This window comes from Streptomyces sp. NPDC034099 (genome assembly GCF_055575415.1).
Window position 1 is genome coordinate 115,343 of the sequence record NZ_JBVISR010000006.1, and the last position, 57,671, is coordinate 173,013.

The 57,671-nt window shown below is 72.5% G+C and carries 41 protein-coding genes, 1 tRNA gene and 1 pseudogene (2 of these 43 running past the window's edge); 19 read left to right on the forward strand and 24 right to left on the reverse strand.

Annotation, left to right across the window (positions count from 1 at the left end):
- Together ACZ56V_RS19155 and ACZ56V_RS19160 are read right to left on the reverse strand one after the other, a co-directional pair.
- Nucleotides 1-491, reverse strand: partial view of a Gfo/Idh/MocA family protein gene (locus ACZ56V_RS19155; protein ID WP_467384327.1) — the start only. Its footprint begins 514 nt before the window's first position; the window shows 491 of its 1,005 coding nt (coding positions 1-491); its start codon is at nt 489-491; its stop codon lies off the left edge, out of view.
- A 77-nt stretch (nt 492-568) separates the two neighbouring features.
- Nucleotides 569-1,732: a phytanoyl-CoA dioxygenase family protein gene (locus ACZ56V_RS19160; protein WP_468943640.1), complete on the reverse strand. Its 1,164-nt coding sequence runs from the start codon at nt 1,730-1,732 to the stop codon at nt 569-571.
- A gap of 132 nt (nt 1,733-1,864) precedes the next feature.
- On the opposite strand from ACZ56V_RS19160, the gene ACZ56V_RS19165 reads away from it, so the two are divergent.
- Complete coding sequence (locus ACZ56V_RS19165; protein ID WP_468943643.1) at nt 1,865-2,911, forward strand: LacI family DNA-binding transcriptional regulator; 1,047 nt, start codon at nt 1,865-1,867, stop codon at nt 2,909-2,911.
- Nucleotides 2,912-2,923: 12 nt separating this feature from the next.
- On the opposite strand, the gene ACZ56V_RS19170 is transcribed toward ACZ56V_RS19165, so the two are convergent.
- From ACZ56V_RS19170 to ACZ56V_RS19180, 3 genes are all read right to left on the reverse strand, one after another.
- Nucleotides 2,924-4,087, reverse strand: coding sequence for a Gfo/Idh/MocA family protein (locus ACZ56V_RS19170; RefSeq protein WP_468943646.1), 1,164 nt, complete (start codon nt 4,085-4,087; stop codon nt 2,924-2,926).
- A 122-nt stretch (nt 4,088-4,209) separates the two neighbouring features.
- Nucleotides 4,210-4,563: a cupin domain-containing protein gene (locus tag ACZ56V_RS19175; RefSeq protein WP_468943648.1), complete on the reverse strand. Its 354-nt coding sequence runs from the start codon at nt 4,561-4,563 to the stop codon at nt 4,210-4,212.
- 283 nt (nt 4,564-4,846) lie between these two features.
- Nucleotides 4,847-5,824, reverse strand: coding sequence for a bile acid:sodium symporter family protein (locus tag ACZ56V_RS19180; RefSeq protein WP_398916373.1), 978 nt, complete (start codon nt 5,822-5,824; stop codon nt 4,847-4,849).
- Nucleotides 5,825-6,013: 189 nt separating this feature from the next.
- Here ACZ56V_RS19180 and ACZ56V_RS19185 point away from each other — a divergent pair.
- A tRNA-Pro gene (locus ACZ56V_RS19185) sits at nt 6,014-6,087 on the forward strand.
- A gap of 167 nt (nt 6,088-6,254) precedes the next feature.
- Nucleotides 6,255-6,929, forward strand: coding sequence for a glutathione S-transferase C-terminal domain-containing protein (locus ACZ56V_RS19190; RefSeq protein WP_467384319.1), 675 nt, complete (start codon nt 6,255-6,257; stop codon nt 6,927-6,929).
- 157 nt (nt 6,930-7,086) lie between these two features.
- Here ACZ56V_RS19190 and absR1 read toward each other — a convergent pair whose 3' ends face one another.
- Nucleotides 7,087-8,166, reverse strand: a complete 1,080-nt coding sequence (gene absR1 / locus ACZ56V_RS19195; protein ID WP_467384318.1) for a beta-glucuronidase AbsR1 — start codon at nt 8,164-8,166, stop codon at nt 7,087-7,089.
- A gap of 78 nt (nt 8,167-8,244) precedes the next feature.
- On the opposite strand from absR1, the gene ACZ56V_RS19200 reads away from it, so the two are divergent.
- On the forward strand, nt 8,245-10,065 hold the full coding sequence (locus ACZ56V_RS19200; protein ID WP_468943652.1) for a LuxR family transcriptional regulator AbsR2: 1,821 nt from the start codon (nt 8,245-8,247) through the stop codon (nt 10,063-10,065).
- A 30-nt stretch (nt 10,066-10,095) separates the two neighbouring features.
- On the opposite strand, the gene ACZ56V_RS19205 is transcribed toward ACZ56V_RS19200, so the two are convergent.
- Nucleotides 10,096-12,843 (reverse strand): CHAT domain-containing protein, encoded by a 2,748-nt coding sequence (locus tag ACZ56V_RS19205; protein WP_468943655.1) that lies wholly within the window; start codon nt 12,841-12,843, stop codon nt 10,096-10,098.
- A gap of 166 nt (nt 12,844-13,009) precedes the next feature.
- On the opposite strand from ACZ56V_RS19205, the gene ACZ56V_RS19210 reads away from it, so the two are divergent.
- The 3 genes from ACZ56V_RS19210 (at nt 13,010) to ACZ56V_RS19220 (ending at nt 15,578) form a co-directional block, all read left to right on the forward strand.
- Entirely contained in the window at nt 13,010-14,443 is a 1,434-nt protein-coding gene (locus ACZ56V_RS19210) for a S8/S53 family peptidase (protein ID WP_398916363.1), read from the forward strand.
- 71 nt (nt 14,444-14,514) lie between these two features.
- Nucleotides 14,515-15,090, forward strand: coding sequence for an RNA polymerase sigma factor (locus tag ACZ56V_RS19215; RefSeq protein ID WP_104632677.1), 576 nt, complete (start codon nt 14,515-14,517; stop codon nt 15,088-15,090).
- Nucleotides 15,087-15,578, forward strand: a complete 492-nt coding sequence (locus tag ACZ56V_RS19220) for a hypothetical protein (protein WP_468943659.1) — start codon at nt 15,087-15,089, stop codon at nt 15,576-15,578. Before ACZ56V_RS19215 ends, ACZ56V_RS19220 begins: the two co-directional genes overlap by 4 nt.
- Before the next feature lie 34 nt (nt 15,579-15,612).
- Here ACZ56V_RS19220 and ACZ56V_RS19225 read toward each other — a convergent pair whose 3' ends face one another.
- Nucleotides 15,613-16,836 carry a cytochrome P450 gene (locus tag ACZ56V_RS19225; RefSeq protein WP_468943662.1) on the reverse strand — a complete coding sequence of 408 codons (1,224 nt, stop codon included), beginning with the start codon at nt 16,834-16,836 and terminating at the stop codon, nt 15,613-15,615.
- A gap of 81 nt (nt 16,837-16,917) precedes the next feature.
- On the reverse strand, nt 16,918-17,715 hold the full coding sequence (locus ACZ56V_RS19230) for an N-formylglutamate amidohydrolase (RefSeq protein ID WP_468943664.1): 798 nt from the start codon (nt 17,713-17,715) through the stop codon (nt 16,918-16,920).
- 82 nt (nt 17,716-17,797) lie between these two features.
- On the opposite strand from ACZ56V_RS19230, the gene ACZ56V_RS19235 reads away from it, so the two are divergent.
- Entirely contained in the window at nt 17,798-18,139 is a 342-nt protein-coding gene (locus tag ACZ56V_RS19235) for a DUF5713 family protein (protein WP_467384310.1), read from the forward strand.
- Nucleotides 18,140-18,205: 66 nt separating this feature from the next.
- On the opposite strand, the gene ACZ56V_RS19240 is transcribed toward ACZ56V_RS19235, so the two are convergent.
- The 4 genes from ACZ56V_RS19240 to ACZ56V_RS19255 all read right to left on the reverse strand — a co-directional run bounded on the left by ACZ56V_RS19240 (nt 18,206) and on the right by ACZ56V_RS19255 (nt 24,296).
- A complete protein-coding gene (locus tag ACZ56V_RS19240) occupies nt 18,206-20,425 on the reverse strand; it encodes an NADP-dependent isocitrate dehydrogenase (RefSeq protein ID WP_468943667.1) in 2,220 nt (739 codons plus the stop codon).
- 102 nt (nt 20,426-20,527) lie between these two features.
- The gene (locus tag ACZ56V_RS19245; protein ID WP_104632748.1) at nt 20,528-21,589 is read right to left on the reverse strand and encodes a mechanosensitive ion channel family protein; all 1,062 of its coding nucleotides are present in this window, start codon (nt 21,587-21,589) and stop codon (nt 20,528-20,530) included.
- 154 nt (nt 21,590-21,743) lie between these two features.
- A complete protein-coding gene (locus ACZ56V_RS19250; RefSeq protein ID WP_468943670.1) occupies nt 21,744-23,255 on the reverse strand; it encodes an amino acid permease in 1,512 nt (503 codons plus the stop codon).
- A 30-nt stretch (nt 23,256-23,285) separates the two neighbouring features.
- Entirely contained in the window at nt 23,286-24,296 is a 1,011-nt protein-coding gene (locus ACZ56V_RS19255; protein ID WP_467384307.1) for a hypothetical protein, read from the reverse strand.
- A gap of 279 nt (nt 24,297-24,575) precedes the next feature.
- Here ACZ56V_RS19255 and ACZ56V_RS19260 point away from each other — a divergent pair, with 279 nt between their 5' ends.
- The 3 genes from ACZ56V_RS19260 to ACZ56V_RS19270 all read left to right on the forward strand — a co-directional run bounded on the left by ACZ56V_RS19260 (nt 24,576) and on the right by ACZ56V_RS19270 (nt 29,044).
- Nucleotides 24,576-26,015, forward strand: a complete 1,440-nt coding sequence (locus ACZ56V_RS19260; protein ID WP_398916507.1) for an FGGY family carbohydrate kinase — start codon at nt 24,576-24,578, stop codon at nt 26,013-26,015.
- A gap of 378 nt (nt 26,016-26,393) precedes the next feature.
- Entirely contained in the window at nt 26,394-27,797 is a 1,404-nt protein-coding gene (locus ACZ56V_RS19265) for an NAD(P)/FAD-dependent oxidoreductase (protein ID WP_398916348.1), read from the forward strand.
- Nucleotides 27,794-29,044, forward strand: a complete 1,251-nt coding sequence (locus ACZ56V_RS19270) for an NAD(P)/FAD-dependent oxidoreductase (protein WP_468943674.1) — start codon at nt 27,794-27,796, stop codon at nt 29,042-29,044. Before ACZ56V_RS19265 ends, ACZ56V_RS19270 begins: the two co-directional genes overlap by 4 nt.
- A gap of 21 nt (nt 29,045-29,065) precedes the next feature.
- Here ACZ56V_RS19270 and ACZ56V_RS19275 read toward each other — a convergent pair whose 3' ends face one another.
- Complete coding sequence (locus tag ACZ56V_RS19275; protein WP_468943676.1) at nt 29,066-30,046, reverse strand: lysylphosphatidylglycerol synthase transmembrane domain-containing protein; 981 nt, start codon at nt 30,044-30,046, stop codon at nt 29,066-29,068.
- A gap of 108 nt (nt 30,047-30,154) precedes the next feature.
- Here ACZ56V_RS19275 and ACZ56V_RS19280 point away from each other — a divergent pair, with 108 nt between their 5' ends.
- Nucleotides 30,155-32,035, forward strand: coding sequence for an ABC transporter ATP-binding protein (locus tag ACZ56V_RS19280; RefSeq protein ID WP_398916345.1), 1,881 nt, complete (start codon nt 30,155-30,157; stop codon nt 32,033-32,035).
- A gap of 13 nt (nt 32,036-32,048) precedes the next feature.
- Here ACZ56V_RS19280 and ACZ56V_RS19285 read toward each other — a convergent pair whose 3' ends face one another.
- From ACZ56V_RS19285 to ACZ56V_RS19325, 9 genes are all read right to left on the reverse strand, one after another.
- Nucleotides 32,049-33,830, reverse strand: a complete 1,782-nt coding sequence (locus ACZ56V_RS19285) for an ATP-binding SpoIIE family protein phosphatase (RefSeq protein ID WP_468943680.1) — start codon at nt 33,828-33,830, stop codon at nt 32,049-32,051.
- Between the two features lie 113 nt (nt 33,831-33,943).
- Nucleotides 33,944-35,548, reverse strand: a complete 1,605-nt coding sequence (locus ACZ56V_RS19290) for a glycoside hydrolase family 13 protein (RefSeq protein WP_468943683.1) — start codon at nt 35,546-35,548, stop codon at nt 33,944-33,946.
- A 143-nt stretch (nt 35,549-35,691) separates the two neighbouring features.
- Entirely contained in the window at nt 35,692-36,567 is an 876-nt protein-coding gene (locus tag ACZ56V_RS19295) for a carbohydrate ABC transporter permease (RefSeq protein WP_398916339.1), read from the reverse strand.
- An 18-nt stretch (nt 36,568-36,585) separates the two neighbouring features.
- Complete coding sequence (locus tag ACZ56V_RS19300; protein WP_356363983.1) at nt 36,586-37,545, reverse strand: carbohydrate ABC transporter permease; 960 nt, start codon at nt 37,543-37,545, stop codon at nt 36,586-36,588.
- 67 nt (nt 37,546-37,612) lie between these two features.
- The gene (locus ACZ56V_RS19305; RefSeq protein WP_398916337.1) at nt 37,613-39,028 is read right to left on the reverse strand and encodes an extracellular solute-binding protein; all 1,416 of its coding nucleotides are present in this window, start codon (nt 39,026-39,028) and stop codon (nt 37,613-37,615) included.
- A gap of 150 nt (nt 39,029-39,178) precedes the next feature.
- Nucleotides 39,179-40,192, reverse strand: coding sequence for a LacI family DNA-binding transcriptional regulator (locus ACZ56V_RS19310; protein ID WP_468943688.1), 1,014 nt, complete (start codon nt 40,190-40,192; stop codon nt 39,179-39,181).
- A 59-nt stretch (nt 40,193-40,251) separates the two neighbouring features.
- Entirely contained in the window at nt 40,252-44,544 is a 4,293-nt protein-coding gene (locus ACZ56V_RS19315) for a discoidin domain-containing protein (RefSeq protein WP_468943691.1), read from the reverse strand.
- A gap of 258 nt (nt 44,545-44,802) precedes the next feature.
- Complete coding sequence (locus ACZ56V_RS19320; RefSeq protein ID WP_398916881.1) at nt 44,803-45,813, reverse strand: LacI family DNA-binding transcriptional regulator; 1,011 nt, start codon at nt 45,811-45,813, stop codon at nt 44,803-44,805.
- 38 nt (nt 45,814-45,851) lie between these two features.
- Nucleotides 45,852-46,799 carry an endonuclease/exonuclease/phosphatase family protein gene (locus ACZ56V_RS19325; protein ID WP_468943695.1) on the reverse strand — a complete coding sequence of 316 codons (948 nt, stop codon included), beginning with the start codon at nt 46,797-46,799 and terminating at the stop codon, nt 45,852-45,854.
- 258 nt (nt 46,800-47,057) lie between these two features.
- On the opposite strand from ACZ56V_RS19325, the gene ACZ56V_RS19330 reads away from it, so the two are divergent.
- From ACZ56V_RS19330 to ACZ56V_RS19350, 5 genes are all read left to right on the forward strand, one after another.
- Complete coding sequence (locus tag ACZ56V_RS19330) at nt 47,058-48,788, forward strand: carbohydrate-binding module family 20 domain-containing protein (RefSeq protein WP_468943698.1); 1,731 nt, start codon at nt 47,058-47,060, stop codon at nt 48,786-48,788.
- Nucleotides 48,789-48,970: 182 nt separating this feature from the next.
- Nucleotides 48,971-50,071 (forward strand): C40 family peptidase, encoded by a 1,101-nt coding sequence (locus ACZ56V_RS19335; RefSeq protein ID WP_468943701.1) that lies wholly within the window; start codon nt 48,971-48,973, stop codon nt 50,069-50,071.
- A 4-nt stretch (nt 50,072-50,075) separates the two neighbouring features.
- Nucleotides 50,076-51,008, forward strand: a complete 933-nt coding sequence (locus tag ACZ56V_RS19340; RefSeq protein ID WP_468943704.1) for a hypothetical protein — start codon at nt 50,076-50,078, stop codon at nt 51,006-51,008.
- 108 nt (nt 51,009-51,116) lie between these two features.
- Entirely contained in the window at nt 51,117-52,811 is a 1,695-nt protein-coding gene (locus ACZ56V_RS19345; RefSeq protein WP_468943706.1) for a hypothetical protein, read from the forward strand.
- Entirely contained in the window at nt 52,718-54,289 is a 1,572-nt protein-coding gene (locus tag ACZ56V_RS19350) for an amidohydrolase family protein (RefSeq protein WP_468943709.1), read from the forward strand. Before ACZ56V_RS19345 ends, ACZ56V_RS19350 begins: the two co-directional genes overlap by 94 nt.
- Nucleotides 54,290-54,517: 228 nt before the next feature.
- Here ACZ56V_RS19350 and ACZ56V_RS19355 read toward each other — a convergent pair whose 3' ends face one another.
- Nucleotides 54,518-54,901, reverse strand: a complete 384-nt coding sequence (locus ACZ56V_RS19355; protein WP_468943712.1) for an ATP-binding protein — start codon at nt 54,899-54,901, stop codon at nt 54,518-54,520.
- A gap of 554 nt (nt 54,902-55,455) precedes the next feature.
- Between ACZ56V_RS19355 and ACZ56V_RS19360 the strand changes: the two are divergent.
- Both ACZ56V_RS19360 and ACZ56V_RS19365 read left to right on the forward strand, forming a co-directional pair.
- Nucleotides 55,456-56,569 (forward strand): annotated as a pseudogene (locus ACZ56V_RS19360) (tyrosine-type recombinase/integrase).
- A 697-nt stretch (nt 56,570-57,266) separates the two neighbouring features.
- A protein-coding gene (locus ACZ56V_RS19365; protein WP_356369521.1) for a GmrSD restriction endonuclease domain-containing protein crosses the window boundary here: on the forward strand, nt 57,267-57,671 show its 5' portion. It continues 1,872 nt past the right edge of the window; 405 of the gene's 2,277 nt are visible here — the first part of the coding sequence; it begins with the start codon at nt 57,267-57,269; the stop codon falls past the right edge of the window.

The window sequence follows — 57,671 nt, forward strand, 5'->3', positions numbered from 1 at the left end:
CCCCCGGATGCGGCGACGTACGCGGCGGGCGGCGGCGCCGGGTCCAGCGTGGTCGACCGTACGGTGTGCAGCGTGCCCAGCTCGCCGCTGCGCACGGCGGCCCGTGCGGCGGCGAACCCGGCGTCGAAACGGCGGTTGTAGCCGATCTGGACCGGCACGTCGCGGCCCGCGATCGCCTTGAGGACCTCGACGCCCTCGGCCATGGTGCGGGCGACGGGCTTCTCGCAGAAGACGGGCACACCGGCCTCCACGGCGGCGAGGATCAGGTCCGGGTGGGCGTCGGTCGCCGCCGCGACCACCACACCGTCCACACCGGCGGCCAGCACCGCCTCGGGCGAGTCCGCGACCTCGGCGCCGAAGTGCTCGGCGGCGGCCTTCGCGGCGTCCGCGAACGGGTCGGCGACGACGAGTGAGCCGACGGCGTCGAGCCCGGCGAGGGTCTCGGCGTGGAAGGCGCCGATGCGGCCGAGGCCGAGGATTCCGATACGCATGTGCTGTGCTGCTCCTTGCTCGGGGTGTGCGGGACGTGGGGTGTCCGTGCCGGGGCCCGTGCCCCGTACGCCCCCGTTCACCGGCTCTCTCGTCGTGCCCGGCCCGCCCGCAGTTCCGCGCGCAGCGCCTGTGGCGTCCACTCCTCGCGCAGCGCCCGCCGCACGAGATCCGCCTGGGAGTCCGGCGCCAGGCCGTCGACCGGCGGGTCGCGGTCGAGGTTGGTGGGGAAGGGGTACCCCTCCGCGCTCGCGGCGACCACCTGCTCCAGCCACCGCCCGTCCACCCCCTCGGCCTTCCGCTTCAGCAGGACCGGGTAGACGGCGTCCACCACCGCCTCCCGGTCCACCGTCTCCATGGCCCGGCCGAACGCGGAGGAGATCTGCAGCAGGTTGGCCATGCGGCGGATGTCCGCGGAGCGGTTGGCGCCGGCCGCGTGGAACAGCGCGGGGTTGAAGAACACCGCGTCGCCCTTGGCCAGCGGCAGCTGGACGTGCTGCGCCTCGAAGTAGGCCCGGAACTCCGGCAGCCGCCAGGCCAGGTAGCCCGGCTCGTACTTCTGGGAGTGCGGCAGGTACATCGTGGGTCCCGACTCCACCGGCATGTCGCAGTGCGCGACCGCGCCCTGGAGCGTGAGCACCGGGGAGAGGCGGTGTACGTGCGCCGGGTACGCGGCGGCGGCCTCGCCCGAGAGGAAGCCCAGGTGGTAGTCGCGGTGCACGGTCTGGGCGGCACCGCCCGGGTTGACCACGTTGATCTGCGAGGTGACCTGGTAGCCGGGGCCGAGCCAGGCGCGGGCGACCAGGGCCAGCGCGTCGTCGGCGTAGTACTCGGCGAACGCCTCCGGGTCGCGCAGGGCCGTCTTCTCCAGCGCGTTCCACACCCGGTCGTTGGCCCCGGGCGCGGCGAAGTGGTCACCGGCGGCGGTCCCCGCGGCGCGCTGCTCGGAGATCAGCGCGTCGAACACGGCGGTGGCCCGGTCGACCACCGCCGGGTCCGGGAAGGCACCCTCGACGACGATGATGCCGGGGCCGTCGGCGAGGGCGTGGACGAGTTCGGCCGCCGTCTCAGGGTCGTCGCGCAGTTCCCCGGCGTCGTACACGGGGACGTTCCGCTCCACCGCGGCGGCGCGCGGGTACGCGGCCGGGTCGGTCCGCTGCTCGACGAGCGCGCGGAAGGCGCCGAGATCGCAGTCGCGTGCGGACAGTTGGGCGCGGTGGGCGGGGACGGGGGCTGCGGACATCGTCGTCCTTTCGCTGACAGGGGCGACGCGGTGCTGTCATTCTTGTCCTGACAAACGCGTCGAACAACCAGCAGGCGGCCATCAAAAACCCCTCAAAGACCGCCGGGCGGACGAAACCAAGGAGCCGGTCACATGGGGCACCCCTTCCCGATCCGGGAGATCGCACGGCAGGCGGGCTTGAGCGAGGCCACCGTCGACCGGGTGCTCAACGGCCGCGGCGGTGTACGCGAGAGCACCGCGTACGAGGTGCGCCGGGCCATCGCCGACCTGGACCGCCAGCGCACCCAGGTCCGGCTGGTCGGCCGCACGTTCATGTGCGACATCGTGATGCAGGCGCCGGAGCGCTTCTCCACCGCCGTGCGGGCCGCGCTGGAGGCCGAACTGCCCGCGCTGCACCCCGCCGTGGTGCGCTGCCGCTTCCACTTCCGCGAGACCGGCCCGGCCGGGGAGCTGACCCGCACCCTGGACCGGATCGCCCGGCGCGGCTCCCAGGGGGTGATCCTCAAGGCCCCGGACGTCCCCGAAATGACCGCCGCGGTGAGCCGGCTGACCGCCGCGGGCGTCCCCGTCGTCACCCTGGCGACGGACCTGCCGACCAGCCCCCGGGTGGCCTACGTCGGCATCGACGACCGGGCGGCAGGCGCGACCGCCGCCTACCTCATGGGCCAGTGGCTCGGCGACCGCCCCGGCCATGTCCTCACCAGCCTCAGCAGCGGCTTCTTCCGCAACGAGGAGGAGCGCGAGATGGGCTTCCGCGGCGTCATGCGGGCCCGGCACCCCGAGCGGGCCCTCGTCGAGATCGCCGAGGGCCAGGGCCTGGACGCCACCCAGTACGACCTGGTGCGGGCCGCGCTGGAACGCGACCCGGAGATCCGGGCGGTCTACTCGATGGGCGGCGGCAACATCGCCACCCTGCGCGCCTTCGCGGACCTCGGCCGCCCCTGCGAGGTGTTCGTCGCCCACGATCTCGACCAGGACAACACCCGCCTGCTGCGCGAGCGGCGCCTGTCCGTCGTCCTCCACCACGACCTGCGCCAGGACCTGCGGGAGGCCTGCCGCCACGTGATGCGGGCCCACGGCGCCCTGCCGTCCGCCGGTCCGGCGCGGCCGTCGGCGATCCAGGTCGTCACCCCGCACAACATGCCTGCCGACACGCCCTTCGACGCCGCGCCCCGGTGAGACGCGGCGCCGTCACCCGGACGTCTCGGGACCGACCCAGGTGCCGCTCCGGGCCGACCGCGTCATGGCCTCCAGCACGGCCGCGCTGTGCACGGCGTCCGCCAGGGTGGCGCCGTACGGGGTGCCCTCCGCGATCGAGCGCAGGAAGCGGTGGGCCTCCACCACCTTCAGGTCGTCGTACCCCATGGCGTTCGCGGCCCCCGGCTGGAAGGCGGCGAACTCGCCGTGCCCGGGGCCGACGTACACCGTGCCGACCGGCTGGTCCTGGTACTCCGTGCCGCGGCTGACGCCCAGTTCGTTCATGCGGCGGAAGTCCCAGAACACCGCGCCCCTGGTGCCGTGCACCTCGAAGCCGTAGTTGTTCTGCTCGCCGACGGAGACCCGGCAGGCCTCCAGGACACCGCGGGCGCCGGAGGCGAAGCGCAGCAGACAGTTGACGTAGTCCTCGTTCTCGACCGGGCCCAACTCACCGCCCGTGGCACGCGCGTGACCGGCGGTGGCGGCGGCGGGACGGGCCCGCTCCGGCAGGAAGACCGCCGTGTCGGCGGTCAGCGACGCGATGTCGCCGAGCAGGAACCGGGCCAGGTCCGCGCCGTGCGAGGCCAGGTCGCCGAGCACCCCGCTGCCCCCGCGCTCCCGCTCGTAGCGCCAGGTCAGCGCGCCTTCCGGGTGGGCCGCGTAGTCACTGAAGAGGCGGATGCGGGCATGGGTGACGCTGCCGATCTCGCCGGCGGCGATCAGGTCGCGAGCGGTCTCCACGGCGGGGGCGTTGCGGTAGTTGAAGCCGACCGTGCCCTGCACACCGGCCTCGGCCACCGCGTCCGCCACCGCCCGCGCGTCGGCGGCGGACAGACCGACCGGCTTCTCCACCCAGATGTGCTTGCCCGCCCCGGCCATCGCGACGGCGATCTCGCGGTGCAGGAAGTTGGGGGCCGTGATGCTGACCGCGCGCACCCGCGGGTCCGCCGCCACCTCGCGCCAGTCGCGGGTCGTCGAGGCGAACCCGAACTGGGCGGCGGCCTCCTCGGCCCGCCCCGGCACCTCCTCGGCGACCGTCACCAACTCCGGGCGCAGCGCGAGATGCGGATAGTGGTGGCGGACCCGGGCGTACGCCTGGGTGTGCACCCGGCCCATCCAGCCGAAACCGACGACGGCGACACCGAGTGCCTCGACCATGAGAGCCCCTCTTCGGACCTGTCCGTGAGCTGTCCAGCGTGATCTGTCCAGGCAACCCTGGGCGGGCTTCGGCATCATGTCAACCTTTTGACAGGACAAACCCCCGAGATCCGGGACCGGCCTCAGGGGCGGCCGAGGTCGATCGCGTACGCCTTGCGCAGCGTCTCGTGCACCGTCCACGTCGTGCGGTCGCCCTCGCGCAGAACGGCCAGGTCGCCCGGTCCGACCGTGAGCGTCGGACCGCCCGCCACCTCGATGGTGGCCGAGCCGCTGAGCACGACGAACACCTCGTCCGCCTCGGTGTCGGTGACCACGCCCGGGGTGATCTGCCAGACGCCGCGCACCCGGCGCCCGTCCGGCGACTCCCAGACCACCTTGCCGGTCACCTCGGGGGTGCCGGACACGATCTGTTCGGGGGCGAGCGGCTCGGGTTCGAGCCGGGCGTCGGGCACGTGGACAACGAAGCTGTGGGTCATGCCGCGACGCTAGCCGGGTCCTGCTGGGCGCCGGGGGAGACAGGGTGTGGGGCATCCGGCCCGGCAGGCGGACACTTCGTCGCGGCCCGCGCGGGCGCGAACAGCACGGCCACCGACCCGACCGAGACGAAACTGATCCCCGCCCACTGAAAGCGCCCTGAAGGGGCGCGGGGCTGTGACATCGTGCGGCTCCGCCGCGCGGGCGCGACCAGCCACCACGCACCCGCAGCCGGACAGCGGCCCCGGCGAAATGGCGCCCCCGCTCAGCCGACCGCAGGTCAGGTCACCGCCCCCGCCGCGACATCCACGCGGCGACCACCGCACCGGACACGTTGTGCCAGACGGAGAAGACCGCCGCCGGCAACGCGGCCAGGGGACTGAAATGGGCGGTGGCCAGCGACGCCGCGAGGCCGGAGTTCTGCATGCCGACCTCGAAGGCCATGGCGCGGCTGCCCGGCTCGCCCAGCCGCCCGAGGCGCCCCGCGCCGTAGCCGAGGGCCAGACCGAGCCCGTTGTGCAGGACGACGGCGACGAACACCAGACCCGCGGCCGACTTGATGGCGTCCGCGCTGCCCGCCACGACGACCGCCACGATCACGGAGATCGTCAGCGCGGACAGCCAGGGCAGCGCCGGCAGCGCCCGCTGCACGTACCGTCCGGCGAGCAGACGTACGACGACGCCCGCGAGGACCGGCAGCAGCACCGTCTTGAGGATGTCGGTGACCATGGACCCGGCGTCCACCGGGAGGTACTCGCCGGCCAGCAGCAGGGTCAGCGGCGGGGTGACCAGCGGGGCGACCAGCGTGGACACGGTCGCGACGGAGACGGACAGGGCGACGTCGCCGCGGGCCAGGTAGGTCACCACGTTGGAGGCCGTACCGCTGGGCGCGCAGCCCACCAGGATGACGCCGGCGGCGAGCTGCGGCGGCAGGTCGAGCAGGTGGGCGATCGCCCAGCCGAGCCCCGGCATGATGACGTAGTGCGCGGCGAGCCCGAGCGCCACCGCCCAGGGCCGCTTCACGACTCCGCGGAAGTCCTCCGGGGTCATGGTGATGCCCATGCAGAACATCACGACACCCAGCAGGTAGGGCACCGCCTCGCTCCACCCGGTGAAACTCCCGGGGAGCAGCAGGCCGAGGGCGCCGGCCAGGAGGACGAGGACCGGGAAGACGGTCACGGCCCGCCGCGCGGAGCGGTCGCCGGTGACGTCGTCACCGAGGTGTTCGTCGCGTTCGCTGTTTGCGGTTCTTTCGGTTCGCACCGTGCGAGACAACGCCTGGTGGGCGGGGTGACGCAAAGGCGTCTCGCGATGTGATCATCCCATCCGGTCCCGTGCCGAAAGGCGCTCGCCCGCCGGGCACCCGCCGAACAGGGCCTGGGCGGCCCCCGTCCCACCGCGCGGATGGGGTAGGCTTGACCAGCGCGATCACGGAAAACGCGGATCGCACACCGGGACGTGGCGCAGCTTGGTAGCGCACTTGACTGGGGGTCAAGGGGTCGCAGGTTCAAATCCTGTCGTCCCGACGGTGGTGAAGGGTCTTCGCGAGCGGAAGCTCGCGGGGGCCCTTTTCTCGTGGTGCCCCGTCCTGGCGGTTTCTTGGTGGGCGGACACCCTCTTGACGCGTCCTCGGCACCGGTCGACACTTCCCCAGCAATCCTAGTGATTAGGTAGGGAAACTCCGGGGAGAACCATGACCGTCACACCGCTCGTCCCTGCCCCCGCCTTCCGCGGCCGGATCGGCCGCGACCCGAGCAGCGGCCACTACGCCGTGCCGCGCCGCTACCGCCTCCACCTCGCGCCCGGCCACGACGACTGTCTGGGCATCGCCGTCGTGCACCGCCTCCTCGGCCTCGACCAGATCTGTCCGGTGACCCTCCTGCCCCCGCGCCCCGACTGCCCCGACGGCGGATACGCCGCCCTGCGGCCGCTGTACGAGGCGAGCGCCCACCACTACCGGGGCCCGGCCGTCGCGCCGGTGCTCAGCGACGGCTGGTCGGGCCGGATCGTGAGCACGCACGCGCGCGACATCATGCGCGACCTCGCCCGGTCCTTCACCCCCGCCGCCGGTCCGGCGCTGTATCCCCGCGGTGCGGAGGCGGAGATCGCCGCCGTGGAGGAACTCTGCGCCCGGGCCGCCGACCCCGCGGCGCTGCCCGGCGTGCTGGACCTGCTGGAGCGGCGTCTGACCGCGCACTCCCACGTGGTGGGCGACCGGCTCACCGCCGCCGACGTCGAGGTGTGGGCGGCCCTCGGCCGACGCGACACCCCGCGACGCGCGCACGACCACCCCGCCCTGTGGTCCCACCTCCGGCGCCTGACCGTTCACCCGGCCTTCGGCCGCCCCCTCGCGGGCGGGACCGCCTGACGCGAGGGAACACCGGGAAGTCGCCGTGTCCGCCGCCCCCCAGCGGCGGACACGGCGTGTGCCGCGGCGCGTCGCCCTCCCCCGAAGGCGGCGCGCCGCGGCCGGCCCCCGGCGCCGGTCCGTGGCCACGGCGCCCGGGTGCTCGTGAGCCGCGCGGTCACCAGTACATGACCGCCGTCTCGCCCGCACCCCACGAGGAGTACAGACGCACCCGGACGACATAGCGGCGGCCCTTGACGAAACGGGCCCTGATCGTGGCGTTGCGGGGGGTGCCCCCGTCGTCCTGTCCGGCGAAGTAGCGGGGCACGCCGTCCCGCTCCTCGAAGACCACGACGACGGCGTCACTGTCACCGAAGGTGCCCACCGTGTACTCGCGGGTCTCCGGCGGGTCCACACGGAAGTCGGCCTGCTCGCCCGGCCCGAGACCCAACGGCACCGAGCGGAACGGCACCAGCGGACCGGGCCGGCCGGTGGGCGGGTACCAGCGCAGGGCGAACTCCTTGTCGGCGGCGGAGAGGGTACCGGGCGGGTGCAGGCCGGAGCGGTAGTGCTCGGGCTCCAGTATCAGCCCCGAGGGGAACGGGTACTCCATGATCGACTGCGGGTCCCAGACCGGGCCGTTGGCCTCGTCGCCGTCGAGCGTGCGCAGGATGTTGTGGAAGGTCCGCTCCCGGCTCCAGTGGTTGGGCGGGCCCGCCAGCTCGGCGTAGACGGCCTCGTCGTCCCAGAGGATCCCCGCGAACGGGCTCTGGTGCTCGTGCAGCATGCCGAGCGCGTGCCCGATCTGGTGCAGGGCGGTCGCCCGCTCACCCGGTGCGGTCAGGTCCCAGCCGAAGTTCATCGTACGGTCGTTGAGACCGACCCGGAGCGCGTCCTTGCCCACCGCGGACCAGGAGCCGTCGCCGGGCTGGAAGCCGATGCGCAGCTCCGCCTCCGACCGGTCGCGGACCTCTTCGAGGTCGAGCCCGATGCCGAGGTCCCGCCACTCCCGGAAGCAGTCGCGCACCACGTCCCGCTGCTCCTCGGTCCCCACCCAGGACCCCCGCCGGGGCCGCCCGGTGCCCGGCATCGGGACCACCGAGGTGTCGGTGTCGCCACCGAGGAAGCAGTAGTGCAGCACGGTTCCGTTGACCCACATCCGCTGCCCGCCGACGAGCGCGGCGACGCGCTCGGCGGCCAGCCCCGGTGCGAGCACGGGGGCAGGCTGCTGCGCGAGCGAGCAGTAGCGTGCGGTCATGGTCATCAGGGTGCCGTCCGTCCCGGTCCCGGCGCCTGAGTCGGGGGGTACTCAAGTCCCCCTGTATCAGGGGTGAGTATGCCGACTCATGTTGCCGTGACGACTTCTCTGCGGGACGCGAAGAGGCTGGAGACGCCCTGGCCGTTCACCGGCCGGGCGGACGAACTGGAGCTGGTGCGCAGGTCCGTGGCGGCCGGACGGGGTGGCCTCGTGGTGACGGGCCCGGCGGGCGCGGGCAAGACCAGGCTCGTGACGGAGGCCGTGCGCGGCACCGACTGCGTCCGGGCCGCCGGGACGCCCGAGACCCGGGACATCCCCTTCGCCGCCTTCGCCCACCTGCTGCCCGAGCCGGTCACCCTGCACCGCGCGGTACAACTCCTGTCCGGCGTCCGGCTGCTGCTGGTCGACGACGCCCACCTGCTCGACGGCGCCTCCGCCGCCCTCGTGCACCAGCTCGCCGTGCACGGCCGCACCCGCCTCCTGGTCGTCGCCACCGACGGCGCCGCGGTGCCGGGCGCGGTCTACCGGCTGTGGTCCGGTGAGCTGCTGCCGCGCCTCGCCCTGGAACCGCTGCCCCGCGAGGAGACCGCGGAACTGCTCACGGCCGGCACGGACACCGCCCTGGAGCCGCTCACCGTCGACCGGCTGCACCGACTGGGCCGCGGCGACCTGCGGCTGCTGCGTGACCTGGTGACCGCCGTGCGCGAGGGGGGCCGGCTGGTGCGGGTGCCGGGCACGGACCAGCGGGCGTGGCGGGGACCGGTGCCGATCACCCCGGCAGTCCGCGAGCGCGCCGCCCACGTCCTCGACCGCACCCGCACCGTGGAGCGGGAGACCCTCGAACGCCTCGCCTTCGCCGAGCCCCTGCCCCTGGACCTGGACCGCGACGCCCTGGACGTAGGGGTCCTGGAGAATCTGGAGGCCGAGGGACTGGTCACCGTCGACGACCACGGCGCCACCCGGCTCGCGCACCCCCTGCACGGCCCGGTGCTGCGCGCCGCCGCGGGCGGGCTGCGGGCCCGGCGGCTGGCCCGCACCCCGGACCGGACCGGCCCCGCCCTGGAGGCGGAGCGGGCCGCGCTCGCCCTGCGCATCGAGCAGGCCGACGTACGGGCGATCGAGGCGCCCGTGGGGGAGTGGCTGGTCGCCGAGGGAGCGCCGCTGCCGAGCCGCTACGCGGCACTGCGGGCCCGGTTCGCACGGCTGCGCGGACGACTGCGCGAGGCCGCGGCCTGGGCCCGCGAGGGCCTGCGGACCCACCACGACGATCCGGACTGCCGCACCGAACTCGCCCTGGCCACCGCGCAGTCGGGCGACGGGGCGCCGGTCGTCGAGGGGGAGGCCGCCGTCACCTGGTCCGCCGCCGCGCGCGGCGACCTCGACGAGGCGGTCCGCACGGCCGGCCGGGGCGACCCGTACGACGCCGTCCGGCTCGGCGCACCGGAGCGGGCGACGGGCCGGCTGACCGGCGTCTTCGCCGCGCACGCCGACGCCCTCGCGCGCGGGGACGGACCGGCACTCGACCGGGTCGCCGAGGAGTTGGAGCGGCGCGGATTCCTGCTGTTCGCGGCCGAGGCGAGCGCCCAGGCCGTAGGCGTCCACCGCGACCCGCGGGCCGCGCGCACCGCCCGGACCCGTGCCGCGGCCCTCGCCCGGCGCTGCCCGGGCGCCCGCACCCCCGCGCTGTCCGGCCTGGTGCTCGGCGAACTCACCGCCCGGCAGCGGCAGGTCGTCACGCTCGCCGCCGCGGGCCTGAGCAACCGGCAGATCGCGGAGCGGCTGACCCTGTCCGTCCGCACCGTCGGCAACCACCTCTACGGCGCCTACACCCGCCTCGGCGCGGGCGACCGCGACGCCCTGCCCTGGCTCGTGGAACTGCCCGAGGCCCAACCCGCCTGATCCGGCGGCCGGGTACCGGGTACCGGGCACTCAGGCCGCGCCGAACGCCGAGAAGGCCCACCCCGTCGCCTGGTGCACCGCGTCGCCCGGCAGCGCGGCCCGCGCGTCGCGCAGCGCCTCCGCCAGGGACAGGCCCGCGTCCAGCCCCTTGTGCAGCGCGAGCATCAGCGGCACCACCGCGGCGTCGTTGACCGGCGCGGTGCACGCCACCACCCCGGCCGTGCCCAGCGGCAGCAGCGCGGTGACCAGGCCCAGCAGCTCGTCGGCGCCGACCGACGCGAAGCGTGCGGTGTCGCAGCAGGGCAGGATGATCCGGTACGGGCTGCGGTCGAGCCGCTCGAAGTCGTGCACGATGAGCGGCCCGTCCGCCATCCGCAGCGACGAGAACAAAGGGCTGTCCGCGCGGAAGGTCCCGTGCGCCGCGATGTGCGCCAGGGCCGCACCGTCCAGATCCCGGAGGACCCGCGGCACCCGCGCGTCGTCGCCCTCCAGCACGACGGTCGCGCCCCGCGCGGCGGCGCCACCCCCCGGCACGTCCGCAAGCCCGCGCCGCCCGCCGCCGGGCCCCGTACCGGCCCCGCGGCCCGGCCCGCCGTGCGGCGGCGATGTCCCCGGGCCGGCTCCTCCCGGTGACCGTCGGCCGGCGTAGCGCTCGGAGAGTTCGGGGACCTCGGCGCCGCCGCTCGCCAGGCCGGGGCCGCGGACCAGGACCTGGCGGCCGCCGGGCGGGGGAGCGGTGTCCCTCGCGCGCAGCCAGCTGCTCGCCGACGGCGACACGCTCAGCACCCTCTCGCGCAGGGCGGGCATCAGGGCCCACGGCACCCGGTGCAGCCGGCCCGGCGGGACCACGACGACCGGACCGGAGCCGAGGTGGGCCGCGGCGGGTCCCAGCAGAAGGTGCTGGAGCCGGGCACCGGCCGCCTCCACCAGCGGCAGCCGCGCCTCGGCACCCGGGTGGGCCAGCCGCCGCAGTCCGGCCTGCACGTGCTCGGCCTCGACCTCCGCCTCGGCCAGCAGCCCGGCCTCGAACCGCCGTACCCGCCCCTGTCCGCACAGCAGCACGTGCACCCGGCCGTCGAGCACCGCCAGCTCGACCAGCCGCGTCTCGTCGCCCAGCCGCCGCAGCAGCCGCGCCACGTCGAACCGGTCGCCGTCGCCGGGCGCCTCGCCCCGCATGTGCAGGGTGCGGGAGCGGATCTCCCGCTCCAGGCGCCGCTGTTCGCGCTCCAGGGCGGGAGCGGGCCGGCCGCCGTCGGTGCGGGCCTCCTCCGCGCGGGCGGCGAGTTCCCGGAACGCCGTCATGGCGGTCAGCAGCACCGGGTCGGCCGGCGGCCGGGTCGGCGGCGCCGACAGCACCGTCGCCCGCCAGCGCTCGCTCCAGCCCAGCAGCCGCCGCGGCCCGCCCGAGACCAGCGAGGCCCGCTGGGCCAGCGCCGCCAGCTCCGCGCCCTGCGCGGTGGCCCGGGCCCGCAGTTCCGAGGCGCCCAGCGTCATCCGGTGGTCGTCGAGGACGCCCAGACCGCGCCGGCAGGCCTCCAGGACGCCCCGCGGCGACCCCGCCGCCCGCGCCCGCAGCGCCTGCGCCGCCCAGCCCGTCATCCGCGCCAGCGGCGGCCCGCTGTGCCGGCTGCGCGCGGCCACCGCCAGATGCCGTTCCGCGTCCGCCGTCCAGCCGAGGTCCAGCGCGATCCGGCCCGCGAGCAGCGAAGCCTCCGGCGCGGCGGGCGCACCGAAGGCCGCCAGCCGCTCCGCCACCGCCGCCGCGTCCGCGACCAGCCGGCCCGACCCGCGCCCCGTGGCGACCCGCGCCTCGATCAGCACCAGCCGGGCATGCGTCTCGTACCAGGTACGCCGCTGCCCGGCGAACAGCCGCACCGCGACGGCCGCGCGCGCGAGCGCGGTCTGCGGCTCGTCCGCCAGCCGGGCCGCCCGCGCGGCCACCAGCAGCAGCTCCGCCTTGCGGGTGGACTGCCCGCCGATCCCGTCCAGCGCCGCGATCGCCCCGTCCGCCTCCGCCAGCGCCTCGGTGGCCAGCCCCGCCGCCATCAGCACCTCGCAGCGCCGGATGGTGAGCATGAACGTCGGCGTCCCCAGCTTCGCGTACCGCTCCTCCGCCTCGTCCAGCAACCGCAGCGCCGCGGGCACGTCACCGGCGCGGAACGCCGCGAGGCCCCGGCTCTCCACCGCGTCGGCCTTGTCGTGCTCCTGGCCCGTGGTGTCCCACAGCGCCTCCGCCGCCGTGAAGTCGGCGTTGGCCCGCTCCACCGAGCCCTGCGCCAGGTGCACGGTCGCCCGCAGCGTCAGTGCCCGCGCCGTCCAGATCACGTCGTCGGCCTGCCGCAGCACCGGGATCGCCCGCCGTACGTCCTCCAGCGCCGCACCGTGCCGGCCGAGCACCCACCACACGTACGCCCGTCGGTACAGCACCCGCGCGCGCGTGTGACCGCTCCCGCGCGCCACACCCCGCTCGAACGCGGCCAGCCCCGCCCGGGTGCGTCCGGCGTGCACCAGCGCGACCCCGAGCGTGGCCAGGACGTCCGCCTCCCGCTCGGCCGACTCCGCGCGGGCGGCGAGGTCGCGGGCGCGCCGCAGATGGGCCAGCGCCCGCCGGGTGTCGCCGAAGTCCCGCTGCCAGATGCCGATCACCTGATGGGCGACCGAGGCGTGCAGCGGCGAGGGATCGGCGCCCAGCACCTCCTGAGCCCGCGTCAGCGCTTCGCCCGGGGCGGCGAACACCATCGGCAGCAGTTCCAGAACCGGGTCGTTTCGCGCTGTCACCCCACGGATGGTAGTGCTCCGGAACCACGCCACACAGGTTCGAGTCTGTATCAATCGGCCGCCCCGGGACTCTGATTGACGACCGCTGCCACCACCGTGGTCACGTTCGCGGTCACGACCGCGGCCCCGAACGTCGTCACCGCCACCGATCCAGCGGAGGACAAGCATGGCACCACAGCGATTCCGCGAGCAGTTCGACCAGATCCAGCGCTCGATGCCGGACGTCCCGCTGGCGATGGGACCGGACGACTCCGCCGAGTTCCTCTACGAGAAGGGCGTCGTCCTCGCCCGCGACGGCGAGGAGGCGCGCCTCGTCGAGGACACCGTGCGCGACCACTTCACCACCATGGCCGGGCTGACACCGGACCACGTGCGCCGGGCGAGCCCCGAGACCAACCGCACCGGCATCACCCGCATCCAGGTCGCCGACCCCGGCCAGGGCGACGGCGGCGGCGACCCCACCGTCGCCCATGCCCTGCGCTCCCTCAGGACGATGGAGGGCCGCGCGGGCCGCCGGCTGATCAGCCGCAACCACGTCGTCTCCATCGCCGTCAACGCCTGCCCCGGTGACGAGCCCGTGCCCGTCCCGCTGAGCGAGCCGCCCAACCCGGCCGCCGACGCCACGCCGTACGACGCCGCGACCGCCGTCGGCGTCCTCGTCATCGACACCGGCCTCATGCACGACTACCGGTCCTACCCGCTGCTGGCCCACACCGAGGGCGACGCCCAGATCAGGGAGTGCGGCGACGACGGCGTCCTGTGCCAGTACGTCGGGCACGGCACGTTCATCGCCGGGCTGGTCGCCGCCGTCGCGCCCAACACCGAGGTGACCGTCCGCAACACCCTCAACGACGCGGGCGCGATCCTGGAGTCCGAGCTGGGCGAGAAGCTCTTCGAGGCCGTCGACCGCAGCGGCTGGCCCGAGATCCTCAGCCTCTCCGCCGGCACCTCCAACGGCCGCACCGACGGCCTGCTCGGCGTGCACGCCTTCATGGAGGAACTCCGCGGCCGGCGCACCCTGCTGGTCGCCGCCGCGGGCAACAACGCCAGCGCCACGCCCTTCTGGCCCGCCGCCTACGCCACCCTGCCCGGCTGGGAGGACTCGGTGCTGTCGATCGGGGCGCTGCGCTCCGACGGAGAGTTCGGCGCCTGCTTCAGCAACCACGGCGGCTGGGTGCGGGCCTACGCCCCCGGCGAGCGCCTCACCAGCGCCCTCACCGGCTTCGGGACACCCGTGCCGTACGTCTACCAGCACTCCACCTACGACGCCTGCCGGTTCGGTTTCGGCTACGCCTGCACCTGCCAGTACCCCCGGCACAACGGGGTGCTGAGCGAGCCGGGCGAGGCGCCCGCCAAGCCGGACCAGGTGATGTTCGAGGGGCACGCGCAGTGGAGCGGCACCTCCTTCGCCACCCCCGTGGTCGCGGGGCTGGTCGCCTCCCACATGACGGCGCACAAGGAGACCGACCCGCGCGCGGCGAGCCGGCAACTGCTCGCGGCCAACACCGAGTACGCGGAGGTGCGCGGGGCGCACGTGCCCGCGCTGCTGCCGCCCACCTGGCGCCCGGTCTCCGTCGACCCGTCGGCGGGCGGGTCGTGAACGGCCTGCTGTCGGTCGGAACCCTCCACTCCACGGCGTACGATGGCAGGTCGTACACGAGGGGTGGGACCGTGGACCGTGCAGATGTCGGGGCGCTCGTCCAGTCGGCGGCCGACGGGGACGCGGCGGCCTGGAAGTCACTGGTGGACGGGCTCGGCCCGCTGGTCTGGTCCGTGGCCAGGTCGCACGGGCTGTCCGACGCCGACGCGCACGAGGTGTACCAGACCGCCTGGTTCCGCTTCGCCCAGCATCTGGGCCGGATCCGGGAACCGGAGAAGTCCGGCTCCTGGCTGGCGAGCACGGCACGGCACGAGTGCCTGAAGCTGCTCAAGGCCTCCAGGCGGTGGACGCCGACCGACGATCCGCAGCTGCTCGACCGGCCGAGCGAGGACCGCACGCCGGAGGAGTCGGTGCTCGACTCCGAGGAGGCCGCCGCGCAGACCGAGCGCGTACGGCTGCTGTGGCAGGAGTTCGAGGAACTGGGCGAGCGGTGCCGCCAGTTGCTGCGGGTGCTGATCTCCTCGCCACCGCCCAGTTATCAGGAGGTGTCCGCCGCGCTCGGTATCGCGGTGGGCAGCATCGGGCCGATGCGCCAGCGCTGTCTGCGCCGGCTGCGGGCCCGGCTGGAGGCACGGGGGACGAAATGAGCGATCTGAACGACGGGCGCGACGAGCGCGACGAGTACGACGAGGGCGACGGGGAGCTGTACCACGGCCTCCTGGAGGAGGAGCTGCGCCAGGCCGCCGCGATCCTGGACCCGGTCCCGGCCGAGCTGCGGCGGGTCGCCGTCGACGCCTTCGCCCTGCGCGACCTGGACGTCCGCGTCGCCGAGCTGACCTTCGACTCGCTGGTGGACGGCATCCCCGTCAGGGGAGACACGGACCCGCCGCGGATGCTGACCTTCCAGTCGGACGGGGTGACCGTCGACGTCGAGGTGACCGCCCAGGGCCTGATCGGCCAGCTGCTGCCGCCGGGCCCGGCCGGGATCGAGGTGCTGAGCGGCCCGCGGGCGCATGCCCGGCTGGCGGCCGACGACATGGGCCGGTTCACCGGCGAGGCCCCGCCCGCCGGCCCGTTCGCGCTGCGGCTGCGGACCGGCCGTGAGGTGGTCGTGACGGAGTGGCTGCGGGCCTGACGCGTGCCACCCGCCAGACGGGGGGTGTGCGGGGCTACCAGGTGCAGGGCAGCGTGCGCGGACCCCTGATCATGGTCCTGCGGCGCCAGGCCACATGGTCGGCCGGGACCGCGAGCCGCAGCCCCGGCAGCCGGTCGAGGAGCGTGTCGACCAGCAGCTCGGTCTGCATCCGGGCGAGCACGGCGCCCGTGCAGAAGTGGTGCCCGTTGCCGTACGCCAGGTGCGGGTTGGGGTCGCGGTCCAGGTCGATGCGGTCCGGGTCGGGGAAGACGTCGGGATCGCGGTTGGCGGCCAGGTACGACACGTACACGGGGTCACCGGCGGCGATGCGCGTCCCGCGCACCTCGGCGTCCTCCAGGGCGATGCGGGCCAGGCCCACCGAGGTGCGGTGCGAGATCCAGCGCAGCAGCGCGTCCAGCGCCGTGCCGCGCGCCTCGGGCCGCTCCCGCGTCCGCGCCATCAGCTCGGGGCGGGTGAGCAGCAGGTACAGCATCTGGCCGACGTTGTGCGTGACGGCCTCGCCGCCGATCTGCAGCGGCCCCGCGAGCCCGACGGCCTCCGTCTCGCCGACCTCGCCGCGGCCCACGGCGGCGCCGAGCATCGAGTACACGTCGGTGCCCCCGCTGCCGGCCCGGGCGCGGACGGTCTCGGTGATCCACCCGTACAGGCCCTGCTTCGCCCGCTCGGCGGCCTCGGCGCCGCCGGAGGTGGAGATGATCTGCCGGGTCCAGGAGTGCACGCGCTCCCGGTCTGCGGCCGGCACGCCCATCACCTCGCTGACGACGGCGATCGGGAACGGCTCCAGGACCCGCTCGACCAGGTCGGCCGGCGGCCCCTCGGAGAGGATCCCGTCCACCAGACCGTCGAGGATCTCCTGCGCCCGGGGCCGCAGCCGCTTCGTCGCCCCCACGGTGAACGCGCCCGCGACCGCGCGCCGCAGCCGGTTGTGGTCGGGCTGGTCGGCGAAGGCCAGCGAGCCGGGGCGCGGCTTGAAGTGCGGGGCGAGACGCGTGATCTGACCCTTCGTCACCTCGGCCCGTCCGAAGCGCGGATCGTTCGTGATCGCCTTCACGTCGTCGTACCGCGTCGCCAGCCAGGACCAGCCCTCGCCGTGCGGGAGCCGGACGCGGGTCAGCGGGCCCTCGCGCATCAGCTCGGCGAGGACCGGGTCGAACTCCGGGCCGTCCAGGTCGAGGGCGGGCCAGTCCCGCACCGGGGGCGGCGACTGGCCGGTGAGCGTGGTGGTCTCCTGCGTCACCCCCCCACCCTCGCCGCGCCCCCGCCCGGCTGTCGCGCGGGAGTGCTGCAGCCGGTGGCCGGCGGTCCGGCGGGATGGCGGTCAGGCGGTCACGGAGTCCACGAGCGCCGCCAGCGACTCGGCGAGCCGGGACAGCCCCGGCCCGGCCGGGCCGCCCGGCTCCGTCATGTAGGTGTCCCGGCGGATCTCCACCATCAGCGCGCCGACCTCGGCCCGCGTCCCGTAGAAGTCCAGCGGCACGTACGTCCCGCCGAACGGGCTGTCCAGCCCGGTCTCCCCGCACGGGGCGAACGCCTCCCGGGCCGCGGCGAGCAGCCCGGGAGATGTGTGGAAGGCGTCGGTGCCCAGGCAGACGGGCGGGCGCGGACCCGTACCGTGCAGTTCGTAGGGGAGCGGCTCGGTCGGGTAGGAGTGCACGTCGATGATCACGGCCCGGCCGGTGGCCGCGAGCCGGCCGGCGACCGCCTCGGTCATCGCCCGCGCGTACGGCCGGAAGTACCGCTCGATCAGCGGCGCGGGGTCCGTGCCCTCGGGGCGCAGCACCTCGCGGTGCGACGTCCGCGTGTACACGGCGCCCATCCCTACGGCGGTCATCTCCTCGCGCTCGTCCGGGAACCGCTCCGGGTCCACGACCAGCCGCGACACCCGGTTCACGAACCGCCAGGGCGTGAGACCGGCCAGCTCGGCGGCCCGCCCGGCGATCTCCGCGGTGTGCGAGTCGGTCATGTGGTCCAGTTCCCGCTCCAGCCCCGCGTCGGACAGGACGATGCCGGCACGGACGTCGGCCGGGATCTCACGGGAGGAGTGCGGCACGTGCAGCAGCACGGGGGAGTGCGGGGCACCCGGCAGCAGCTCGAAGGCGGACGGGGCGTCGGTCACGGGGCGGCTCCCAGGGCGTTGTCAGTGGGGTGCGGCAGGATCGGCGGGGACGGTGCCGGGCAGCGAGGACAGGGGGGGCGTCATGCCGATCACCCATCAGCGGGTGACCGCACATCGGTTTCTGGGGGGTCTGTACGAGGACGACTACTTCCCCGACCACGTGGTGGACCGGGGCAGCGAGATCCTGCTCCGGCTGTGTGCCCGCGTCGAGGCGGACCGGCCGGCCGGCGTGGCGGCGCTCTACGCGCTGACCCACGCGGCCACCGAGGAGTTCAACGAGCTGGAGGCGGCCTTCGAGGAGGCAGGCAGCGAGATCGAGACCACGGCCCGGGAGGAGATCGGCGAGGCCTTCTGGTTCGTCGCCCAGGCCTACGGCTTCCCGGACGCCGACCCGGAGGAGCTGATCGGACCACGGGAGTGGTGAAGATGCGGCACCCCGCCTCCGAGGGGACGGAGACGGGGTGCCGGGGGCCCTGCGGCCCTGGGAGGGTCAGGCGAGGGACGCCAGCGCCTCGTTCCAGGTGGCCGACGGGCGCATGATCTTGGCGGCCTTGGCCGGGTCGGGCTGGTAGTAGCCGCCGATCTCGGCCGGCTTGCCCTGGACGGCGTTCAGCTCCTCGACGATCTTCTGCTCGCTCGCGGTGAGCGTCTCGGCGAGCGGGGCGAAGGCCTTGGCCAGGTCCGCGTCGTCGGTCTGCTTCGCCAGCTCCTGCGCCCAGTACAGGGACAGGTAGAAGTGGCTGCCGCGGTTGTCGATGCCGCCGACGCGGCGGGTCGGGGACTTGTCCTCGTTGAGGAAGGTCGCCGTGGCGCGGTCGAGGGTGTCGGCGAGGACCTTGGCCTTGCCGTTGCCCGTGGCCTCGGCGTACTGCTCCAGGGACGGCACCAGGGCGAAGAACTCACCGAGGGAGTCCCAGCGCAGGTAGTCCTCCTTGACCAGCTGCTGCACGTGCTTCGGGGCCGAACCGCCGGCACCGGTCTCGAAGAGGCCGCCGCCCGCCATCAGTGGGACGACCGACAGCATCTTGGCGCTGGTGCCCAGCTCCAGGATCGGGAACAGGTCGGTCAGGTAGTCGCGCAGGACGTTGCCGGTGACCGAGATGGTGTTCTCGCCGCGGCGGATGCGCTCCACCGACAGCTTGGTCGCCTCGACCGGGTCGAGGATCCGGATGTCCAGGCCCTCGGTGTCGTGCTCCGGCAGGTACTGCTTGACCTTGGCGATCAGGTTGGCGTCGTGGGCGCGGCCCTCGTCCAGCCAGAAGACGGCCGGGTCGCCGGTGGCGCGGGCGCGGGTGACGGCCAGCTTCACCCAGTCGCGGATCGGCGCGTCCTTGGTCTGGCAGGCGCGGAAGATGTCACCGGCGGAGACCGTCTGCTCCAGCACGGCGTTGCCGGCGGCGTCGACCAGGCGGACCGTGCCGGTGGTGGGGATCTCGAAGGTCTTGTCGTGGCTGCCGTACTCCTCGGCCTTCTGCGCCATGAGGCCGACGTTCGGGACCGAACCCATGGTGGAGGGGTCGTAGGCGCCGTTGGCGCGGCAGTCCTCGATCACGGCCTGGTACACGCCGGCGTAGGAGGAGTCCGGGATCACGGCGAGGGCGTCGTGCTCCTGGCCGTCCGCGCCCCACATGTGACCGGAGGTGCGGATCATGGCCGGCATGGAGGCGTCGATGATGACGTCCGAGGGCACGTGCAGGTTGGTGATGCCCTTGTCGGAGTCGACCATGGCCAGCTCCGGGCCCTCGGCCAGCTCGGCGTCGAAGGACGCCTTGATCCCGGCGCCCTCGGGCAGGGACTCCAGGCCCTTGTAGATGCCGCCCAGGCCGTCGTTGGGGGTGAGACCGGCCTTGGCGAGCGTCTCGCCGTACTGCGCGAAGGTCTTCGGGAAGAAGGCGCGGACCACGTGGCCGAAGATGATCGGGTCGGAGACCTTCATCATCGTGGCCTTCAGGTGCACCGAGTACAGGATGCCCTCGGCCTTGGCACGGGCGACCTGCGCGGTGAGGAACTCGCGCAGCGCGGCGACGCGCAGCACGGAGGCGTCGACGACCTCGTCCTTCTTCACCGGCACCGACTCGCGCAGCACCGTGGTGGTGCCGTCGTCGCCGACCAGCTCGATCCGCAGGGTGCCGTCCTCGGCGATCACCGTGGACTTCTCGGTGGAACGGAAGTCGTTCTCGCCCATGGTCGCCACGTTGGTCTTGGACTCGGAGGTCCAGGCGCCCATGCGGTGCGGGTGGGTCTTGGCGTAGTTCTTCACCGAGGCCGGGGCACGGCGGTCGGAGTTGCCCTCGCGCAGGACCGGGTTGACCGCGGAGCCCTTGACCTTGTCGTAGCGGGCGCGGACGTCGCGCTCCTCGTCGGTCTTCGGGTCGTCCGGGTAGGCCGGCAGCGCGTAGCCCTGGCCCTGGAGCTCGGCGATGGCGGCCTTGAGCTGCGGGATGGACGCCGAGATGTTCGGCAGCTTGATGATGTTGGCGGCCGGCGTCTTGGCCAGCTCGCCCAGCTCCGCGAGGGCGTCCGGGATGCGCTGCTCCTCGGTCAGGTACTCCGGGAACAGGGCGATGATGCGGCCGGCCAGCGAGATGTCGCGGGTCTCGACCGCGACACCCGCCTGCGAGGCGTACGCCCGGACCACCGGCAGGAACGAATACGTCGCCAGGGCCGGGGCCTCGTCAGTGTGTGTATAGATGATGGTCGAGTCAGTCACCGGGTGCTCCGCTCCACGTCTGCAACATTGCTCGACATCAAGATATCTCCTGATCGACCCGGGCTCGACAGGGGTCGCGGGGAGATTCCGGCCACGCCGCGCTCAGCCGAACGGGACGACGTCCTCGCCCGCCCGCTGCTGCGGGAGGACCACGGCCCCCTGCTGCAGCGCGACCGTCCGGGCGGGCGACGGGATCCGGATGCCCTCCGCGCGGTAGCGCCGGTGCAGCCGCTTGATGAACTCGTGCTTGATCCGGTACTGGTCGCTGAACTCGCCCACGCCCAGGATCACGGTGAAGCCGATCCGCGAGTCGCCGAAGGTGTGGAAGCGGATCGCCGGCTCGTGGTCCGGCACCGCGCCGCTGACCTCGGTCATCACCTCGGCGATCACCTCGTCCGTCACCCGCTCCACGTGGTCCAGGTCACTGTCGTAGGAGACCCCGACCTGGACCAGCACGGTCAGCTGCTGCTCGGGCCGCATGAAGTTGGTCATGTTCGACTTCGCGAGCTGCCCGTTGGGGATCACCACCAGGTTGTTGGACAGCTCGCGCACGGTGGTCTGGCGCCAGTTGATGTCCTCGACGTAACCCTCCTCGCCGCTGCTGAGCTGGATGTAGTCACCCGGCTGCACGGTCTTGGAGGCGAGGATGTGAATGCCCGCGAAGAGGTTGGCGAGCGTGTCCTGGAGGGCCAGCGCCACCGCCAGACCGCCCACGCCCAGGGCGGTCAGCATCGGCGCGATGGAGACGCCCAGTGTCTGCAGCATCACCAGGAAGCCGATGGCCAGCACCAGGATCCGGGTGATGTTCACGAAGATCGTGGCCGACCCGGCGACCCCGGAGCGCGAGTTCGTCACCGTCCGCACCAGACCCGCGATCACCCGGGCCGCCGTCACCGTCGCCACGAAGATCAGCAGCACCGTCAGCACCTGGTTGACACCGTGCTGCACCGTCCGCGTCAGCGGCAGCGCCGCCGCTGCACCGGCCACCCCGGCCGCGACCGCCGCCCACGGCGCCACCGTGCGCAGCGCGGCCACGATCACGTCGTCGCCGCCCCAGCGGGTGCGCCCGGCATGGCCCGCCAGCCAGCGCAGCAGCAGCCGCAGCAGGAACGCCCCCAGCAGGCCCGCGCCCAGCGCGATGCCGGCGGGCAGCAGATGGTCCATGGTCAGGTCCTCGGTCACCGGCAGTCTCCAAAGCCACGGGATGTCGGGGATGCGCGATCCGGCGTGACCGCAAGGCAGTTCGACCGGCGCGAGGGCTCATCCTGCCGCATCCCGAGGTGTGGTCCGTACCGTGCGAGGGGCGGAACGGGGCGTTTCAGACGATGCCCTCGGCGAGTTCCGCCTGCTCGCGGTCGTCGCCGTACGCCGCGGTCGTCGGGGTGCCGTACGAACGGCGGGCGACGAACCACCACACCGTGGCCAATACCAGTACGACGACCAGGGCGACGGCGGCGTAGTTCATCGTGTCGACCGTCACCGGGAACGACTGGGGCAGGCAGAACAGCACGGTGACCAACGCCACCCACACCACCGCGACCCACCCGACCGGCCTGCTCCACCGGCCCAGGTTCCAGGGCCCCGGGGTGAACCGGTCGCCGGCCCGCAGCCGCAGCAGCACCGGGATGGCGTAAGCGGGAGTGATGCCGATGACGTTGATGGCGGTCACCGCGCCGTACGCCGTCGCCGAGTACAGGGACGGCAGCGCCAGCAGAGCGGCCACCGCCACCGACAGCCACACCGCGGCGACCGGGGTCTGGGTGCGGGCGGAGACTTTGCGCCACAGCGACGAACCGGGCAGGGCGCCGTCCCGGCTGAACGCGAACACCATCCGGCTGGCGGCGGCCACCTCGGCGTTGCCGCAGAACAACTGCGCCACGATCACCACGAGCAGCAGCGCGCTCGCGCCGTCCGTGCCCAGCCCGTCGAGGAGGATCTGTGCGGGCGGCACCCCGGTCGCGGTGTCGCGCGTCGCGTCGTAGTCCTGGATGGCGAAGGTCAGCCCGGCCAGCAGCACGAAGCCCGCCAGCCACGACACCCAGATGGCCCGCACGATGCCGCGCGCCGCCGACACCGAGGCGTTGGAGGTCTCCTCGGACAGATGGGCGGAGGCGTCGTAGCCGGAGAAGGTGTACTGCGCGAGCAGCAGCCCGATCGCGGCCACGTACAGGGGGTTCTCCCAGCCGGTGTCGTTGACGAACTCGGTGAAGACGAAGGACGGCGACTGGTGGTGGTCGGGGACGATCACCAGAGCGCCGACGATCAGCGCCACACCGGCCAGGTGCCACCACACGCTCACCGAGTTGAGCACGCTGACCAGCCGCACGCCGAAGAGGTTGAGGGTGGCGTGCAGCAGCAGGATCACGAGGAAGATCAGCATCGTCTTCTCCGGCGTCGGCTCGAAGCCCCACTGGAGGTTCAGGAACGCTCCCGTGAACAGCGCCGCCCCGTAGTCGATCCCGGCGATCGCGCCGAGCAGCCCCAGCAGGTTCAGCCAGCCGGTGTACCAGCCCCAGCGGCGGCCGCCGAGCCGGTCGGCCATGTAGTACAGCGCGCCGGACGTCGGATACGCGCTGGTGACCTCGGCCAGCGCCATCCCGACGCACAGCACGAACAGGCCGACGCCCGCCCAGCCCCACAGCATCACGGCGGGGCCGCCGGTGCCCAGGCCGAAGCCGTACAGGGTCATGCAGCCGGACAGGATCGAGATCACCGAGAAACTGATCGCGAAGTTGCCGAAACCGCCCATGCGGCGGGCCAGCACCGGCCGGTAGCCGAGTTCGCGCAGACGCTGTTCCTCGCTGACGGACGGTTCAGAGGGGCGGGACATGACAGACCTCCGGGACGGAAGGGTGGGGGGTCAGGGGCGCCGTCGGCCGTGGCCGCGGGCGCGGGCGGCCGAACGGCTGCGCGTGCGGGCCTGGAGGAACACCTCCACCGCCCGCCCGGCCGAACCGTCGCCCGGGGCCCGGCAGGCCCAGGGCAGCGGCGTCCAGTAGGGGCCGAGCGCGTCGAACACCTGGTTCGCCTCCCGGAACCGGAGGGCGCCCCACAGTGCGTGGGCCAGGTGGTTCAAGTCAGGCAGGGACCGCTCGTCGCGCGGGGAGAGCGCGAACCAGGAGTCGAACGCCTGCCGTGCCTCACGGGTGGCGTCCTCCGCCACCCAGTGCAGATCCAGCGCCGCCTCCCGCGCACCCGAGCGGCGGTAGCGCTCCACCCGCACGTACAGCGGCAGCACGTGCAGCGCCGAGCCGGGCGGCGCCGAACCCGCCGCCCAGTGCGCGAACCCGGCCGCCCGGGCCAGGCGTTCGGAGTCGCCGCGCGGATACAGGAACTGCAGCATCCGGTGGTGGGCCTCCCGGTTGTACGGGTCGCGCTTGCCGGCCTCGGCCAACAGCCCCCACGGGCCCGGCGGCAGCATCGGCTCCGGCGGCGCCATCCGGTGCTCCTCCCAGCGCTGCCCCTCGTCCAGCCGGGCCAGTGCCAGCAGACACACCCACGGCACCGGGTCGTGGGGCGCGGCCCGCGTCGCCGCGTCGCAGGCGTGCCAGGCCTGCTGCCACAGTTCGCGGGTGCGGGGATGGCCCTCGCGATGCGCCCGCAGCGTGCGCTCCACGGCCACCCGGGCATGCATCACCGCGGCCGCCACGCTGTGCGGCTCCTCCGCGAGCCAGGCCCGCACCACGTCCGTACCGGCCGCCGAGGCCGCGAGCACCTGGGTGCGCCGCGTCCACTGCGCCCAGGAGCCGGTCTGCTCCAGCAGGATGCGCATCGACATCCAGCGCCCGGCCCGCACCTCCTGGAGGGCGGAGCGCAGCGCGGTGTCGTGTCCGGCGGGGTCGTAGGCGGGCTGTGCACCGTCCCTGGCCATCACACGCCCGCGGCAGGGAGCGGAACGGACCGTATGGCGGCATGGCGTGACAAACAGCCCTCCCCGGGGGCGGTGGTGCGGTGGTCGAGCGGTCGGCGCACACTATAGAGGCGGAGGTTCCGCCTCTGTTCGCTTTCGCGGCACCGGCGCAAAACCATGGCCATCAGGGCGAACTGACTGGCCGTCAGTCACCCTTGACGCCGTGTGTCCACGAGGGCAGGCTGGCGCGCAGTGATCGCCGAGACCGTCGGCGCCGGAGCGGGGAGCCGGGAGGTGCAGGTGCCGGACTCGGTACTCGCCGTCGACCAGGGCACGTCCGGCACCAAGGCGCTGGTGATCTGCCCCGAGCGCGGTGTTCTCGGCACCGGTTTCGCCGAGGTCCGGCCCCGCCACCTGCCCGGCGGCCTGGTGGAGGTGGACCCGGAGGAGCTGTACGGCTCGGTGGTCGACGCCGGGCGCCGGGCGCTCGCCGACGCGGGCGAACCGGTCACCGCGCTGGGCCTGGCCAACCAGGGCGAGACGGTCCTCGCCTGGGACCCGGAGACCGGCCGTCCGCTCACCGACGCGCTGGTCTGGCAGGACCGCCGCGCGGAACCCCTCTGCGCCGAACTGGCCGACCACGCGGACGAGTTGCGCCACCTGACCGGCCTGCCCCTGGACCCGTACTTCGCGGCGCCGAAAATGGCCTGGATACGACGGAACCTCACCCGAGCGGGCCATGTCACCACCTCCGACACCTGGCTCGTCCACCGCCTCACCGGCGCCCACGTCACGGACGCCGCGACCGCCTCGCGCACCGGGCTCCTCGACCTGGAACGCGCCGAGTGGTCGCCACACGCGCTGGAGCTGTACGGGCTGACCGGCGAACGGCTGCCGGACATCGTGGACAACGCCGCCCACACCGGCACGACCAGGGCCTTCGGCCCCGAACTCCCGCTCACCGGCCTCGCCGTCGACCAGCAGGCCGCGCTGCTCGCCCAGCGCGTCACCGAGCCCGGCACCGCCAAGTGCACCTACGGCACCGGCGCGTTCCTCCTCGCCCACACCGGCGGCACACCGCGGCGGGGCGCCTCGGGCCTGGCCGCCTGCGTCGCCTGGCGGCTCGGCGGACGCACCGACCACTGCCTGGACGGCCAGGTGTACACGGCCGCCTCCGCCGTACGCTGGCTCACCGACCTCGGCGTCATCGGCGGCGCCGCCGACCTCGACCCCGTGGGCGCCGCGGTGCCGGACGCCGGCGGCGTCACCTTCGTCCCGGCGCTGGCCGGGCTCGCCGCTCCCTGGTGGCGCGGCGACCTGCGCGGCTCGCTCACCGGTCTCGGCCTGGACACCACCCCCGGGCACCTGGTGCGCGCCCTGTGCGAGGGCCTCGCCGCCCAGGTCGCCGAACTCGCCGACGCCGCGGCGGCCGACCTCGGTGCGCCGCTGACCGTACTGCGCGTCGACGGCGGCCTCACCCGCTCCGCGCTCCTCATGCAGACCCAGGCCGACCTGCTGCAACGCCCGGTCGAGGTGTCCGCCCTGCCGGACGCCACCGCGCTCGGCGTCGGCGCCCTGGCCCGGCTCGGCGCGAACCCGTCCCGCACCCTCGCCGAGGCACTCCCCGACGTGGGTCCCACCACGCTGTACGAGCCCCGCATCACCGCCGACGAGGCCACCGAGCGCCGGACCCGCTTCCGCACGGCGGTCGCGGCACTGCTTGCCGGAGGTCCGGCATGACCGGCGGCCACCACGCCGCTCCCCGGGGGCCGGTGTGACGCACGGCCGACACCCCGGAGACGGCCGCCCCGGCAGGGCCGGGCACACGCCTGCCCCACCGGGTTCGGACACGCCGGACGCCGCGTCCTTCCGCGGAAGCAGGGAGCGGCCGTCCCGGCTCGCCCCGCGACGACCTGCCGCCTCGTTCCCGGCGCCCGTGCCGCGCGGTCCCGGAGACCTGCCCGGACGGCGGACTCGCGAGGCGGCCCGGGGCGCCGGGAGTGCCGTCGGGCGGGGCGCCACCGGGTGGCCACGTGCCGGTCGGCCGGTGGGTCGGCCGAGCCCCCGGACGGAGGCGCACCGTGTCCCGGGCGGGGCGCCGCTCGAAGGGAGCCCCGTATGACCGTCACCGTGTCCGGGGCCCTGCCCGTTGAGCCGTACGACGTGGCGATCGTCGGGGCCGGGGTCGTCGGGTGTGCGATCGCCCGGCGGCTCGCACACCACCCGGAGCTGCGCGTCGCCCTCGTCGAGGCGCAGGACGACGTGGGGCAGGGCACCTCCAAGGCGAACACCGCCATCCTGCACACCGGGTTCGACGCCGTGCCCGGCTCGCTGGAGGCCCGGCTCGTGCGGCAGGGCGCCCGCGAACTCGCCGCGTACGCCGCCGAGTCGGGCATCCCCGTCGAAAACGTCGGCGCCCTGCTCGTCGCCTGGGACGCGGAGCAGCTCGCGGCGCTGCCCCGCCTCGCCGAGAAGGCCGGGCGCAACGAATACCACGACGCCCGCATCCTCGCCCCCGCCGACCTCTACGCCCGCGAACCCCACCTCGGCCCCGGCGCGCTCGGCGCCCTGCACGTACCCGGCGAGAGCATCATCTGCCCGTGGACGACCACCCTCGCGTACGCCACCCAGGCGGTCCGTGCCGGAGTCGACCTGCACCTCGAATCACCCGTCACGCACGCCGGCCGCACGGACGGCGTGCACCGGCTCGACACCCCGCGCGGCCCGCTGCACGCCCGACGGCTCGTCAACGCCGCCGGACTGCACGCCGACACCCTCGACCGGAGCCTCGGCCACGACGACTTCACGGTCACCCCGCGCCGGGGCCAGCTCCTCGTCCACGACAAGTTCGCCCGCGCCCTGGTCCGCCACATCCTCCTGCCCGTCCCCACCGCCCTCGGCAAGGGCGTCCTCGTCGCCCCCACCGTCTACGGCAACGTGCTGCTCGGCCCCACCGCCGAGGACCTGGACGACAAGCGCGACACCGGCTCCACCGCCGAGGGACTGCGCCGCCTGCGCGAACAGGGCCGCCGCATCCTCCCCGCCCTGCTGGAGGAGGAGGTCACCGCCGTCTACGCGGGCCTGCGCGCCGCCACCGAGCACGACGACTACCGGATCGCCGCCCACCCCCACCAGGGCTACGTCACCGTCGGCGGCATCCGCTCCACCGGCCTCACCGCCTCCCTCGCCATCGCCGAGCACGTCACCGGCCTGCTCGCCGGCACCGGCCTCGACCTCGGCCCCCGGCGCCCGCTCGAACCGGTCCGCATGCCCCACCTCGGCGAGGCCACCCCCCGCCCCCACCAGCGGCCCGACCTCGTCGCCGCCGACCCGGAGTACGGCACCCTGGTCTGCCACTGCGAACGCGTCTCCCGCGGTGAGATCCGCGACGCCCTCGCCGGACCGGTCCCGCCCCGCTCCCTGGACGGACTGCGCCGCCGCACCCGGGCCCGGGCGGGCCGCTGCCAGGGCTTCTACTGCGGTGCGGCGGTCAGGGCGTTGTTCGAGGAGGCGCAGGGGTGACAAGTCGACACATCGATGTCCTGGTGGTGGGCGCCGGCCCCGCCGGACTCGCCGCCGCGTCCCTGCTCGCCACGGCCGGCGCCCGCGTCGAGGTACTGGAGCGCGAGCAGTCGCCCGGGGGAATGCCGAGGCACTGCGCCCACCGGGGCTTCGGCAACCGGACGCGCGCGCTGACCGGCCCGGCCTACGCCCGCCTCCTCGCCGACGCGGCCGTCCACGCCGGAGCCGGCCTGCGCACCGGTGTCACCGCCCTCGACTGGGCGGGCCCGCGCGCCCTCACCACCGTCGGACCCCGGGGCGTCCGGACGCTCGCCGCCCGCGCGGTCGTCCTGGCCACCGGCGCCCGCGAACGCCCCCGCGCCGCCCGCCTCGTCCCCGGCACCCGGCCGGCCGGCGTCTACACCACCGGCGAACTCCAGCAGGCGGTCCACCTGTACGGGCAGCACATCGGCACCCGCGCGGTGATCGTCGGCGCCGAGGCCGTCTCCCACGCCGCCGCCGGCACCGTACGGGCGGCCGGAGCCGAGGTCGTCGCGCTGGTCACGGAGCTGTCCCGGGCCCCCGCCGCCCCCGTGCGGACGCTGACGGCACGCCTGCGGCACCGCACCCCCGTCCTCACCGGCACCACGGTCACCGAACTCCTCGGCCGCGGACGCCTGTCGGGCGTGCGCGTACGGCACCGCGACGGCCGTACGGCCATCCTGCCCTGCGACACCGTCGTGTTCACCGGCGACTTCGTCCCCGAGCACGAACTCGCCCGGCGCGGCGGGCTGACCCTGGACGAGGGGACCCGCGGTCCCGCCGTGGACGGCGCCCTGCGCACCTCACGGCCCGGCGTCTTCGCGGTCGGCAGTGTGCTGCACGCCGTCGAGAGCGCGGCCACGGCCGCCCGTGAGGGCGCGCACGCGGCGAACGCCGTACGCGACTGGCTGACGGACGGCGCGGGCCCGGACCCGTCGGACCGGACGGACCCGTACTGGCCCGGCGGTGTCCCCCTGGTCGCCGAACCGCCCCTGCTGCGCATCGCCCCGAACCGCGTCACTCCGGCCGACCGCTTCCCGTACCTCCTGCGCACGGGGGTCACGCTGCCCCGCCCCGTCCTGTACGTCACCCAGGACGGCCGCCCCCTGCACCGCGAGCGGCTCCAGCTCACCGCGGCCGTCCCGCACCGCCCACTGACCCTGACGGCACGCTGGACGCACCGGGTCGATCCCGACGGCGGACCGGTGCACGTCACCGTCGCCTGACCTTCCGGTCCGCACGCCCGCTCAAATCACCCGCATCCGCACCAGCGCGGCCAACGTCAGCGCCCCCGGCAGCAGCGGGAGCCACACCGTCAGCAGCCTGAACGCCAGCACCACCGCCGTGGCCACGGCCGCGGGCCCGCCCGCCGCCACCAGTGCCACGACCAGCGCCGCCTCGACCGAGCCGATGCCGCCCGGCGTGGGCACCAGCGCCACCGCCACCGTCGCCGCCAGGTACGCCACCGCCATGTGCCCGACGGGCAGCGCCAGTCCCAGCGACCGGCCCACCAGAACCAGCGCCGAGGCCTGCAACGCCGGGAAGGCCAGCGCGCCGCCCCACAGCGCCAGCGCGCGAGCCGGCCGGGCGTGCACCGAGCGGGCCTCGCCCAGTGCCGTCCGCAGGAAGGAGACCAGCGCACCACGCAGCCGCGGCAACAGCGCCAGCGCCCCCGCCGCCACCACCGGGACCGCGCCGGCGGCCACCAGCAGCGGCCCCACGGCGCCTTCGGGCAGCAGCGTGCCGAGCCGCAGCGCACCGGGGAACGCGATCAGCAGGACGCCCAGCAGCGCGAGGCGGCCGACGCTCTCCGCCAGCAGGTACAGCGCGAGCGCCGCCGAGGAACGGGCGAGCGGCAGCCCGCACACCGTCATGAACCGCAGGTTCACCGCGCTCGCGCCCAGACCCGTCGGCAGCAGGTGGTTGGCCGCGCCGGCCGCGAACTGGGTGGCCACCAGCCGCCGTCGGGGCAGCCGCTCGACCACCGCGCCCTGCCGGGTGCAGGCGGCGGCGACCCAGGTCAGACAGGTCGCGCCGGCCGCGGCCAGCAGCCAGGGCCAGCGGGCCGTGGCGAGATGGCCGAAGCCCTCCGCGAGCACGGACCGGTGCCGGACCGCGACCACGCCCACCAGGAGCAGCGGAAGCGCGCACAGGACCCGGCGGACCGGGACGCGGTGCAGGAGTGGCTTCTCGGGGACTCGAACCGCTGTCGTCACAGCACAAGACATTCCCCCAGACGCGCCAACTACGAGTGGCCGACGCGCGGACACCGGCTTACGGACCGCCGGCCGCGCCGCCTTGACCTCAAGGTTGGTCGAGGTTCTACGGTCATCGGCATGAGTATGGAGACCACGGCGTGGACGCAGCTGTACAGCGTCATGAACGCCAAAGACGAGCGCCGCCCCTTCGCCCGCGCCACGCTGCGCCGCATCGGCGCGTTCGCCCGTCCGCACCGCCGCCGCATCGTCCGGTTCCTGCTGCTCGGGGTGGCGACCGCACTGCTCGCTGTCGCCACCCCCGTCCTCGCCGGAAAGGTCGTCGACGCGATCGTGTCGGACGGCGACGAGGGCACGGTGGTGCGCCTCGCCCTGCTCATCGCGGTCATCGCCCTCGCCGAGGCGGTACTCGGCATCGCCTCCCGCAGGCTCTCGGCGACGCTCGGGGAGGGACTCATCCTCGATCTGCGGACGGCCGTGTTCGATCATGTGCAGCGCATGCCGGTCGCGTTCTTCACACGCACTCGTACGGGAGCGCTCGTCTCCCGACTCAACAACGACGTGATCGGCGCCCAACGCGCCTTCAGCAACACGCTGTCCGGCGTGGTCAGCAACGTGGTCACCCTGCTGCTCACCCTCGCCGTCATGCTGACCCTGTCCTGGCAGATCACCCTGCTCGCCCTGGCGCTGCTCCCGGTGTTCGTGCTCCCCGCCCGGCGGATGGGCCGCCGCATGGCCCGGATGCAGCGCGAGGCCGCCGCCCTCAACGCCGCCATGGGCACCCGCATGACCGAGCGCTTCTCGGCACCCGGCGCCACCCTGATCAAACTGTTCGGCCGCCCGGAGGAGGAGTCCGCCGAGTTCGCCGAACGCGCCCGCCGCGTCGCCGACATCGGCGTGCGCACCGCCACCGCCCAGGCCGCCTTCATCACCGCGCTCACCCTCGTCTCGGCGCTCGCCCTCGCCCTCGTCTACGGACTCGGCGGCTTCTTCGCCCTGCGCGGCTCCCTGGACCCGGGCGCCGTCGTGGCGCTGGCCCTGCTGCTGACCCGCCTCTACGCGCCGCTCACCGCGCTCGCCGGGGCCCGCGTGGAGGTCATGAGCGCCCTCGTCAGCTTCGAGCGGGTCTTCGAGGTGCTGGACCTGGCCCCGCTCATCGACGAGAAGCCCGACGCCCGCCCGGTCCCCGACGGCCCGGTCGCCGTCGAGTTCGACGACGTCCGCTTCGGCTACCCGTCCGCCGACAAGGTCTCCCTCGCCTCCCTCGAAGAGGTCGCCACCCTGGACACCCGCGGCGGCGAAGAGGTCCTGCACGGCCTCTCCTTCCGCGCGGAACCGGGCCAGACCATCGCACTGGTCGGATCGTCCGGCGCCGGCAAGTCCACCATCGCCCAACTGCTGCCCCGCCTGTACGACACCGACGGCGGCACCGTCCGCGTCGGCGGCGTCGACGTCCGCGACCTGAGCGCGCGGTCGCTGCGCGACACGGTCGGCATGGTCACCCAGGACGGCCACCTCTTCCACGAAACCGTCCGGGCCAACCTGCTCCTCGCCCGGCCCGGCGCCACCGACGACGAGCTGTGGACGGCGCTGCGCCGCGCCCGCCTGGCCGACCTCGTGCGGTCCCTGCCGGACGGGCTCGACACCGTGGTCGGTGAGCGCGGCTACCGGCTCTCCGGCGGCGAACGCCAGCGCATGACCATCGCCCGGCTGCTCCTGGCCCGCCAGCGCGTCGTCATCCTCGACGAGGCCACCGCCCACCTCGACAACACCTCCGAGGCGGCCGTCCAGGAAGCCCTCACCGAAGCCCTCCAGGGCAGGACGGCCGTGGTGATCGCGCACCGGCTGTCCACGGTCCGGGCGGCCGACCGCATCCTGGTGGTGGAGGCCGGCCGCATCGTGGAGAGCGGCACCCACGAGGAACTCCTCGCGGCCGACGGCCGCTACGCCCAACTGCACCGCACCCAGTTCGAGCGTCCGGTCCTGGACAAGGCCGCCTAGGTCCGCGCGGCCGCTACGGCGGGCCGGGCGACCCGGCCCGCAGTGGCAGGTCCTGCTCGGCCCAGACGACCTTCCCGCCGGGCGTGCGGCACGAGCCCCAGCGCCGGCACAGCATGTTGATCAGCTGGAGACCGCGCCCGCTCTCGTCGCTCACGTCCGCGTGCTGGATCTGTGGCAGGTCGGGGCCGGAGTCGGAGACCTCCACGGACAGCCGCTCGTGCCGCAGCAGCCGCAGCTCGCCGGGGGCGTTCCCGTACCGCAGGGCATTGCCCACCAGCTCGCTGACCACCAGCTCCGTGGTGTCGACCAGCTCCTGAAGCCCCCACCGCTCCAACTGCTCACGCACCGCCGTACGGGCCTGCCCGGCCGCCTTGCCGTCCGGCGGCAGCGTCCGCACGTACACGTCGCACTCCGGATCGAGCGGCCGGGCGAGGGCCGCCAGCACGATCGCGTCGTCCGACCGGTCGTCGCCGATCCGCTCGGCGACCGTCCGGCACGCGGCGGCATCCTCGGGCAGATCGTCGCGGAGCGCCTCGCGCAGCCGCTCCAGCTGGGTGCCCAGGTCGGCCGTGCGGGACCGGACCAGCCCGTCCGTGTACAGCGTCAGCCGGCTCCGCTCGGGCACCGGCCGCTCGACCGGGTCGTACGGGATCACGCCCGTCCCCAGCGGCGCCCCCGCGGGCACCTCCAGGAACGAGACGGTGCCGTCGGGCCCGGTCAGCAGCGGTGGCGGGTGCCCGGCGCTGGCGATGCGGAAGGTGCCGCCGCACGGGTCGTAGACCGCGCACAGACAGGTGGCGACCTGGTCCTCCTCCAGATCGCGGGCGGCCAGGTCGAGCCGGGCCAGCAACCGCTCGGGCGCGATGTCCAGCGCCATCAGGGTCCGGGCCACCGTGCGCAGCCGCCCCATGGTCGCGGCGGCGGCCAGGCCGCGCCCCATCACGTCGCCCACCATCAGCGCGGTACGGCCGCTGGGCAGCGCGACCACGTCGAACCAGTCGCCGCCCACGGCGGCCGGATCGGCGGCCGGGTCGTAGCACGAGGAGACGTCCAGGCCCGGGGTGCTCGGGCTGGACCGGGGGAGCAGCGCCCGCTGCAGGGTGACCACCTGGTCGCGCTCGCGCCCGTAGAGCCGGGCGTTGTCGATGTACACGGCGGCCTTGGAGGCCAGCTCCATGGCCAGCGCCACGTCGGTCCGGTTGAACGGCGCCCGGTGGCCGGCCCGGACGAAGTCGGCCAGTCCCAGCAGCACCCCGCGGGCGATCAGCGGCACCGCCAGGTAGGAGTGGACGCCCGCCCGGCGCATGATGTCCGACGACTCGCGCGAGGGGGCGATCACGGCGAAGTCCGCGCGCGTCATCCGGGACACCAGCACCGGTCGGCGGGTGGTGAGACACCGCTGCCCCAGCCGGTCGGCGGTGTGCACCGACAGCTCGCCCACGGGATCGGGCGCGAGGTTCAGCCCCTCGACCTCCGACACCGCCATGGCCCTGAGCCGCGGCGCCTCCCCTCCCGTGACCCGGTCGCCGTCCTGGAACCGCAGCACCGAGTCCAGCAGGTCCACCGCGGCGCCGTCGGCCAGCTCCGGCACGGTGAAGCCGGCCAGCTCCTCCGCCGTCCGCCGCACGTCGAGCGTGGTACCGATGCTCAGGTCTGCCGCGTTCAACCAGGCCAGCCGTCGTCGTGCGCCCAGCGCCTCCGACACCGACCGCAGCGCGCCCCGCGCCGCGCGGTGCCCGCTCACCAGGGGATTCGGAGGGCGGCGCAGCCCGCCCAGCCACGCTCGTTCCCGCACGCGTCGCCTCCTCCCACGGCCTCCTGACCCCGATTCTGCCCTGCCGCGGGACGACCGGCGACGGCGGACCCCCGTCGGCATCCGCACCGGCGGGGGTGGCGCCCGGGAGTTCCTCAGGCGCGCAGCCACACCGCCGTGTCGCCCGGCAGCCGGCCGGCCCCGTCCAGGGGCCCGCTGACGAGCAGCACGGCGCTGTGCGCGGGCAGCTCCACCGGCGCGGCGGACAGGTTGACGACGCACACCGGGCCGCTCGCCCGCCGGAACGCGAGGACGCCGTCCGGCGCGGGCAGCCACTCCAGACCGCCGTCGCCGAACCCCGGGGTGGACCGCCGCAGGCCCAGCGCCTCGCGGTAGAGCGAGAGCATCGAGCCCGGGTCCGCGCCCTGGCGGTCCGCCGCGTACGCCGACCAGCCCTCCGGCTGCGGCAGCCAGGGCTCGGTCTCCGAGCCGAACCCGCAGTACGGCGCGTCCGCGGCCCACGGCAGCGGCACGCGGCAGCCGTCCCGCCCCGGGTCGACGCCCCCGGAGCGGAAGTGCATCGGGTCCTGGATCCGCTCGCGCGGGATGTCGGCCTCGGGCAGGCCGAGTTCCTCCCCCTGGTACACGTAGACGGACCCGGGCAGGGCCAGCGTCAGCAGCGCGGCGGCCCGGGCGCGCCGGGTGCCCAGGGCCAGGTCGGTCGGGGTGCCGAAGGCCTTCTTCGCGAAGTCGAAGCCGGTGTCCGCACGGCCGTACCGGGTGACCGTGCGGGTCACGTCGTGATTGCAGAGCACCCAGGTGGCCGGGGCGCCCACCGGCGCGTGCTCGGCCAGCGTGTCGTCGATGGTGCGGCGCAGCCGGTCCGCCTCCCAGGGGCAGGACAGGAAGTTGAAGTTGAAGGCGGTGTGCAGTTCGTCGGGCCGCAGGTAGCGGGCGAAGCGCTCGGCGTCCGGCAGCCACACCTCACCGACGAAGACACCCCCGTACTCGTCGGCGACCTTGCGCCAGGAGCGGTAGATGTCGTGCAGTTCGTCCTGGTCGATGTACGGGTGCGGGTCGACGCCCTCCTCGAAGTCCGCGAGCGCGGGATCCTTCGCCAGCAGCGCGGCGGAGTCGATGCGTACGCCCGCCACGCCCCGCTCGAACCAGAACCGCAGCACGTCCTCGTGCTCCCGGCGCACCTCGGGATGGGCCCAGTTGAGGTCGGGCTGCTCCGGGGTGAACAGGTGCAGGTACCACTCGCCGTCCGGGACCCGGGTCCAGGTGCGGCCGGAGAACTGGGAGGGCCAGTCGTTGGGCGGCAGCTCGCCGTGCGCGCCGCGGCCGGGGCGGAAGTGGAACCGCTCCCGCTCCGCGCTGCCCGGGCCCGCCTCCAGTGCCGCCCGGAACCAGGCGTGCTGGTCGGAGACGTGGTTGGGGACGATGTCGACGATGGTGCGGATGCCCAGCTCCCGGGCCTCGGCGATCAGCTTCTCGGCCTCGCCGAGGGTGCCGAAGGCGGGGTCGATGGTGCGGTAGTCGGCGACGTCGTAACCGCCGTCGACGAGGGGTGAGACGTACCAGGGGGTGAACCAGACGGCGTCCACACCGAGTTCGGCGAGGTAGGGCAGTCTCGCCCTCACGCCCGCGAGGTCACCGGTGCCGTCGCCGTCGCCGTCGGCGAAACTGCGGGGGTACACCTGGTAGATGACGGCGTCGCGCCACCAGTTGTCGGTGCGGTGCGAGTTGGGGGCTGCCACGTGACGGTCCTTTCGGGCAGGGTGGATCTTCGCCGCCGGCCCGGACAGAGCGGGGCGTCGGACGGGCCGACGGCGAAGGTTGACGGGACGTGCCGGGGAGACGGGGAGGAGGGCGGGCGGCGAGCGCCTCGGCCCTGGAGCCCTCAGCCCTTGAGCCCTCCGGCGGTGAGTCCGCTCATGATGTTGCGCTGGAAGACCAGGAAGATGAGGAGCGTCGGCAACGAGGCCATGGTGAGCGCGGCGATCAGCACGTTCACGGGCACCCCGTTGGACAGGGAGTAGATCCCGACGTTCAGGGTCTGCCTGGCCGGGTCGGGCAGCGTCAGCATGGGCCAGAGGAAGTCCTTCCAGACGCCCACGATCGCGAAGATGGAGACCACGCCGAGGATCGGCCGCGAGATCGGCAGCACGATCGACCACAGCGTGCGCATCGGCGAGGCACCGTCCATGGAGGCGGCGTCGAGCAGCTCCCTGGGGATCGAGTCGAAGAACCGCTTCAGCAGGAAGATGTTGAAGGCGTTGGTCACCGAGGGCAGCCAGATCGCCCACGGCGTGTTCAGCAGGTTGCGCTCGAAGATCGGCACGTCGAGCACCGTCAGGTACTGCGGCACGACCAGCACGGTCGCCGGGATCATCAGCGTCGCCAGCATCAGGCCGAGGATGGCCTTGCCGAGGACCGGCCGGAGCTTGGACAGCGAGTAGGCCGCCGCCACGTCGAACACCAGCTGGAAGGCGAGCGCGCCGAACGCGTAGAACAGCGTGTTCCCCAGCAGACTCGCCAGGTCCATGACGTTCCAGGCCTGCGCGTAGTTGTCGGGCTCGAAGGACTCGGGCACCAGCGTCGGCGGGGTCTGCACGACCTCCTGGGTGTCCTTGAAGCCGCTGGAGACCATCCAGTACATCGGGCCGAGGAAGACCACGGTGAAGAGGGCGACGACGAGGCCGAACACCACCCAGTAGAGCGCCTTCCCGCGGGGGCGGGCGAGCTGGGCCGGTGAGATGAGTGTGCGTGTGGACATCGGTGGATTCCCCCGGCTCTACTCGTCCTCGGCGCGGCTGAGCTTCACGTACGCCGCCGAGAACCCGGCCAGCAGTACGAGGAGCAGCAGGCCGAGGGCCGCTGCGGCACCGTAGTTGTTGAAGTTGAAGGCGTACTGGTAGATGAGGTACACGACCGTGGTCGTCGAACCCTCGGGGCCGGCGCCGCCGGTGAGCAGGAAGGGCTCCACGAAGACCTGCATGGTGGCGATCACCTGCATCAGCAGCATCAGCGAGAGGATGAGCCGCGTCTGCGGGATCGTGACGTGCCAGATCTTGCGCAGCAGCCCGGCCCCGTCCAGTTCGGCCGCCTCGTACAGCTCGCCGGGGATGCCCTGGAGCGCGGCCAGGTAGATGAGCGCCGCGCCGCCCATGTTCATCCAGGTCGACGCGATGACCACGGAGAGCATCGAGAGGTCGGGGTCCTGCAACCACTGCTGCTCGGGCAGTCCGAAGAACCCGAACACCTCGTTGAGCATGCCGTAACCGGGGTCGTACAGGTACTTGAACAGCAGCACGGAGGCGACCGGGGGCAGCATCACCGGCAGGTAGACGAGCAGCCGGAGGTAGCCCTTCCCGTGCCTCAGTTCGTTGATGACGAGGGCGACGACGAACGGCACGGCGAAGCCGAGCACCAGGGCCAGCACGGTGAACAGCAGGGTGTTGCGCCATGCCTGCCAGAAGGCCGGGTCGTTGAAGACCGTCTCCAGGTTCTCCAGGCCGACCCAGGAGACCTCGCCCTGTTCCGTCTTCTGGAAGGCGAGGAAGAACTCCCGGACCATCGGGTACCAGGAGAAGAACGCGAAGCAGAGAACCGCTCCGATCAGGAAGCCGTGCGCGGTGAGGTTGCGCTTCAGGCTCCTGCCGAACGACCCGCCGCGCTGGGGCGGGCCGTCCACCGGCGGCTGGGCGTGGCGGGCTCTCGCCGCCTTGCTCGGGGTCAGGCTGGGGGCCGACATCGTCGCTCCTTGGGACTGATCTCATGGGCCCCGGGGGGCGGTGCGGCCCGCCCCCCGAGGGAGCCGGTCACTGCGTGGCCAGAACCTGGTCGACCTGCTGCTCCGCGCTGGAGAGCAGCTTGTCGATGTCGGCGTCCTCGTTGGTGAGGAGGCCGGACATCACGTTGTCCAGGACCTTGTAGACCTCCTGGGCCTTCGGCGGCTCGGCCAGGCCCGGGACCGGGTTGTCCATGAACGGCTTGAAGTTCTCGACCGGCATGGTGGCGTGCTCCAGGCGGGCCGCGTCGTCCTTCTTCTTCGACTCGTTCAGCCAGAAGTTGGGCTGCGGCAGGCCCACCGGCAGCTTGTCGGTCTTCTTGCGCGCCCAGTCGAACTGCCCCTTGCCGACGGTCAGGTTCTCGAAGTTCAGCCAGGCGACGGCCGCCTTGATCTTGTCGGAGGAGATCCCCTTCTTGATCATGTAGCTGTTGCCGCCGGCCAGGGTGTTCTTCTCGCCCGGGATCGGGCCCATGCCGAAGTTCTCGTAGTCGGCGCCGAGTTGCTGGACCATGTACGTGATGTCGTCCGGCGCGGCGAGGAACATGCCGAGCTTGTCCGTGGCGATCTGCTTCTGCAGGTCGCCCCACTTGAGCAGCTGGGTCTTGCCCATGCTCTCGTCCTCCCAGCGCATGGCGTGGAGGTTCTCGGCGACCTCCTTGCCCACCTCGTTGTTGAACGCCGCCTTCTTGCCGCTCTCGTCCACGACCTCGGCGCCGCGGCTGTACATCTGGGCGGTGAAGTGCCAGCCGCCGGTGTTGCCCGCGCTGTACTCGCCGAAGCCGGCGATGCCGTCGCCCAGGTCGGAGATCTTCTTGGCCGCGGTGCGGACCTCGTCCCAGGTGCGCGGCGGGGTGTCCGGGTCGAGACCGGCCTGCTCGAAGAGCTTGCGGTTGATCAGCAGGCCCATCGTGTAGTTGCTCGTGGGCAGGCCGTAGAGCTTGTTCTCGTGCTTGAGCGACCCCAGGACGTTCGGGTCGATGTCCTTCAGCGCCGGGACGGTCTTGTCGTTGACGTAGGCCGTGATGTCCTCGGCGCCGTCGTTGTCGAGCACCTGGGGCAGGTCGGTGAAGTAGGTGTAGAAGACGTCGGGCTGGGACTTGGCCTTGAGCATCGCCGTGAAGCGCGGCGGCTCCAGGCACTGGCCCGGGGTGGAGCGGCCCTCGATGGTGACGTTGGGGTAGGTCTTGTTGAACTCCTCGACGTCCTCCTGCCACTCCTTCAGCTCGGCCGCCTTCGCCTTCGGCGGCATGCAGTCGATGGTGAGCGTCACCTTGGTCTTCGGGTCCAGTGGAGCGGCCGGGTCGGAGGACCCGCTGCCGCCTTCGGAACCGCCGCCGTCGTCACTGCTGCTCGTGCCGCAGGCGGCGAGAGCGGTCAGGGTGAGAGCGGAGACGAGCGTGATGGCGCCGGCACGGCGAGTACGGCGGAACCGAGCACTTCTCATGGGTGGTCCCCTTCGGGCATGAACGTGGAAGGCGCCCCACCGCCGATGCGTTGTGGGGCGCCGCACACTCAACCACCGTGAACAAGTGAACGCAATATCTCGCGCTGATTTCGTAAATGTTTGACAGTGCCTCGACGGTCGGGGAACCCGCTACCGGACGGAGACCTGTGCGGTGGAGCCGCGGACGACGAGTTCCGGTTCGAAGAGCAGCTCCCTGTGGGGGACTTCGGTGCCTTGGATCTGGGCGCAGAGGAGGTCGACGGCGGCGCGTCCCATGGCTTCGATGGGTTGGCGGACGGTGGTGAGGGGTGGTTCGGTGCAGGTCATGAAGGCGGAGTCGTCGTAGCCGACGACGGAGACGTCGTGGGGTACGTGGTGTCCGTGGCGGCGGGCGGCGCGGACGGCGCCGAGGGCGAGGGGGTCGCTGGCGCAGATGATGCCGGTGACGCCGCGTTCCAGGAGGCGGGTGGCGGCTGCCTGGCCGCCCTCCAGGGAGAACATGGCCCGTTCCACGTGGGCGTCGGGCAGGGCGCCGTTCGCCGCCTCGGCGGCCTGCCGGGCGGCGGCCAGCTTGCGGCGGGAGGGGATGTGGTCGGAGGGGCCGAGCACCAGACCGATGCGCTCGTGGCCGAGCGAGGCCAGGTGCCGCCAGGACTGGCCCACGGCGACGGCGTCGTCGCAGGCGACGCAGGGGAAGCCCAGATCGGGGATGGAGGCGTTGACGAGCACCACGGGGATGTTGCGCTCGGCGAGCAGCCGGTAGTGGTCGTGAGGGGCGTCCGCCTGCGCGAACAGACCGCCGCCGGCGAAGACGACCCCGGAGACCTGCTGTTGCAGCAGCAGCTCGACGTAGTCGGCCTCCGAGACGCCGCCCTTGGTCTGCGTGCACAGCACCGGAGTCAGCCCCTGCTGGGCGAGCGCGCCCCCGATGACCTCGGCGAACGCGGGGAAGATCGGGTTCTGCAGCTCGGGCAGGACCAGGCCGACCAGACGGGCTCGCTCACCCCGCAGCTGGGTGGGCCGCTCATAGCCCAGGACGTCCAGGGCGCTCAGCACGGACTGCCGGGTCGTCTCCGACACCCCCGGCTTGCCGTTGAGCACCCGGCTGACCGTGGCCTCGCTGACCCCAACCTTCTTCGCCACCTGAGCAAGTCGTCGCGTCACAAACGCAAGACTAGCGCAAGTCTCCGCAAGAGACTTGCGCCAGTCAGTGCCTTCCGGGACTACGGATTGCGAATGATCTTGAAGGTGGACGTCGTGTTGCGGATGTCCACGGCGTTGTCGCTGAGCTTCAGCCCGTTGAAGGTGACCTCACCGACCGCCGGTCCCTGCCCGCCTTCGGGCATCTCGTTGGCCCACAGGCCGAAACCGGACTTGGCGTCGAACGCGTCACCGCTCTTGTGCGCGCCCGTGACGGAGACGTCGGTGAAGACGGTGTCCTTGATCGGGTACTGCGGCTGGCCTCCCACGTAGCTCGTCTGGAACATGATGCCGCTGTAGGTCGGGTCGACGATGTCGACGTGGTCGACCCTGATGCCCTGGAACACCTTGGACGCCGAGAACACCCAGATTCCGGGGAAGGTCTGCCCGTTCCAGAAGTGCCCGCCGGCCCGGACGATCGACACGTTCTCGAAGGTCGTCGGATCGGTGCCGAAGCCGTTCATCGGGTAGCCGAAGTCCAGCGAGCTGATCGTGATGCCCGAGTAGACCAGGGTGTCCGCGATGTGGATGTTCCGGAAGGTGTTGTTGTATCCGCCGTAGACGGCCAGACCCGCGGCACGCCAGGTCAGCGTCGTCGTGAGGTTCTCGTAGAGGTTGTTCTTCATGTCCGCGCCGCCCGCGTCGATCGCCGAGAAGAGCGCGAAGCTGTCGTCACCGGTCGCCCGGGCGTCGTTGTTGGACACCAGGTTGTCGGTGGAGCCGTTGGTCATGTTGATGCCGTCGGCGAACATGTTCCGGATCCGGGAGTTCCTGATCGTCATCCGGTCGGTGTTGGCGCCCCAGTACAGGCACACCATGTGCTCGTTCCAGATGTTGTCGATCACGATGTCCGAGGTGTTGGAGAAGTCGAACACCTTGCCGGGTCCGTCGATGCGGCTCGTGTAGTTGCCGAAGTAGGCGAAGTTCGCGAACGTCGAGCCCTTCGCGGTCGCCTCGGCACGGAAGCCGATGTCGGTGTTGTCCTGCGTGGTGGGCGCGTGGAACCGCGTGAACCAGGGACCGGCGCCGACCACCTTCACCGCCTTGCCGTACACCTGGAACTTGCTCGACGTCTGGTAGTCGCCGGGCGGCAGGTACACACCCACCAGCTTGCCCGAGGTGTCCATGCGGACCTTGTCCAGCGCGTTCTGCACGTCCTGGTGTGTGAACCCGGCCGGCACGGCATACGCCGCCGGGTCGGGGTTCGGCAGCGCGGAGACCTGCTCCAGGTTGACGAAGTCGATCGCGTAGTCGGAGGTGTTGGCCGCGTCCTTCTGCAGCCGGATCCTGCTGCCCGCCGGGACGGTCTCGCCCAGCATGAGGTGCGCCTCGTCGTAGATGTGCCGCGGGGCGCCCGCACCGGGGGAGTTGCCCGGCGAGGCCTCGGCACCGTACAGCCAGGCGTACTTCGACGTCAGCGGCAGCGCCTTCTTCATGACGCCGTCGACGTAGACGTCGAGCGTCGCGTCGATGCCGCCGCCGCCCGGCGCGTCCGGGATCGAGAAGCGGGTCACCAGGGTGTTGGTGTCCGCCTTCGTGGTGAACTCGACGTACTCGCCGGTCCTGTCGAGGTGGACGGCCTTGCGGCCGGACGCCTCGCCCGCGATGTCGCCGATGGTGCGGTTGGGGCCGACCACGGTGGCACCGCCGCCGACCGTACCGTCCTCCGCCTCGTACATGTCGTACGGCATGTTCGCCCCGCGCCCGACGAACAGCGGCTGCGTGGAGGCATTGTTCTCCCGTTTGACCGGCAGTTCGTTCGCGTCGTCGGCGACCGTGACCTTCAGGGAGTAGGAGCCGTTGGCCGCCTTCCAGGTGCCGAGGCTCACGGCCGGGGCCGTGGATCCGGCGGCGATGACACCGGAGTGCGCGCCGGTCAGGGTCTTGACGGTGCCGCCCTTGGCGTCGAGCAGGGTGAGCGTCACCGCGTGGCCGCCGCCCGCGGAGTCCCGGGTGCCCTGGTTCCTGAGCGCGACCTTGAAGGTCACGTCGTCACCGGCGGCCGGACTGGACGGTGAGGTGGTGACGGCGGCGGCGACCAGGTCGGAGCTCTGCACCGGCTTGACGACCAGCGGATCGGGCCGCGTGTAGGTGTTGTTGGTCTCGTTCTGCTCGATGATCTCGTTCGCCTCGTCGGCGACCGCGCTCAGTTCGTACGAACCGGCCTCGCGTGCCCCGACGGACGCGCTGACCGTGCTCTGCGCACCCGCCTCGAGAGCGGGGACGTCGGCGGTGGCGACCTTGGTGCCGCCCAGCCGGAGAGCGACCTTGCCGGCCGGAGTGTCCGCGGCGCCGCCGTTGCGGACGGTGGCGGACACCGTGATCTCGTCGGACTCGACGGGGGAGTCGGGCGACGTGGTCAGCTTCGTGACCTCCAGGTCCGGATTGGGCGCCGGGGTGCCGATGACCTGGAACTCGGCGACCTGCCCGGCCGTCGCACCGGTGTTGGAGGTGAACTTCAGCTGGACGTCCGCGGCCCGTTCGCCGACGGGGATCGTCACGCTGTTGCCGCCGCTCGCCGGGTCGAAGACATAGTCCTTCGCGGCCACCAGCGAGGTGAGGCCGGACGCGTCCTGGGCGCGGCCGAGCACCTGGATGTTCTGCGTGCGCCTCGACCAGCCGGCGTCGGGGTTGAGCTTGAGGACGACGCGGTCGACGTCCGCGTTCGCGCCCAGCTTCAGGGTCAGGGTGTTCGGGTAGCTGCCCGCCGCCCCCTCCCAGTAGGTGGAGGTGCTGTTGTCGTTGGCGTTCTCGGCGACATACGTGTGGATGACGGACGAGGCGCTGATCGGCTTGCCGACGGCCAGGTTCGAGCCGTCGCCGCCGCTGCCCGTGCGGGTCACGGAGTTGCTGTCGCCCGACTGGTTGCCGGCCGCGTCCTTCGCCCGCACGAAGTAGGTCACGTTCGCCGACGCCGGCTGGGTGTCGGTGTAGGTGGTGACGTCACCGGCGACGCTCTTGCGCAGCTGGTTGTTGGCGTAGACGTCGTAGCCGGTGACACCCTTGTCGTCGGTGGAGGCGGTCCAGGTCAGCTTGATCTGCCCGGCGGCCGGTTCGGTGAGGGCGAGGTTCGCGGGCGCGGTGGGCGCCTGGGTGTCACCGGTGTCGGCGCGGCGGGTGACCGGGTTGCTGTTGCCCGACTGGTTGCCGGCCGCGTCCTTGGCGCGCACGTAGTAGGTGACCGTCGTGCCGGCCGGCCTGGTGTCCGTGTAGGTGGTGACGTCACCGGCGACCGAGGTCAGCAGAGCGCCGTTGGCGTAGATGTCGTATCCCGTGACGGCCGTGTCGTCCGAGGACTCGTTCCAGGTCAGCCTGATCTGCCCGGTGGCCGGTTCGGTGAACGCGAGGTTCGCCGGCGCCGTGGGTGCCTGGGTGTCACCCGTCTCGGGACCGTAGACCTCCAGCTCGGAGACCTGGGCGGCGGGCTGGCCGGTGTTGGCCGTCACCCGGACCCGCAGGTAGCGTGCGGTGGCCGCGTCGAAGGTGATCGTGGCCGACTGGCCGCCCGCCGCGTCGAAGGTGTACGCCTTGTCGGCGGTGAGGTCGGTGAAGTCCGAGCCGTTGTCACTGGCCTGGATCTTGAGGGTCTGGCTGCGGGTCGGCCAGCCGTCCGGCAGCCGCAGGACGACGCGGTCGACCCGGCGCGAGGAGCCGAGGTCGGCCTGGAGCCACTGCGGCAGGGCGTTGTTGGCGCTTTCCCAGTAGGTGGCCCTGTTGCCGTCGTTGCCGTTGCCGGGGGTGTACGCGCCCGTGGAACTGCTCGCCGTCAGCCGCCGGCCGGCGGCGAGGTTCACGGACGACTCCCCGGCCGCGTGCACCTCCAGCTCGGAGAGCTGAGCCGCCTGCCATCCGGTGTTCGCCGTGATGTTCACCCGCACGAACCGTGTCCGGGCGGCGGGGAAGGACACGGTGACCGTGTTGCCCGAACCGGGAGCGAAGGCGTAGGTGGCGGACGTCTTCAGCGTGCTGAAGCCGGTGCCGTCGGCGCTGCCCTGGACGGAGAGCGTCTGGTCGCGGCTCTCCCAGCCGGCGGGCAGCTTCAGGACCACCTCGTCGATCCGCTCGGTGGCGCCGAGGTCGGTCTGCACCCACTGCGGCAGACTGCCACCGCCGCTCTGCCAGTAGGTGCCCTGGTTGCCGTCGGTGATGTTGGCGGCGCCGTACTCGCCGTGCGAGCTGCTCGCCGCCGTGGCGTCCCCCACGGCGATGTTGGGTCCACCGGCGGCCGTGGCCGACAGCAGCGGTCCTCCCAACGCCAGGAGACTGGTCGCGACCACGGTGCACAGGGCACGTGATCTCCAGTTCCGGTTTCTCATCTGTCCCCACATCAGGTAGACACTCAATGTTCGCTGACATTTACGCTGAGCGCTCGCAGAGTTGCAGAGAAATGTTGAGTCGTCTACAGGGTGAGCAGCGGAAAGTCGGCGCACGGCGGCGCCCGGTGAGGACGGTGAGAACCGGGCAGTCGTCAGGGCATGCCTCGGATCAGCGACTTTCACGGGCTACGTCGGGCAGCCGCAAGTCACTGTCATTTCCCGCAAGGAACTTGCGGTCGCGGAGGGGTGCGAGTGCCGCTAGCCGGCGGCCGGCTGTGCGGTGGAGCCGCGGACGACGAGTTCCGGTTCGAAGAGCAGCTCGCCGTGGGGGACTTCGGTGCCTTGGATCTGGGCGCAGAGGAGGTCGACGGCGGCGCGTCCCATGGCTTCGATGGGTTGGCGGACGGTGGTGAGGGGTGGTTCGGTGCAGGTCATGAAGGCGGAGTCGTCGTAGCCGACGACGGAGACGTCGTGGGGTACGTGGTGTCCGTGGCGGCGGGCGGCGCGGACGGCGCCGAGGGCGAGGGGGTCGCTGGCGCAGATGATGCCGGTGACGCCGCGTTCCAGGAGGCGGGTGGCGGCTGCCTGGCCGCCCTCCAGGGAGAACATGGCCCGCTCGACGAACTCCTCGGGCAGTTCCGAGCCGGCGGCCCGGGCCGACTCGCGGGCGGCGGCCAGCTTGCGGCGGGAGGGGATGTGGTCGGAAGGGCCGAGCACCAGACCGATGCGCTCGTGGCCGAGGGATGCCAGGTGCCGCCAGGACTGCTCGACGGCGACGGCGTCGTCGCAGGCGATGCACGGGAAGTCGAGGTTCTCGATCGACGCGTTGATCAGCACCACGGGGATGTTGCGCTCGGCGAGCAGCCGGTAGTGGTCGTGCGGGGCGTTCGCCTGCGCGAACAGACCGCCCGCGAACACCACACCGGAGACCTGCTGTTGCAGCAGCAGCTCGACGTAGTCGGCCTCCGAGACGCCGCCCTTGGTCTGCGTGCACAGCACCGGAGTCAGCCCCTGCTGGGCGAGCGCGCCCCCGATGACCTCGGCGAACGCGGGGAAGATCGGGTTCTGCAGCTCGGGCAGGACCAGGCCGACCAGACGGGCTCGCTCACCCCGCAACTGGGTGGGCCGCTCATAGCCCAGGACGTCCAGGGCGCTCAGCACGGACTGCCGGGTCGTCTCCGACACCCCCGGCTTGCCGTTGAGCACCCGGCTGACCGTGGCCTCGCTGACCCCAACCTTCTTCGCCACCTGAGCAAGTCGTCGCGTCACGCCCGAAAGGCTAACGCAAACACCGCAAGCGGTTTGCTTCAGTCCCAGATGACCCGGGCGGCGACCGGAAGGTGATCGCTGCCGGTGGCGGGCAGGGTCCGGAGGGCGCCGACGGTCCCGGCGCGGGCCATCACCTGATCGATCCGGGCCAGCGGAAATTCTGCGGGGAAGCTGAAGGCGAGGCCCCGCTCGGCCACGTTCAGCGCGTCGGTCAAGGGACGCAGCGCCCGGTCGTCGACCGTGCCGTTCAGGTCGCCCAGCAGGACCACCCTGCGCAGCTCCTCCCCGGCGAGGGCGTCGCCCAGCAGACCGGCGCTCTCGTCCCGCCGGGACGACGCGAGGCCGCTCGCCCCCGCCCGGACCGACGGCAGGTGCGCGACGTAGACGGCCACGTCACCGCGCGGGGTGTGCGCCACCGTCCGAAGCCCGCGCTCCCACGCCTCCTCGATGCCCCGCGGCTTGATGTCGAGGGGACGGGAGCCGTTGAGCGGATACTTCGACCAGAGCCCGACGGTGCCCCGGACCGCCCGGTAGGGATAGTCGGGGGCCAGGGTCTTCGCGTACACCTCCAGGGCCGGTGGCACCAGCTCCTCCAGTGCGACCAGGTCGGGCTCGGCACGGGCCAGGGCGCGCGCCGTGCCCGCGGGATCGGTGTTCTCGTCGCTGACGTTGTGCTGCACCACGACCAGGTCGTCGGGGCCGGGCTCCGGCGCGGGCAGGAGCAGCCCGCCGAAGAGGTACGTCCAGGCGGTCACCGGCAGGAGCAGGGCCGACAGGGCGAGCGCTGAGCGGCGCACCAGCGCCAGGACGAGCAGCGCCACGACGACCACGCCGAGCCACGGCAGGAAGGACTCCAGCAGACTCCCCAGCCCGCCGACGCCGTTGGGTACCGAACCGTGGAACGAGAGCAGGAGAGCGGTGCACACCGCCACTCCGGCGAGCACCCGTCCCCGCCCGCGGGCCCAGTCGGCCCAGTCGGTCGTCACGGCCCGTCTCCTCGTTCTGGATGGAAAGTTGCAGAAACTTCTTACAGCGGCGCGGAGTTGCCCATGGGCAGCGATGTCGTGAAGGGATGCGACGGGACGTGTCCAGAGGGTTGACCGTAGTTGAACGCCGCCCTTACGGTCACGACCGCAACCCCTTGCAGTCGTCTTGCTGCAACGTATTGCAAGCGTGTGCCGACCCCCCCCAGACACCCCCGGCACCGCGCTCCGGGACACCCGCATCCTCACACGGGAGGCTCCATGCACGGGAACACCAGCACTGCGCGAAGAGTCACCGCCGCGGCCCTCGCCCTCACCGCAGGTGTGGTGGGCAGCCTCCTCGCCACCGCCGCACCGGCCCAGGCCGCCCCACCCGGGGACAAGGACGTCACCGCGGTGATGTTCGAGTGGAAGTTCACCTCCGTCGCCCGGGCGTGCACCGACACCCTCGGGCCGGCCGGCTACGGCTTCGTCCAGGTCTCGCCGCCCCAGGAGCACATCCAGGGCGGACAGTGGTGGACCTCGTACCAGCCGGTGAGCTACCGGATCGCGGGCCGGCTCGGCGACCGCGCCCAGTTCAAGAGCATGGTCGACACCTGCCACGCGGCCGGTGTGAAGGTCGTCGCCGACTCGGTGGTCAACCACATGTCGGCCGGCAGCGGCACGGGCACCGGCGGCTCGTCGTACACCAAGTACGGCTATCCCGGCGTCTACTCCTCGAACGACCTCGACAACTGCACCTCGCAGATCAGCAACTACGGCGACCGCTTCAACGTCCAGGAGTGCGAACTGGTCGGCCTGGCCGACCTGGACACCGGCGAGGACTACGTACGGGGCAGGATCGCCGGTTACCTCAACGACCTGCTGTCCCTCGGCGTCGACGGCTTCCGCATCGACGCGGCCAAGCACATGGCCGCCGCCGACCTCGCCGACATCAAGTCCCGGCTGAGCAACCCCGACGTGTACTGGAAGCACGAGGCGATCTACGGCGCCGGCGAGGCGGTCTCCCCGACCGAGTACCTCGGCAGCGGCGACGTACAGGAGTTCCGCCACGCCCGCGACCTCAAGCGGGTCTTCAACGGCGAGAACCTCGCGTACCTCAAGGACTTCGGCGAGTCCTGGGGCTACCTGCCCTCGGACAAGGCGGCCGTCTTCGTCACCAACCACGACACCGAGCGCAACGGCGAGACACTCACCTACAAGGACGGCGCCGCCTACACGCTGGCGCACGTGTTCATGCTGGCCTGGCCGTACGGCAGCCCCGACGTCCACTCCGGCTACGAGTTCACCGACCACGACGCGGGGCCGCCGAACGGCGGGCAGGTGAACGCCTGCTACAGCGACGGCTGGAAGTGCCAGCACGCCTGGCGCGAGATCTCTTCGATGGTCGGCTTCCGCAACGCCGCCCGCGGCCAGGCCGTGACCGACTGGTGGGACGACGGCGGCGACCGGATCGCCTTCGGGCGCGGTTCGAAGGCGTACGTCGCCATCAACCACGAGGGCTCCTCGCTGACCCGTACGTTCCAGACGTCGCTGCCCGCCGGTTCCTACTGCGATGTCCAGTCGGGCAAGGGCGTCACGGTCGACGGGGCAGGCCGGTTCACCGTCACCCTGGCCGCCGACACGGCCGTGGCCCTGCACGTGGGCGCCCGCACCTGTGACGGAGGGAGCCAACCCGCCGACCCCGACCCCGACCCGGTCACCTCCGGCGCCTCCTTCGCGGTCGACGCCACCACCAGCTGGGGCCAGCACATCTACGTGACCGGCAACCGGCCCGAACTCGGCGACTGGAACCCGGACCGCGCCCTCGAACTCGACCCGGCCTCCTACCCGTTGTGGAAGCGGGACGTGGAACTCCCCGCGGGCACGAACTTCGAGTACAAGTACCTCCGCAGGGACGCGGCGGGCAACGTGACCTGGGAGAGCGGCGCCAACCGCACCGCGACGGTGAACACCACGAAGACCGGCCTGGACGACACCTGGCGCAACTGAGTACCACTCGATGAACAGGTGCGTGTGAGCAAGCTGACACGGGTGGGGAGACCGTGGTGGGCCGTTCGGGGGAAGGTAGTGTGTTCAAGGCTCGAACGGCCCACCGCGTGACCCGCGGTGGCGGACCGCGGCGGCAGCCGTCCGTCTGAGCCGCCCGCACGCGACCTCTGAAAGTGGAGCTCATGAACGTGTCGACCGGCGGCAGACGGTTACTGGGCCGGGGCGCCACCACAGCCCTCGTCTGCGCGATCCTCCTGTCGCCCGGCCCCGGTCACGCGGCGCCGCGCGAACCCGACCCGCACGCCGGCAAGTCGATCGAGGACATCCGCGCCGAACTGGACGGCCTCTACCGCGAGGCGGAGGTGGCCACCGAGGCGTACAACGCCGCCAACGAGAAGGCGGCCAAGCAGGAGAAGCGGCTGACGACCCTCCGCAAGGACCTGACCCGTGCCGAGCAGCGGGTGAAGGACCTGCGCGAGCTCGCCGGCGCGGCCGCCCGCACCCAGTACCGCGGCGGCGACCTCGCCGCCACCGGCATCCAGTTGCTGCTAGGCGACCACCCGGACCAGGCCCTCGACGAGGCGTCCCAGGCCCGTCAGGCCATGCGCGGCCTGGTCAACGTCTCCGAGAACCAGAAGACCGCCCGCGAGGAGCTGAGCGAGCAGACCGAGGCCGCCACGAAGGAACTGCGGGAGCTGAAGAGCAGCCGTGCGGACAAGGCGGCGGCGAAGCAGAAGATCGAGAAGAAGATCGCCACGGCCGAGCGGATCGAGGCGGGCCTCGAAGAGGAGCAGACCCGCAGGCTGGCCGCGCTGGAACGGGAGCGTGCCCGGCAGGCCGAGGCCCGCTGGACCGGCCCCGGCGGCTCCCCCGCGGGCTCGGGGAAGGGGAAGGGCAACGGGTCGGCGCCGGGCGGCGGGACGCAGGCGAGCGGAGCGGCCGCGAAGGCCGTCGGCTTCGCGATGGCGCAGATCGGCAAACCGTACGTGTGGGGCGCCGTGGGACCGTCGTCGTACGACTGCTCCGGACTCACCTCCGCGGCCTGGGCGGCGGCCGGGCACCCCATACCCCGCACCTCGCAGGCGCAGTGGGGCGGCCTGACCCGCGTCAGCCTGTCCTCGGCCCGTCCCGGAGACCTGATCATCTACTACAACGACGCCACCCATGTGGGCATGTACATCGGAGGCGGACAGATCGTCCACGCACCACGGCCCGGCCGCAACATCACGACCGCGCCGGCCGCCTCCATGCCCGTCCTCGGCGTCGTGCGCCCCGGAGCCTGAACGGATGACCCACTCGCTGACCCCCCGTGACAAGGGGAACCTGCCCGCACTCGGCGCTCCGCCGCTGATCCGCCTCGACGCCTACGTGGCCGAGGACGGGTCGACGGTGGTCAACGGCCACCTGCTGGACATGGGCGGCACACGGCCGCCCAACGAGGCCATCCTCGACGCCGTCGCCATGTTCGCCCGCACCCTCGGGGCACCGGTCGCGGCCACCGTCATCGACCGTACCGCGCAGCAGGTGGCGCGGCTGCGGGTGCACCCCGACGGCTCCAGCCGGACCATCGGCGAGGAGGAGGACCTGCCGCCCGGGCGCGAGCGCACCGCCGCCGAGGAGGAGGCGTTCCCGCCGCTCGCCCGCGTCGAGCGGATCATCCAGCACGCACAGCGCGAGGAACTGCACGCCGCGTTCGTCCTCGCCAGCGCGCTGCGGGAGCACCTCACACTGCGCCGGGGCGCCGAGGACGAACTGTCCCTGGAGGCACGGGCGATCGAGGCATACCTGGCGTATCTGCGCGGCGACTACATGCTCTCCACCGTCCTCGCGCTGACCGTCGCCCGCATCCGCTGCCGCACCGACCTGAACCGGGCCGCCCCCGATGTGGCCCGCGCCACCGCGGCCTGGCAGCGGCTGTGGGACGAGGGCCAGGTGGCCACCCGCGGGCAGGAACTGCTGCGCATGTGGGAGCGGTTGTCCGCGGCGGGCCTGCTGCAGGAGCCGTCCCACCACGCCATGGCCCAGGCCGTGCGGAGCCGGCTCGCCCAAGGCGGCCGTTCCGTACCGCAGGGTTCCGAGCCCGCCGCGGCGGCCCTGAGCGCGGGCCCCGGCTCGGCCCCGGCGCCCGTCGCCCCCGAGGACAAACCCCTCAAGCCCACCCGGCGCGGCCTGCGCCGCTTCACCCGACGGGCCGGCCGGTCCCCGGGGCAACCCTCCTGAGGGGATCGGCGCCACGACGGCGTCTGACGCACCCCCTCGACCGGGCATAGCAACCCATGGAGGAGGCGCCCGGTGGCAGGCGTCTCGTACGGCTGAAGGGATGTGGCTGTGAAGGAAGCGGATTGCGCGAGCCCACCGGACGAGGCCGAGGCCGACCGACGGGCGAGGACGTCGCCGGTCTCCCGCCGCGGGTTCCTGGCGGCCGCCGGCGCCGCGGTGGCGCTGCCGTCGTTGACCGGGCCGGGTGCCCTCGCGGCCGACCGACGCACCGACGGCACCGACACCCTGCGACTGAGCGCGGGTACCACGTTCGGGGCGCGGGTCTCGCCCGACGGCCGGTGGATCGCCCTCGACCTGCTGGGCGTCCTGTGGGTGATGCCCGCGTCGGGCGGGCACGCGCGGCGGCTGACCAGCGACCTGTTCGACATCGCTCAGCCCGACTGGTCCCCGGACGGCGGCCGGTTGGTCTTCCAGTCCTACCGCGACGGCGTCTTCGACCTCTGGACCGTACGGCCCGACGGCGGTGGACTGCGGCAGTTGACCGAGGGCCCCTTCGACCACCGGGAGCCCCGCTGGTCGCCGGACGGGCGCACGATCGTCTTCTCGGGCGACGCGTCGGGCAGTTACGCGATCCAGACCTACGACGTCGGCAGCGGGCGGGTCCGCGTACTCGCCGACGGCCCCGGTGAGGAGTACGAGCCGGCCTGGTCGCCGGACGGCGACCGGGTGGCCTTCGTGGTGGACGACACCCGGATCGAGGTCGTGGACCGCACCACCGGCCGTCGAAGCACTCATGTCACCGTGCCCGCCGGCCAGGTGATCCACCAGCCGGAATGGACTCCGGACGGCACCGGCCTGGTCCACCACCTCACCCACGACGGGCGCTGCCGGCTGATGACCGGCGACACGCCCCTGGTGGACGACCAGGAGGCCTTCCCCTTCCGGGTGTCCTGGCTCGACCGCGAACGCTTCGTCTACACCGCGGACGGCCGGATCCACGTACGGTCGCTCCACGGGTCGGCCACCCGGACCATCGGCTTCTCCGCCGCGGTCACCACCCGCAGGCCGAGGTACACCAGGCGCCGCTCCGACTTCGAGAGCACCGGTCCGCGACCCGTGCGCGGGATCGGGAGCCCGGTGCTGGCCCCCGACGGAGAGCACATCGCCTTCCGCGCGCTCAACGACATCTACGTCATGAAGATCGGCCGTGCGCCGCGGCCGTTGACCCGCGACCACTGGTGGACGTGCGATCCCGCCTGGTCGCCCGACGGGAAGCGGCTGGCGTACTCGACGGACCGTGGCGGGACGCTCGACATCTGGATCAGGGACCTCGGCACGGGCAGGGACCGGCAACTGACGGACCTCGGCACCAGGGCCGCGTTGTCGGCGGCGTGGTCGCCCAGCGGCAAGGAGATCGCCTTCCTGGACCAGGACGGCGCACTGTGGACCGCCGACGTGGCGAGCGGCGACGTACGCCGTGTCTTCACCGCGACGTTCGAGCCCGGCAGACCCACCTGGTCACCCGACGGCGAAACCATCGCCCTGGCGGCCGTGAAACCGTACTCGGCCAGGTTCCGCGAGGGGCTGAGCCAGATCCTGCTCGTCGACCGGACCACCGGGCAGGGCCGATACGTCGAGGCCGTGGCAGGCCGCTCGATCCAGACCCGGGGGGGGACGACGGACCCGTCTGGTCCCCCGACGGCACGCGCATGGCGTTCGCGATCGCCAGCGTCCTGTACACCGTGGACGTCGGCACGGACGGAACGCCGGTCGGTGAACCCCGGCAGATCACCCGCGAAGTGACCGACGCGCCGTCATGGAGCGGCGACTCGAAGCACCTCCTGTACCTCAACAACGGCAGGCTCCGCCTCGTACCGGCGGACGGCGGGCGTCCGCGCACCGTCGCCGTGCCGCCGACCTGGACCGCCGTCCGGCCGCCGGCGCGCACCGTGGTCCACGCGGGCCGGATGTGGGACGGCGTGCGCCGGGAGATCCGGCGCGATGTCGACATCGTCGTCGAAGGGCACCGGATCAGGTCCGTGGAGCCTCACGCCGAGGGCCGGACGGGCAACCGCATCGACGCGCGCGACCGGCTGGTGATGCCCGGACTCATCGACATGCACCACCACCGGGAGATGCAGGGCTTCGCCTACGGCGACCGGCAGGGACGGCTCTGGCTCTCCCTGGGCGTGACCACCACGAGGTCGCCGGGGAGCCCCGCGTACCACATGGTCGAGGAGCGCGAGGCCACCCGCTCCGGCGCCCGAATCGCGCCCAGGTACTTCGCCACGGGCGAGGCGGTCGACGGGCCGCGCATCTACTACAACTTCATGCGCCCCACGTTCACCGACGCCCAGCTGAAGCTGGAACTGGAGCGCGCGAAGAGCCTGGAGTACGACCTCATGAAGTGCTACGTCCGCCTGCCGGCCGGGTGGCACAAGCGCGTGATCGCCTTCGCGCACAGCATCGGAATCCCCGCCACCTCGCACTACCACTACCCGGCCATGGCGTTCGGCGGTGACGCGATGGAACACACGGGGGCGACGAACCGGTTCGGCTACTCGCGCACCGTGACTCCGCTCGGGACGGGCTACTCCGACGTCACCGACCTCTTCGTGGCCTCGGACATGGCCCGCACCCCCACCCTCTTCGGTTCGACCACCCTGTACCGGGAGGACAGGTCCCTGGTAGAGGACCGCCGGGTGCGGACACTCAATCCACCGTGGCGGATGGCCGCCCTCCGGGAGAGCGCCGACGCGGCGAGCCGGACCGACCAGACGGCGCGGCGCGCGAACCTCCGGGCGCAGGTCCGCCAGGCCCTCGGCATCTACCGCCGAGGAGGCCGGATCGTCACGGGCACCGACGCCCCGATCGACCACGCGGCAGTCAGCCTGCACATGAACCTGCGGGCCATGGTCGCCTACGGGTTCACCCCGTACGAGGCACTGACGACCACGACGAGCCTGGCGGGCGAGATTCTGCACGAGGACCTCGGCCGGATCGCACCCGGCATGTACGCCGACCTCGCCGTCGTCGACGGTGATCCACTCACCGACATCAAGGACGCCGCGAACGTCGGGCAGGTGCTCGTCTCGGGCATCGCCCACACCGTCGACTCCCTGCTGCGACCCTTCACCGAACCCCCGGCGTCCGGGACCCAGAACCCCGACGGGAGCAGCACCGTGCTGCCTCCCGTACCCGACCACCCGGCCAACGACCGGTTCTGGTGGCACGGGCACGAGTACGTCGAGGAGGCACGGCACGCCTGCTGCAGCGGGTGAGCACGGCGGAGCGCGTCGGGCAGCTCCACCCGGGCTCCGGACCGGCGGCAGCCCCGGCCGTCGACGTCCGCTGGAGTTCGACCGGTTCCTCGAACTCGAAGGCCGCGAGGCGTGTACTTGGCCTCACCGTCCGCCCGTCAGCAGATGGTCGAGATCTCGCCGACGAGTCCGGCTCTGCCACGGTCCCCTCCGCGGCAGACGAGGGCGCCGTGCGACGCGGCGGGCGGGCTACGTCTGACGGCCGTCCGGCCGGGACGCGTGGGGCGGATGGAAGCAGGCGACGACGGTCTTGCCGTAGGGGCAGGGGCGCGCTTCCCAACTGTCGGCGAGGGCGTCGACCAGGAGGATGCCCCGCCCGCCGAGCCGTTCGGCGCTCGGCGGGCGCGGGGTGGGCAGGTGGCTCGAGGCGTCGTGGACCGCGACGTGCAGGCAACGCGTGTCCCACGTCAACACCAACTGCGCGTTGCTGTGAGCGTGGACGTGGGCGTTGGTGACCAGTTCCGAAACGGTCAGGAGCACCGCGTCGACCGTCTGCGGAGCGGTCTCCGTCCAGCCGAGCACCTTCAGACGCTCGCGGGACCAGTCCCTCGCGGCCTTCACGTCGCTGCTCATCGGAAGGGACCGCGCCCAACCCACCGCCCTGACCGATGATTCGTCCACCTGCGCACACCTTCCGTGGTCCCTGGCCGAGTCCTGCTCCAGTCGCGTGTACCCCCTGACGAGGTGTCGACGCGAGGCACCGGGGCCGGAGGACGGCATGGACGCTCCTGAGGGGCCGGCGAGAGTAGGCGGAGCCCTCCCCAGGTCAGCCGACGGGGCGTCAGGCAAGTCGGCAATGGATCAGTGTGAGTCCCGGAACACCTGGCGACGGCTGACCGGACACACGAATGGTTGTACGCTGCGGAGACCGCCCTTGACCTGCACAAGCAGGCAGGGAGCCGTCTTTCGGGAGTCCGACATGCTGCGCACCATGTTCAAGTCCAAGATCTAGCGTTTGGGTGTTTCCGCAGGTCAGATCCCTGATTGCCGCCTCCGGGTCAGCAAAAGGTCAGCATCGGGCCGGACGGTGTCCGGCTTGCTGACCTGCGCCTACGGCAGGGGCCTCCTGCGCCGCTCATCGCCCTGCTCGGAAGGCTTGATGCGTGGCTCGACAGCTTGCCCGTGGGATGGGATCGTTCTTCAAGGAGTGCGGTTGTTCCAGGCCAACCCGTTGCCCGCACCCGTACACGATTCGGTTCCGGGACGCTCTCGGCAAGCAGCGTGAAGAGGCTGGTTTCGGCACGCAGGACGACGCGATCGAGCGCCTTACGCAGATCTACGCGGAGAAAAAGAAGACGGCGCTGTCCGTTGCCGAGGCTCGCCGGGAACTCGGTCAGCAGACGGTCGCGGAATACGCGAAGCAGTGGCGGCCGCGGCAGCGGAGGATGACGGAGTACTCCACGGGCTGGCACGTCGACAGCTCCATCAACGTGCACATCATTCCCCGTCTCGGATCAAGAAAGCTGAACTCGGTCACGCCGATCGTGGTCGAGCGTTTCCTGGATGACTTGGAGGCCGATGGGGTGGGCCGCGGAAACCAGGTGAACATCTTCCGCACTCTGAAGGCGATCTTGCGGGACGCCTATGGCAAGGGGGTCATGGCGGACGATCCTGTGAAGGGGGTCCAGGAACCGGAGTACGTCCGGCAGAAGGTGGTCATCCCGCCCCTCGCCTACGTGAAGAAGGCGCTGACTGCCGCTGATGAGTATCTCGCGCTTGAGATCGTCATGATGGTGGGTTGCGGCTTGCGAAACGGGGAAGCCCGGGCAGTGAACGTCAACAACGTCGTGGCGGATGACGTCTACCGGGTGCATGAGCAGATTCACTCCAACACGCACAAGCCGGCGAAGCTGAAGCACCGCAAGGCGGGGGAGTTCCGGGAGGTTTCCCCTTCCGCGCTCGGTGCGGGAAGCTATCGAGCGGTACGAGGAGAAGCACGGCACCACGCAGGATGGCTATCTCCTGCGCGGCCCAAGCGGCTACTACACGGAACCGATGGAACGCCGCCGTGTGTAGAAGCTCTTCAAGGTCCTCCCCGTGGAGGACGGTGTCGGCATGTACGGCTTCCGGCACTACTTCGCCTCGAACGCGCTCGGGAACGGAAAACCGATCACCGACGTGGCCGAATGGATGGGGCACAAGTCCATTGAGGAGACGTATCGGACCTACCGGCACCTGATGCCTGGGAGCATCGCGAAGGCGGCTCGCATTTTGGATGCAGGCTTGTGGGAAGCGGCCTGATTCGGTGCTGAGATCAGCAGGTTCTTGGTCTGCTGGTAGTGCACCACTTGTATGCACCTTGACCTGGGCAGGTGGTGCCTGCAGGCGATTCGGGCGGTGGCTGGTCCGGAATTGGTCCGATGGGCACCCGCCGGACCGTGTCTCGGCTGCACTGCCAGTGGCTGGAGGCGACCGGAACCGGACAAGTAGGTGGTTGGCTGCCTGAACCTCGTGCGGTTCGGCGTGGGGTCGCGAGCCCCTAGGTGTGCTGTCCCCGGAGTGGGAAGTGTCGAACAGGGTGAGGCGTGTCCTGCGGCGGGCCAGAGGTGATCGGGAGGGCGTCCAGTTGATGCTGTAGGTCTTTCTGGATCCAGGCCCAGGTGTTGTAGCGGCGGATGGAGGGCGTGATCCTGCTCCGGGCCGGTCGAGGCCGGTCCGCCTATGCGGCGCGGCCGCTGCCGATGATGTGCCGGCCCGGCGTAGCGCCGTGGCTTGCTCGGCCGCGGAGATCAGCCCGACGCCCATCGACGACGATGTCGCCCTGTTTGATTGGCGGTCAGCGGTCAGCCGTCGGCACCTCAACTCTGCTGCAACAAGAGCAGCTCACGTGGTAGATCTCTGATGCTGTCCTCGTTCTCTGGTTTCTCTGGTTGTCTCAAGCGCTGAAGCAACCGAAGCATCCGCCCTCCATGACCCGCCGACGTGAGGAGCCCGCGCCGTGCCACCCACTCTCTACCGCGACACGGGTTACACCCTTCGGCATCTGATCGAGGACATCGAGGGTGGAAGAATCGGGCTTCCTGACATCCAGCGGCCGTTCGTCTGGTCCGCGACGAAGACCCGCGATCTCCTCGACTCGATGTACCGCGGCTACCCGATCGGCACCTTGATGTTCTGGGAGACCGGAGCCGAGGTGGGGACCCGGCAGATCGGGACGGGAACGGGCGACCGGGCGCCCCAACGGCTGGTCGTAGACGGGCAGCAGCGGCTCACCGCATTATTCGCCGTACTCACCGGGCGCAAGGTCGTCAACAAGTCCTTCGACGAGGTCACTATGCGGATCGCCTTCCACCCGCAGGACCAGACGTTCGAGGTCACAGACGCGGCAATCGAGCGGGACACC

Coding starts and splice junctions, on each gene's coding strand:
- ACZ56V_RS19160 (WP_468943640.1), bottom strand. CDS start 1,732: ATGTCCGCAGCCCCCGTCCCCGCCCACCGCGCCCAACTGTCCGCACGC.
- ACZ56V_RS19165 (WP_468943643.1), top strand. CDS start 1,865: ATGGGGCACCCCTTCCCGATCCGGGAGATCGCACGGCAGGCGGGCTTG.
- ACZ56V_RS19170 (WP_468943646.1), bottom strand. CDS start 4,087: ATGGTCGAGGCACTCGGTGTCGCCGTCGTCGGTTTCGGCTGGATGGGC.
- ACZ56V_RS19175 (WP_468943648.1), bottom strand. CDS start 4,563: ATGACCCACAGCTTCGTTGTCCACGTGCCCGACGCCCGGCTCGAACCC.
- ACZ56V_RS19190 (WP_467384319.1), top strand. CDS start 6,255: ATGACCGTCACACCGCTCGTCCCTGCCCCCGCCTTCCGCGGCCGGATC.
- absR1 (WP_467384318.1), bottom strand. CDS start 8,166: ATGACCGCACGCTACTGCTCGCTCGCGCAGCAGCCTGCCCCCGTGCTC.
- ACZ56V_RS19200 (WP_468943652.1), top strand. CDS start 8,245: ATGCCGACTCATGTTGCCGTGACGACTTCTCTGCGGGACGCGAAGAGG.
- ACZ56V_RS19210 (WP_398916363.1), top strand. CDS start 13,010: ATGGCACCACAGCGATTCCGCGAGCAGTTCGACCAGATCCAGCGCTCG.
- ACZ56V_RS19220 (WP_468943659.1), top strand. CDS start 15,087: ATGAGCGATCTGAACGACGGGCGCGACGAGCGCGACGAGTACGACGAG.
- ACZ56V_RS19235 (WP_467384310.1), top strand. CDS start 17,798: ATGCCGATCACCCATCAGCGGGTGACCGCACATCGGTTTCTGGGGGGT.
- ACZ56V_RS19245 (WP_104632748.1), bottom strand. CDS start 21,589: ATGGACCATCTGCTGCCCGCCGGCATCGCGCTGGGCGCGGGCCTGCTG.
- ACZ56V_RS19250 (WP_468943670.1), bottom strand. CDS start 23,255: ATGTCCCGCCCCTCTGAACCGTCCGTCAGCGAGGAACAGCGTCTGCGC.
- ACZ56V_RS19255 (WP_467384307.1), bottom strand. CDS start 24,296: ATGGCCAGGGACGGTGCACAGCCCGCCTACGACCCCGCCGGACACGAC.
- ACZ56V_RS19265 (WP_398916348.1), top strand. CDS start 26,394: ATGACCGTCACCGTGTCCGGGGCCCTGCCCGTTGAGCCGTACGACGTG.
- ACZ56V_RS19275 (WP_468943676.1), bottom strand. CDS start 30,046: ATGTCTTGTGCTGTGACGACAGCGGTTCGAGTCCCCGAGAAGCCACTC.
- ACZ56V_RS19280 (WP_398916345.1), top strand. CDS start 30,155: ATGAGTATGGAGACCACGGCGTGGACGCAGCTGTACAGCGTCATGAAC.
- ACZ56V_RS19295 (WP_398916339.1), bottom strand. CDS start 36,567: ATGTCCACACGCACACTCATCTCACCGGCCCAGCTCGCCCGCCCCCGC.
- ACZ56V_RS19300 (WP_356363983.1), bottom strand. CDS start 37,545: ATGTCGGCCCCCAGCCTGACCCCGAGCAAGGCGGCGAGAGCCCGCCAC.
- ACZ56V_RS19305 (WP_398916337.1), bottom strand. CDS start 39,028: ATGAGAAGTGCTCGGTTCCGCCGTACTCGCCGTGCCGGCGCCATCACG.
- ACZ56V_RS19315 (WP_468943691.1), bottom strand. CDS start 44,544: ATGAGAAACCGGAACTGGAGATCACGTGCCCTGTGCACCGTGGTCGCG.
- ACZ56V_RS19330 (WP_468943698.1), top strand. CDS start 47,058: ATGCACGGGAACACCAGCACTGCGCGAAGAGTCACCGCCGCGGCCCTC.
- ACZ56V_RS19335 (WP_468943701.1), top strand. CDS start 48,971: ATGAACGTGTCGACCGGCGGCAGACGGTTACTGGGCCGGGGCGCCACC.
- ACZ56V_RS19340 (WP_468943704.1), top strand. CDS start 50,076: ATGACCCACTCGCTGACCCCCCGTGACAAGGGGAACCTGCCCGCACTC.
- ACZ56V_RS19350 (WP_468943709.1), top strand. CDS start 52,718: ATGGCGTTCGCGATCGCCAGCGTCCTGTACACCGTGGACGTCGGCACG.
- ACZ56V_RS19355 (WP_468943712.1), bottom strand. CDS start 54,901: ATGAGCAGCGACGTGAAGGCCGCGAGGGACTGGTCCCGCGAGCGTCTG.